The sequence below is a fragment of the Solitalea koreensis genome, assembly GCF_900182575.1.
Classification (GTDB): Bacteria; Bacteroidota; Bacteroidia; order Sphingobacteriales; family Sphingobacteriaceae; genus Solitalea; species Solitalea koreensis.
The window spans coordinates 1-57671 of the sequence record NZ_FXSZ01000010.1 but is presented as its reverse complement, the minus strand read 5'-3'; the positions used below and the strand labels follow the sequence as shown (position 1 = coordinate 57671).

The window sequence follows — 57671 nt, the reverse complement described above, 5'->3', positions numbered from 1 at the left end:
TCAATAATGTCTTAAAAAAAACTGCGTTTTCAGCTAATATTGGCTGTTCTTATTCTTTGTTCAATAAACTTGGAGAAGTTGTCCTATCCGTTTACGTGGTATTCTGCAATTTTTAGTTCGATTCAAAAAGCATGCAATAACTATAAACAATCTAAGAATTTAGAATGATATTTTTAATTAATTCTTTTAAACTGTCGTATTTATTGTTTGAGATATGATTCGAGAATCAATCTTACCTACACCTTCTGGTAGACATAAAGGGAACCTATTTATCATGTGTTATGTTATCAGGACTTGAAACAAAATTGTCTGGACATTGAAATCAGATATTTTAGTAAAAAATTGAGACTAGAATAGGATTTGACATCCGTGAAAAAGATTTACCTAATAGAAGAATGGCATGATCCTTTCATTTATATAATGAAAATTAATTTTAATGAGATCATTCAACGCTGAAACTAATCCTTCATTAATACTTTCCATGTTTTTTACAAATCATTCATTATCAATATATTTTATAAATATAATTTAAAATTTTCGTTTAAATTATTATATTCAACTATCTAATTTATAAACACTTACTATGAGAAGAATTTTGTATATAGTTGCTGTAATCCTTGTTATAGGATGGCTTCTTGGTTTAACCGTGGGGAACTACGGTAATATTATACATATATTACTAGTACTTGCAGTAATATCGCTTCTTTTATCGTTTTTAGACAAATCGACATAGAAAATAGAAAGCTGATAAAGCCACTCCGGGATCACATTCTTCTGTAATTGCTATTCAGCTGTAAGTTGAGGTATTTGGTCCCTTTATCCCAATCTGGATTTACGATGAAATTTCGATCAAAAATCTTGGGTTAATAGTTGAGCAAACTTAAGTAAGATTGATTTTTGCTTTGATATATGATGATAAGATAATAAAGTAGCACCCAAGCGTCCTTTAGCATACCCCAGGGTTTTATTCATGGTACAACCCAAATTGTAGTTATCCGCAAATTGGGAGGCAAACTTGATTTCCTCAAAATATAACAAGCTGGAGGCACCACTCGGATTGCAATCCCTATCAAAAGCCCCTAGCAGGGCATAGGTACAACCGGCATCCCATACTAAAAACGAAGTACAATGAATGGTGCCTTTTTCATCAATCGCGTAGGATATTTTACCACAGTTATTCCTTAGCGCTGCATCATGAATACGTTTAAACAGTTTATAAGAGTAATTGATTTTCTTTCCTATCTTTTTTAAGATGTGCTCATGGTATTGATAAAAGGCTTCAGGCGAAAGGTCTTGCTTAATTTGAATGTTCTTTTCGGCCTTACGGATGCGGCTTCGGGTTTCCTTGGGAAAATTAGCATGAACTTTTTGCCAGTCCGAAATGCTGCTCACTTCCCTTTTCTTCTTTTGACTCCTTTTTGTTGAAGAAGCCGAAAAACCCGATAGGCCGAAAACCACAGCTAACTCAATCTGAAAGTTGCTTGTTTGTTGAAAAAGTCAGGTATTTTTTCTATTAGGATAAGCAACTTCGGAGTTTGATCTTTTTTCTTAAAATTAGGTTGTGACCTTCTGATACAATTCATTCACTTTGTACTTTATCCATTCCTCTTGGCTTCTTCTGGAATGGTCAATACCAAGGTAATAACGTGAACACCTAAAGGGTCATAATATTCAATCGAATATTTATTAGTCCCAATTTGATAAATGTTTTGTTTGATTTTGTAGGTGAATTGGCTGGGCTTTTTAATTATCGTTGTCAAGTCAATTTAGATTAGTAAAACAATATGATAACAAACCTTAAAAAAGCATTCATTTAACTTAGGGGTATTTGCTATATAAATTTACAAAATGCTCTAATTTTATGGACGAAGAATTTCACCAACTTCAAATAGATGATAAGTAGGGGAGTAGCCAAATTTTGAACCCAACAAAAAGAGATTATCTGGTATTAGGTCATTCACTCCTCACTCGATTAGGTTATAATTATTTCAGAATTTGTTAACGAAAAGACTTTAGCCTCAAGCCGCGCTATTAATCCGGCAGGATTTCGGAGTGGAGTAATTTTTGATGAGTCATGATAAGAACAAAAAAATGACAGAGCAAAAATTTGATTTCGGAATAATTGGTTTGGGAACTATGGGCCGTAATCTGGTTTTCAATATGAACGATCACGGATATAATGTGATTGGTTTTGATAAAAATAATTCACAGGTCGAATTATTGAACAAAGAGGCCGGAGATCCAACTATAAGGGGCACATCAAAACTAAAGGAGTTTGTGAATGGATTGAAAAAACCGAGGGTAATCCTGTTACTTGTTCCTGCCGGAAAAGTAGTAGATGAGGTAATCAATGAACTAAAACCGGTTTTATCTGAAAATGATTTATTGATGGATTGCGGTAATTCTCATTTCACTGATACCAATGAAAGGATTGATGAATTAGCAAAATCAAAAATTCATTTCATGGGAGTAGGTATTTCAGGAGGAGAATCTGGGGCGCGCTATGGTCCGAGTATCATGCCAGGAGGGGCAAAAAGTGTGTATGAACGAGTTTCAACGATGCTGGAATCTATTTCTGCCAAAGTGAATAATGAACCTTGTGTAACATGGCTGGGACCTGGTTCTACAGGACACTATGTAAAAATGGTGCATAATGGAATTGAATATGGATTGATGCAACTCATCGCTGAAACCTATCATTTGTTAAAAAAAGCAGGAGGATTTAATAATGATGAACTGCATAAAATATATTCAATATGGAATGAAGGCATTGTACAATCATTTCTGATAGAAATTACTGCTGATATTTTTAAACAGAATGATGAGCTGACAAAAAACCGTCTCATCGATATGATACTTGATAGTGCTCAGCAAAAAGGCACCGGGGGATGGACTTCCGAAGATGGAATGAAATTACAAGTGCCACTTCCTGTTATTGATATTGCCGTTTCCATGCGCGACTTATCGGTTTACAAAATAGAACGTCAAGCTGCAGAATTAAAGCTCACGAATGAGGAAATCAAGTTCAGCGGAAACAAAAATGAATTAGTAGGCTGGTTAGAACAAGCCCTTTATTTTTCGATGATCACTACTTACGCTCAAGGGATGGAATTATTGAACCGAGCTTCCCAAGCATATAAATACGATTTAAAATTAGCTGACATTGCGAAAATCTGGAGAGGGGGATGCATCATCCGTTCTTTCTTATTAGAAGATATAGGTTTGGCTTTTACGCAGCAACCTAATTTATCAAACCTTTTGTTGAGTGACCTGTTTTCAACAAAATTAATCCACTCACAAATTGGTATTCGTAAAGTAATTCAAATCGGAGTAGAAACCGGAATTCCTCTTCCTGCGATGATGGGCTCATTGGCTTATTACGATAGTTACTGTAGTGGGTGGCTGCCCGCCAATTTAATTCAGGCACAGCGTGATTACTTTGGTGCACATACCTATAAACGTAACGATAAAGAAGGAGTGTTTCACACGCATTGGAATCAAAGGAAATAATAAAATGGAACAAACAACTAAGGTAAAACCAACCATCATTATTATTCTTGGTGCCACCGGTGATTTAACATGGCGTAAATTGATTCCTGCGATTTATAATCTGTGGTTGGATAAATGGATACCAGATGAATTTGCAGTGATCGGAGTTGGTCGACAAGAAAATACCGGAAATGAATTTCAGAAACATTTGCGTGAAGGTTTAGACAAGTTTTCCAGGAGAGGTGAATCAAAAAAAAATGATTGGGATCAATTCGAAAAGTGTCTTAGCTACCAGAGTGGTGATTTTAATAACGTCTCTACATATAGAGCTATAGAAAAACAAATAAATCTATTTGAAAAAAAATGGAAAGTAACTGCGAATCTCATTTTTTATCTTGCGGTTCCCCCAATTTTTTTTGAGGAAATAGCATTGAAGTTAGGCAGTTCGGGGCTGGCCGACAATAAATTGCAAAGCCGCATTGTCATTGAAAAACCTTTCGGCCACGATCTTGAAAGCGCCAAACATCTGAATAATTTACTGCATACCATTTTTGATGAATCACAGATTTATCGTATTGATCATTATCTGGGAAAAGAAACCGTACAGAATATTCTCGCCTTTCGGTTTGCCAATGCCCTGTTTGAACCCATATGGAACCGTAATTACATTGATCATGTTCAGATAACGGTAGCTGAACAATTAGGCGTAGAGAACAGAGGAAACTATTATGAAACTGCCGGTGCACTTCGTGATATGATACAAAATCACCTCTTGCAGTTGCTCTGTCTGGTTACCATGGAACCTCCTGTTTCTTTTGAAGCAGATGAAGTACGCAATCGAAAGGTAGATGTGTTGAACGCCTTACGAAAAATTCGTCCGGAAGGAGTTCGTCAGTTTGCAGTACGCGGACAATATGGAGCGGGATGGATTAAGGGAAAAAAGGCAAAAGGTTATAGAGAAGAGAACGATGTGAGTAAAGATTCAACGAAAGAAACTTTTGCTGCACTAAAATTATTCATTGACAACTGGAGGTGGCAAGGCGTTCCTTTTTATCTGCGAACGGGTAAACGAATGAATGAAACAAATTCAGTGATCACGATACAATTCAAGCCGGTACCACATCAATCATTTCCACCGGAAGCCACAGGTTACTGGCAACCCAACAGGCTCGTATTGAATATACAACCACACATGGGAATCCGTATGCGATTCCAGGCAAAGCGTCCGGGACTTACTATGCTTCTATATCCTGTTGATATGCAGTTCAACTATAACGAATCCTATACATCGGGAACACCAGAAGCATATGAAACATTGTTGCTGGATATTATGGAAGGCGACTCTACCTTGTTTATGCGCTCTGATCAGGTAGAAGCTGCATGGAAGACGCTTATGCCGGTTATCAATTCATGGGATAGGAATCCTTCTGTGAACTTCCCGAACTATGAAGCCGGAACTCAGGGACCGGAAGATGCTGAAGCACTCATTGCAAAAGACGGACACAGTTGGATTGTTATGCCTCAGGAATAAAATGACAGCTGATTCAACATACCACCTTAAAGTTTTTCAAACAGCAGATGAACTGTGCAAAGCAGCTGCTGAGTTTTTTATTGACATTAGTAGAAAATCCATAGCTGCAAGAGGCAGATTTGTTGTTTCACTTTCAGGCGGAACTACACCACAAGGATTGTATTCGCTTTTATCGGAATCTCCATTTCGTGAGCAAGTGGAATGGGAAAAAACAGTTGTCTTTTGGGGTGATGAGCGATGTGTGTCTTTGAATGATACGCAGAATAATGCGCATCAGGCAAAAATAACTCTTCTTGATAAAATTGATATTCCAAAAGCGAACATTTATGCCATACCTGTGAATTTATCTCCTGAAGAAGCGGCAATTAACTATGAAAAAGAAGTAAACTGTTTTTTTGGAAAAGAAACCCCTCGATTTGATCTCATGCTGCTGGGACTTGGAGAGAACGGACATACAGCTTCCCTCTTTCCCGGAACAAATGTTATTTATGAACAAACCGTAGGTATAAGGGCAGTGTATGTTGAAGAAGAAAAAATGTTTCGTATCACGATGACTGCACCATTGATTAACCAGTCGGGTGCAATTCTTTTTTTAGTAAATGGAGAAAATAAAGCGGTGATCTTAAAAGAAGTTTTAACTGCTGCTTATCGCCCGGATAAAATTCCTGCGCACCTTATCCAACCTGTGAATGGTGAATTATACTGGTTTGTTGATCGTGCTTCGGCATCATTAATTACGATCAAAAACTAGATTACGAGGACGAAATGCTGTTTTATTTTTGACCGTTCTCCAGTGCAGTAATTTTTTTAAGACGACGAATATGTCTTTTTTCTTTACTAAATTTTGCTGAAAGAAATATGGAAGTTAATTCCCATGCAAGTGATTGATCAATCACCCTTCCTCCCAAACAAATCATATTCATATCATCGTCTTCAACTCCCTGATGTGCGGAAAACTTCTCATGAATCAGGCATGCTCTTACTCCTGCTATTTTGTTTGCAGCAACACAAGCACCAACGCCACTTCCGCAAATCGCAATTCCACGGGTAACACTTCCCTCAGCTATTGCTCGTGCGAGTGGTATAATGTAGTCTGGATAATCATCATTGGGTTGCATTTGGATGTTGCCAAAATCCCTAACTTCATATCCTGTATCAAGTAAAATTTTCTTTAAATATTGTTTCAATTCAAATCCTGCGTGATCTGAAGCAACGCCAATTTGTTTCTGATTGTAAGATGATTTTGAATCTGTCTTAATCATGATTGTTCTTTTTTAATAAAGCAATTGCGCAATCACAAATATGTTCAACTGTAAATCCGTATTCATGCATCATTACTCCTCCAGGAGCAGATGCACCAAATGAGTTAATGCCAATTACTTCTCCACAATCCCCAACGTAACGATGCCAACCTTGTGATACACCTGCTTCAACAGAAATTCTTGTTTTAACTGATGGAAGAAAAACTGAATCCTTGTATTCTTGTTTTTGTGTTTCAAATAATTCCCAACTCGGCATTGAAACAAGACGAACCAAAATATTATGTTCGATTAATTTTTGTTTTGCTTTTACTATCAGGTCCACTTCAGATCCGCTCGCAATTAAAATAATTTCCGGATTTGCATCCGCCACATCCGACAAAATGTATGCACCAAAACGAAGTCCTTCCGCTGAAGCAAACTTCGTTCTGTCCAGAGTTGGTAAATCCTGGCGAGATAAAATCAATGCCACCGGAGCTTTGCGAGATTCAATTGCTATACGCCATGCCATTGCAGTTTCATTGGCATCATTCGGACGAATAACAATCAGGTTCGGAATAGCTCTTAGACTTGCAAGATGTTCAATCGGCTGATGTGTTGGTCCATCTTCGCCCATGGCTATACTATCATGTGTGAAAACATAAATTAAGTTTAATTCCATTAATGCAGCGAGACGAATTGCAGGACGCATATAATCTGAAAAGGTAAGGAAAGTTGAACAGAATGGAATAAGGCCACCATGCGCTGCCATACCATTTGAAATAGAAGCCATTCCATGTTCACGAACTCCAAATTGTAAATTACGTCCGGCATAACTCCAGCCACCTTCGGCCGATCCTTGCAAATCACCCACCGCCATGGACGGGTTTTCAAAATTTCCGACATTTTTTAATTCCGTATGTGTGGAAGAATTTAGGTCGGCAGATCCACCAATAAAACCGGGAATCATTTCAAAGAAAGCCTGCATGATTTTTCCCGAAGCAACACGAGATGCAATTCCTTTTTCATCCGCAGGGAATTCAGGAATATTCGCATCCCAATTAATTGATAGTTTCCCGTGGATGAGACCAAGAAGTTCTGATGCAGATTCCGGATGTTCTTTTTCATACAATGAAAATTTATTTTCCCATTTCGTTTCCAATTGTTTGCCTAACTCAACCGCTTTACGAAAATTCTTCAATGCTTCTTCTGGAATAAGAAAGGCGGGTTCGACTTGCCATCCAAGTTTTTCCTTTGTTAGTTTAACTTCCTCTATTCCTAAAGGAGAACCGTGAGCTGCACAAGTATCCTGCTTATTCGGTGAACCATAACCAATATGCGTTCGAATGAAGATTATTGATGGACGTTCCGTCTCTTTTTGAGCCGCAACAATGGCATTGCTGATGGCTTCCAAATCATTTCCATCTTCAACAGATTGTGTATGCCATGCGTACGCTTCAAATCGTTGCGCCTGATTTTCAGTAAATGTTACAGGGGTTGCTGATGCAAGTGTGATGTGATTACTATCATAGAGATAAATCAATTTGCTTAGTTTTAAATGTCCTGCAAGTGAAGCAGCTTCCGAAGCTACTCCTTCCATCAAATCTCCATCGCTTAAAAGTACATAGGTATAATGATTAATGATTTCAAATCCTGGTTTATTATAACGCGCGGCTAGATACGCTTCAGCAATGGCCATACCCACACCATTTGCAAACCCTTGTCCAAGCGGACCCGTTGTGGTTTCAACACCTGGCGTTAAACCTCTTTCAGGATGTCCTGGAGCTTTACTTCCCCATTGCCGAAACAATTTTATTTCTTCCAGCGGCAAATTATAACCGGTGAGATGTAATAAACTGTATAATAACATTGAACCATGACCGGCTGATAATACAAATCGGTCGCGGTCAAACCAATGTGGATTTGTCGGATTGTGCTTGAGAAATCTGGTCCAAAGAGTATATGCCATAGGGGCGGCACCCAAAGGCAAACCGGGGTGACCACTGTTTGCTTTTTGTACGGCGTCAACCGACAAAAAACGAATCGTGTTGATGCACTGTTGATCCAACTTTTCGGATGAAGGTGTAGGCTTCGTTGGTGTTTCCATAGTATTGTATAATTAATAATAGTTACGCAATATCCACTCGCCTTTCATATGGAAGGGGATTCATATTGGAAAGCTATTGTCATTATCAGTTTTGTTTTTATTTCGGCTGTCATTGAGTTGGGAGTCAAGCTTAATGGCGGCGCTAATCAACCCCAAATGCGTAAAGGCTTGAGGGAAATTACCCAAATGTTCGCCTTCAAAACCGAGCTGCTCAGCATACAAGCCTAAATGATTAGCGTAACCAAGCATCTTCTCAAAATAAAACCTTGATTTCTCTAGCTGTCCTGAGCCCGCCAGGCACTCTACATACCAAAAAGTGCACATTGAAAATGTTCCCTCTCGACTTAAAAAGCCATCATTGGCTGCTGTTTCAGGTTTGTACCGATAAACCAACGAATCGGAAATCAGCTCTTTTTCAATCTTTTTTAGGCTTGACAACCAACGTGGATCATTGGGACTGATAATTCGCATTAAGGGCATTAATAATGAAGACGCATCTACGTTGCTTGCTCCTTTATATTGTACAAAGGCTTTTTGTTCTTCATTCCAGAAATCATTAAAGATATTGTTATGTATTTGGTCGCGTGACTTAATCCAGTTTTCATTAAGCGGGAAGGAGCGTTGATCGGCTATTTTAATGGCTCGATCAAAGGCTACCCAACACATAAGTCTGGAGTAGAGAAAATCTTTTCTCCCTCCACGGACTTCCCAAATTCCTTCATCAGCTTGTTGCCAGTTTTGAGCTAACCAGTCTACTTGTTTTTCTAAATTCTTCCAAAAATCATAAGAAATTGGTTCACCATATTTATTGTACAAATAAACAGCATCTAATAATTCTCCGTAAATATCAAGTTGCAGTTGACTATACGCATCATTACCAATTCTTACGGGCTTGGATTGTTTATAACCTTCGAAATGATCAAGATTCTTTTCCTCCAATGGGCAGGTTCCATCAATTGAATACATGAGTCCTAATTGATTTTGTTCCTTTATATCAGTACAAAGTTTATCGATCCAATGCATAAACGCTCCTGCTTCTTTAGTGTAGCCGAGCCTAATAAAAGCGTATATAGTAAATGAAGCATCTCTTATCCAGGTATATCGGTAATCCCAATTTCTTCTTCCTCCAACTGTTTCCGGAAGACCAAATGTGGGGGCTGCCAGAATTGAACCATATTGAAATGAGGTAAGCAATTTTAAAACCAAAGCGGATCGATTCACAATCTCTCTCCAGCGTCCGTTGTAATTGGATTGAGCCACCCATCCTTTCCAATAGTTAATGGTTTTGAACAGTGACTCAGTTATAAATTCTTTAAAAAGCCTTTCATAATCATGTTCTTTGTCAATATGCTCTAGCAGGAAATCGGCTGTTTCATTCGCTTTTAAGGTGAAGCCAACAATAGCGTTGTTGTTTTCAATAAAAATTGGGATGGAACTTCTAAGCCTGATTGCCATTGAAATAATGCCAATACTTTTAAAAATGATTTCGTTGGGAGAGACCTGTTCTGTAGTATGTTTATCTAAACCATAATTAAACCTAGGCATGCAGCGCATTTGGTATTGTACTTCTCCTCGAATGGTTGTTACTCTTCTTACTAATTGTTTTCCATCGCACAATTCTTCTACCGGCATAAAATCAGTAATCTCACCTACACCATCTGTTGATAAAAAACGAGTGAGCAGCACATTGGTGTCTGGTAAATAAAGCTGCTTCATCTTCATTTCAGCAAATTGAGGTGTGATTACAAACTGCCCACCTTTATGTTCATCCAATAAAGCCGCAAATATGGAGGGAGAGTCAAAATTAGGAAAGCACATAAAATCTACAGACCCGTTTAAGTTGATCAACGCAACAGTATTTAGGTCACCCACAATTCCATAATTTTCAATAGGTTGATAGGCCATGTTAGCAGGTTTGTAATTGAAATTTTACTTAAGTAACATCTTTTTCAATAGAATGTGTTAAGGATTTCATCTGTCCAGCTCACAGGTATCACAATTTCTGCAATTGTAAAGAGTATTGATCTCGAATCGGAGTTTCAAGGCAGTTAAAAAAATAGGTTACTTTAATTCCCATAAGTCCTTCTGATTGTTGAGAAATTCAATTGATAATCAGTAATTTGTAACGATAAAAATAGAGAGTACGGCATGGTTTTAGGTATAATTTACGTATGTCTTCCTTATCTTTCAAACGAAGTTTATCATTTTAACCAAAAGGCATTTAAAGCCCATTATATCCTGCAGAAACACGAGAAAATAAATTAGGAGTGCCCCCCTCTACTGTTTTTTTTAAATATCATTTTCAAGGCTGATTTTTACGTAGTCAAGACCCAAGGAAAGGGAACCGGTTACATAAAAATGCTGTTTCAGGACGAGTGTATACGTATACCCTATACTCGGCCCAAACTCATAGAAACGCATAAGTCGATTGTTTTCAATTCCGGCTGATCCGGAGTTAAATGCAGGAATAATAGTACTGTCTCCTTTTAATTTACCAAAATACGTTTGGCCGCCTAAAAGCAGTGTTCCGCTTGATTTCTTTTGCCAGTCATTTTGGACACAAGCAGCCGGGTACGAAAAGGGTGCGTTTATTCCGCCATTCCTTTCCGTTTTGCTAGGCATCGGAATTTACGCTCTAACCTTTAAATCTCAACCTTTAGTATTAACCTTTAATGGTTTTAATAATACTGCAACGATTCAGACTCCATGCTAGTCAAAAATACGTTTGGTTGCAGTGCTGTACTAGGTAGGCATAAGCGAAAATCTCTATTCATTCAGCCCTTTACAGGTTCGACCTTAGATCGCAAGAAGCAAGAGAAAAAAGAGCCTAAAAAGGAGATCATAAAAGAGCCCATTGAGAAAAAAGAAGCAGAACCTAGAGTTATGTCTTCTCGAACTAAAAGCAAGATTCGAAAGAAACTGTTTGCATTGGCTCAACTCTACAAACGGCTAACCTTTGTCACCCTAACTTTTGTAAATAAAGTGGATGACAGAACAGGGGTTACAATTCTTCGCAGGTTTCTTGATAACATGAAGAAACGTAGTAAAGACTTTCAATATCTCTGGGTTGCTGAACGTCAAAACAAGAATACTGTGTTCGAAGGAAACATTCATTTCCACTTAATAACCAAAAAGCATTGGAATATTGAAAAAACATGGAAATATTGGCTAGAGCTTCAAGCCAAACATGGGGTTACGCCCAGAGATGAAAACTACAAGCCCTCGTCTGCTTTTGATGTTAAATCCATATCAACTAAGAACCCTAAACAAGTCGGGACTTATCTGACGAAATACATAACTAAAAATTCTGAGGGATTTGATTGCCAAGTCTGGAATTGCTCTAAAAAGATTTCAGCCCTCTATACGGACTTCTATTCAGATTACAGCTTTTGGGAAAACATCTATAAAGTCAAAAAAGATGAGATCAAAGAGATAGCACTAGAGTATTGTAATCTCCACATCATCCCATTGGATAAAACCACTATTCGGTTTTACGACCGATTAGGTAGAAAAAATAAAACTGTAATACAAAATTTAAACTAATTCAATTATGTCTATCAATAATAAAAAAATGAAAGCAATGCAGAATCTTCTGAAAGCTCATATGAACACTTGTTCAAGCTGCCAAGGCCAAAGAACAACTTATCAACTTAACGAATTACCAGAGCCTCATAAAGCAAGATGGAAAGAATTTCCTATGCTGATTGACCTAGATTATTTGCTTTACTGTAAAAGCTGTGATGAAGTATCAGCGATTCTTAAATAGAATTTGATAATCCTATTTCTGAAGAACCCAATACTTTGAAAGGAGTATCGGGTTCTTTTTTTTAGGAGATCAAAAAAAATGTATTGATTATATATTCTCGTTTAGCAAAGCCAGTATATCTGTTTTTAACTCAGGCATACCAGGAAACTTGGCATCCTCATCTCTAATCCTACCCTGTTTATCGATTAATAAATAATGCGGAATACCCGTGATTTTGAATTTGGCAGCTAGCTCATTGTATTCATTATTGTTTAACAGGTAATGCTCGCCTTGAATATTAAGTTCAGCAATTAGGGATTTCCATTTTTTTTCTTCCGACTGGTTTCCCAGGTAAAGAAACACCACATCTTTGTCTTTCAATTCATGATGTAATTTATTAGAATTTGGCATTTCTTCACGACAGGGACCGCACCAGGTTGCCCAGAAATCAATATAAATTACCTTGCCTTTATATTTTTCAATCAGGTTTTTCAAGATGCCCTCCGCAAAAGAGGGATGGTTGAGGTTTTCTAACCCCGCTTTATATTCGGCTAAAATTTTATGTTTGATTTTTTCATCTTTAACCAATTTTTGAAATAGTTCCATCTGATAAGCAATCTTATCACTTTGCTTGTTTTTTATATTGTGGTACAAATAATTAGCCATTAATACGTCCCTTAAATAACCCGATGTTTTTGTTAAGGCATCAAATGGGGGAGAGATCGTAAGCAGCCCTTTGTTTTTTTCGAATACGTTTTTTACTATCAACGTATCTTTGGAAGCAAGATTTATACTGTCATTTTTTCTAAACTTTAACAATGTCGCTTTCTCTTCATCGCTAAGGTTTTTGGCCAAGTCCAGCACCCGATCAATTAAAACGTGGAAATCTGGAGCCGGAGCATTGTTCCTGCCTTCCAGAATTACTTTTATCATGATATGATTTCCGTAATCATGCAAGTATTCACCATAAGAAGTGCTAATTGCAGCCTCAGGGTTATTCAGTTTAAACCGTTCAAAAAAATCAAAGTAATCAGATCGGGGATCAATTTCCGGCTCATGCTCCCACCTGTAGCTCATTAAATCAGCGGCACATTGATATTCTAAAAAATACTTAGCCCATTGCTTAAATTGAGGTGTAGTTTTATATTCTTTCACAAACTGATTGTAAAAAGAAGTTTGTTCCGCCAACATATTATACCTGTATTTTTTAAACACGGCGGCAGAACTGTCTTTTCGACAACTTTGAAAAACTGTCATATTGACTCCCACGTATTCAGTGAACTTCCTATAAAAAGGAGTAAGCACTTTATTTGTTTGGGCCCCATCTCCACTAAACTCAAGACTGTTTTCTGCATTCTTCGCATCCATGGATACAAATACTTTATCGCCCGGATTCACTAATAAAGAAATAGGATAGTCAAGAATACATCTAAAAAAGATGTGTTGAGGAGAGTCTTTTGGAAACGATATTTTAAAAGTTCCATCCGGATTAATTTTTGAACCGTATAAAATCACGTTATCTAAAACAATATCTTTTACATAAATCTGGATGATATTATCTTCTTTATACTTTTCAAAATTTCTGATTTTTCCTGAAATGGTTACGCTGTCTTGTGCAACAGCAGTCAGTGGAAATAACAGCCAAAGGCTAAAAAGTTGAAACAGTTTTTTCATAATGTTTAGGTCAAAAGTCCCTCATAGATGATTTGAAGAGCTTTTTGCGAAAATGCAATTATTTTAGTTAGAAAAGTTTCTTAATGATTAAAAATATTGCAACTGACAGATTTGGTGGAGTGGTAGCATAATAACCATAGAGGTGATACCAGCGTGGAATTCAAACCGTTACAAATCTTAGTTTGATATGTTCATTATTCGTCCCCCATGTAGTCTCCTAGGAAAAACAAAACCCTGCAATTGTTTGAATTACAGGGTTTTAAGGTGTTTTTTAGTAGTCCCAGCAGGATTCGAACCTGCGACCGACGGTTTAGAAAACCGTTGCTCTATCCAACTGAGCTATGGAACCCTCAATGGTATTGAGAGCGCAAAGAAACAAAATATACTTAAATAATACAAAAGCCTAACCGCTTTTTTTATGTAGCTGACAAGGTTCTTTGTGCAATAGGCTGAATATCAGTCGGGCTATTTTTTGCTTGCATTAATTTTGTTTTGCTCTATAAACATCCCATTTGGTTGTTTTGTACGAATTTGAGCTAAAGTAATTAAGGATATGTACAAATTCAGGTGCTTTAATGTATCCGGGAACAGCCGTTATTAGTTTAAGTTGCTCATCCATAAATACAGTGTTAGGAAACGACAGTTCTCCCTGAAGCAATTGTACCGCTAAATCATTACAGCGATATTCAGGTTTAAACTCGTAGGTTTTGCCTAAAAACCTGATCGAATTTTGATTTTCAGCATTTAGCTTAACGGCATAAAAATCACGGTTGATAATTTCAATAATTTTAGGATCCCTATACGTTTCTTTATCCATCACTTTGCACCAACCGCACCAATCTGTATAAATATCAATCACTAGTTTTTTAGGAATCTTTTGATTCAAAATCTCAGCTTGTTCTATAGTTAGCCAATTTATTGATGCGGTTTTATTTTGTCTTTCTCTCGAAAAAGAAGTTAAAAGGAGGATAATAGCCACACAAACCGTGTTTAATTGATGTTTTGACATTATCTTATTTTTTTTAAATTATACTTTTATATCGTTCAAATCTTGCTTATATTTGTAGTGCCCACCCAGGGCATGTTTTTCATAGGTAGATGTGGGGTCGGTTAAGAAATTAATCGACCCTTTTTTTTATGCTACATTTAAGCAAGACTTTCATTTAATCCAAGTAAAATTGAACATGAAACATAAGATAGTTGTTGCAGTTACCGGCGCTAGCGGTTCTGTGTATGCCAAGGTTTTGTTCGACAAGCTTTTGCAGTTACAATCTCAAATTGAAACTGTAGGTGTGGTAATGTCGGATAATGCAAAACAAGTTTGGCAATATGAGCTTGAAAACAGCAACTATGAAAACTATCCGTTTACGTTTTATAATAAGAACGATTTCATGGCACCTTTTGCTTCAGGATCAGCAAAATTTAATACCATGATAATCATGCCATGTTCAATGGGCACAATGGGGCGTATAGCCTGTGGAATTTCAAATGATTTAATTACGCGCGCAGCTGATGTGATGTTGAAAGAACGAAGAAAACTTATTCTGGCTGTTCGTGATACCCCATACAATTTGATTCATATTAATAATATGAAAACGATAACCGAAGCAGGCGGTATCGTTTGTCCGGCAACACCTTCATTTTATAATAAACCCCAAACTATTGAAGATGTGGCTGCAACCGTTGTAAACCGAGTGGTTGACTTGGCAGGTTTGGAAGGGAATTCTTATCGATGGGGAGAAGAGGAGGGATAAACGGTTTTAAGGATAAAGGTTAAAGATTTCAAGTGTTTTTTACTTTGATTTTTTTCCACTAGCTCATCCTGTTAACCTTCAACCTACTAACTTTTTAACTTACAACTAAAAACCCTTACCTTTGCGCCCTTATGAAGGCTCCTCAAAAAGTTAGTTTTTATACCTTAGGCTGTAAATTAAATTACTCCGAAACTTCCACTATAGGTCGGTTATTTACTCAAAATGGATATCAAATAGTCGATTTTCAGGAGGGTGCGGATATCTATGTAATTAATACCTGCTCGGTAACCGAAAATGCGGATAAGAAATGTAAAAAGGTGGTGAAAGAAGCCTTGAAACATTCTCCGAATGCTTATATAACCATTATTGGTTGTTATGCTCAGCTTAAGCCTGCAGAAATTGCCGAAATTCCCGGAGTTGATATGGTGTTAGGTGCGGCAGAAAAATTCAGATTACTGGAATTTATCACTGATCTAACTAAAAAACCTAAGGCTGAAATTCATAATAAGCCCATTGAACAGGCCAATGCTTTTGTTTCTTCCTATTCTTACGGCGATCGTACTCGTACATTTTTAAAAGTACAAGATGGCTGCGATTATTCCTGTTCATTTTGTACAATTCCATTAGCCCGAGGCGCAAGCAGAAGCGATACTGTTGAAAATATTGTTCGTTCTGCTGCCGAAATCGCAGCATCAGGCGTAAAGGAAATTGTACTTACCGGAGTAAATATCGGTGATTATGGCAAAGGTGAATTTGGCAATAAGAAGCACGAAAATACCTTCCTGGAATTAGTACAAGCTTTGGATCAGGTAGAAGGTATTGATCGTATCCGTATCTCTTCAATCGAACCGAATTTGTTGACCAATGAGATCATTGAGTTCGTATCGAAGTCAAAACGTTTCGTGCCTCATTTTCATATTCCTTTGCAATCAGGAACCAATAAGATATTATCCTTAATGCGTCGCCGGTATAAACGCGAATTATATGCCGAACGTGTTGCCAAAATCAAAGAGTTAATGCCTGATTGTTGTATTGGTGTGGATGTTATTGTTGGTTTTCCAGGTGAAACAAAAGAGGATTTTCTGGAAACTTATAACTTCTTGAATGATCTGGATATTTCATATTTACATGTGTTTACCTATTCTGAACGTGAAAATACACCGGCCGCAAGTTTTGATGGAGTGGTAGGCGGTTCAGAACGAGCTGACAGAAGTAAAATGCTTCATATTCTTTCTGAAAAGAAAAGAAGGTACTTTTATGAGCAACATCTGAATAAAAATCAGGAAGTACTGTTTGAAGCCGATAGTAAAGAAGGAATTATGAATGGTTTTACACGTAATTATATAAAAGTGTCAGCCAAATATGATCCGGTATTGGTTAATGAATTGCGTCAGGTAAAACTCACTGAAATTAATGATGAGGGCGACGTTAATATCACTGAAGCAGAAGAAGTGCTTTCTCATTAATATTAAATGCATAATTGTTTATAAATAAATTGATTAATGTCAGACTGAATTTTGGTCTGACATTTCTTTTTAACATTTACTTACCCAAAATAAATCAATTTTCATGTCACATTTGAACAGACGAAGCCGGGCTCTGGCGGTATCGAAAAAAGCATTTGATCATAAAGTTGTACGCTTTATTATTTCCGGTGGAACCGCCACCATGGTTGATATTGTGGTTTACTTTCTTACTTATAACTACCTGCTTTACAAACAGCCTGTTCAGTTTTTAGGTTCAGTTATCAGTTCACACATGGCTGCGTTGTGCATATCCTTCAGCGCCGGTTTTATTACCAATTTTTTAATCAGCAAATATTTTGTTTTTACCGGCTCGGATTTGCGAACACGACACCAGTTTTTTAGATACATGATGGTTTCATCTGTGAATTTTTCAGCTAATTACTTTCTGCTTAAACTTTTTGTCGATTTCCTGCATTTATTTCCAACTCCGGCGAGAGCCTTGTCGGCAGTTTTGGTGGCTGGAGTAAGTTTCTTTTTAAATAAATATTTCGCATTTAGAGTGAAACAATAGAGAGTCGCAAATATCCATTACCCGTAGTACGATTTGATAGTAAAGCATTGATTTGTTGCAAAATGCACTTCCATTACGCTCAGCGTGACAGTCTACTGTCAAATCGCACGAAAGCGTTCACTAACTAAAAACTATTTACTATGACTTATAACTTAATTTTCGAGGAAGTAAAAAAGATCACCTTAGAAGTTGGAGCTTTTATTCGTTCAGAACGCAAAAACTTCAATTCTGATAAGATTGAATACAAAGGATTGAACGATTTGGTGTCTTATGTAGACAAGACTGCTGAACAGCGTATTGTGGCAGGACTTAAAGATATTATTGCCGATGCCGGTTTTGTTACTGAGGAAAAAACAATTAACAAGACTGGAGAACGATTCAACTGGATTATTGATCCATTGGATGGTACTACCAATTTTATTCACGGCATTCCGACTTATTCCATTAGTATAGCTTTAAAAGAAAACGATGAACTGGTATTGGGAGTAGTATACGAAATCAATATGGACGAACTCTTTTATACCTGGAAAGGGGAGAAGTCTTACTTAAATGGGGCGATTATTTCTGTTTCAAAAAATAGAACTTTGGGCGAGTCATTGTTAGCCACAGGTTTTCCATATTATGATTTTGAAAAGGCTGAAAAGTACATGAAAGTGTTCAGCGAATTAATACAGCAAACACATGGTTTACGCCGATTAGGATCCGCTGCTGTTGACTTAGCATATGTAGCTTGTGGGCGTTTTGAGGGCTATTTTGAATACAATTTAAACCCATGGGATGTGGCTGCTGGTGCTTTAATTGTGAAAAATGCAGGTGGTACCATAACTAATTTTTTAGGAGGAGAAGAGTTTCTCGATGCTCGCGAAATTGTGGCAGGAAACGGGTATAGCGGAGCTGAGATGCTAAAGGTAATTGTTAAGCACTTTTAAGCTTATGGATTTATCAAACGAGAAAAGGCTTCACAATGGAAGCCTTTTCTCGTTTGTATCGTTTTGAATTACATCGCTTCTGAAACTACTTCCGTAACTTCTGGTACCATGCGTTTCAATAAGTTTTCAATACCTGCTTTAAGTGTTAGGGTAGAAGAAGGACAACCACTGCATGAACCTTTTAAGATTACGGTTACTACTCCTTCTACGTATGATTTGAAGTGGATTGCTCCACCATCTTGTTCAACGGCAGGGCGAACATAATCATATAATATTTGTTGAATTTTCTTTTCAGTTTCAGTGCCTTCAAACTCTGTATGTTCCTTGTGTTCGTGAACAATCTCAACTTCTGATTCAACAGCGCCTTTCACAAATTCTTTCAAAATTGGAATTAAATCTTCCCAATCAGAACCAGCGGTTTTAGTAACCGTAACAAAATTACTGGCAAAGAAAACACCATCAACAAATGAAAATTTGAACAATTCTTTCGCAAAAGGTGAATCTTCTGCACTTTCTTTAGTTGGAAAATCTTTGCTGCCGTTAATTAATAACTTGTTAGTTATAAATTTCATGGTAGCAGGATTCGGAGTTATTTCAGTATATACGTTCACAGTTGCAGTTAAACTCATCTTTTAATCTTTTATTTAGAACAATTACAAAGTTATACAAAAAGGTTAAAGGTTTTATTAAAAGGTTAAAGGTTTTAGGACTAAGGCTTTGAAATCTTGACCTAAAACCTAAAATCTTCAGCTTTTCAACCTAGTATCCTGTATAATTCTGAGGTGAAAATTGCTTCAATTCATTTTTGATTTCATCGGAAACCGCTAAACCATCAATAAACGTAGCAATGCTAGCTTGAGTAACTTTTTCATTTGTTCTGGTTAACTCTTTTAGGGCCTCGTATGGTTTTGGATAACCTTCTCTGCGTAAAATAGTTTGAATAGCCTCTGCAACTACAGCCCAGTTTTCTTCCAGGTCATTATCAATTGTTTCCTTGCTGAGCAATAATTTGTTCAAGCCTTTTAAGGTTGCTTTGATAGCAATCACTGAATGAGCAATTGGTACACCTACATTGCGTAATACAGTTGAATCGGTAAGGTCGCGTTGAAGACGTGAGATAGGAAGTTTAGCTGCAAAATGTTCAAATAAAGCATTGGCGATACCCAAGTTACCTTCTGAGTTTTCGAAATCGATCGGGTTTACTTTATGTGGCATGGCCGATGAACCAATTTCGCCGGCTTTGATCTTCTGACGGAAATAACCCATTGAAATGTAGGTCCACATATCACGGTCAAGGTCAATGATGATATTATTTAAACGTTTTAAATTATCACATTGAGCCGCAAAATTATCGTAATGTTCAATTTGGGTGGTTAACTGTGAACGGTGTAAACCTAATTGATTGTTTACAAAGGTATTTCCAAATTCAACCCAGTTGATAGATGGGTAAGCAACTTTATGTGCATTGAAGTTTCCGGTTGCTCCACCAAATTTTGCCGAGTATGGAATTTGTTTGAAGAGTAAAAGTTGGTATTCTAAGCGCTCAATAAATACGCTGATTTCTTTACCCAGCTTAGTTGGAGATGCCGGTTGACCATGAGTACGAGCCATCATTGCAATATCCTTCCACTCTTCAGCCAGTTCTTTTAACTTAACGATAAGTGAGTTGATCTCATGTTGGTACACGTTCTCAATCGCATTTTTAATCATCCAAGGAGTTGCGGTATTGTTAATATCTTGAGAAGTAAGTCCAAAGTGAATAAACTCTTTGTATTTTTCCAGGTCCAGTCTATCAAATTGTTCCTTTAGGAAATATTCCACTGCTTTTACATCGTGGTTGGTTGTTTTTTCGATTTCCTTTATGCGTTCAGCGTCTTGCTCACTAAAGCCTTTATAAATAGCTCTTAATCCATTGTATTTTGACTTATCAAAATCGGCAAGTTGAGGTAGGGATATCTCGCAAAGGGCAATAAAATATTCGATTTCTACTTTTACTCGGTATTCAATTAATGCAGCCTCCGAAAAATAGGAAGCTAAATCTTTTGCTGAGCTTCTGTAACGTCCGTCTATTGGAGAAATAGCGGTAAGTGTATTTAATGACATAAGAACAGGGTTGTTTTCAGCCGCAAAGATGCCAATTTTTTTTGATTAGAAGATGATTACAATGATTATAGAAATGGGTTGAACCGAATTTTACAAACCATTATACCGATAGTATGGGTGATTACACCGATTTGAAAAAGGGGATACACCGATCTTAACAGTTATAAAATGCTTTCTCTGCGTAGTTTTAATCATTGATTTTTCTTTTGTCATTCGTTTGTAACAATTTAGAAAGGAACTGTGGAAACTTTTGATATTAAAAATGTTTCCATAGTTTTGAAGCTTGATAGCGTATGGAAAAAGAAGAATTAAAAGAACGAATACTGGAGGCTACGTTTCTGCTTTTTCGCAGTTACGGAGTAAAAAGTATTACTATGGATGATATAGCTAAGCATTTAGCTATGTCAAAGAAAACGATTTATCAATATTTTAAAGATAAAGACGATTTAGTAATACAACTTATGCAACGCCTGCTAGCCGATAACCAAAAGCAAATGGATGATTGCTGTGAAAAGGCAGATAATCCAATACACGAGGTTATTATGATTTTGGCCCAGATGGAAAAGATGATGCGCCCAATGAATCCGACAATGTTTTATGATATGCAAAAATATCATCCGACGGCATGGGGCCTTTTTGAACAGTATAAAAATGTGTGTGTATATGAGAAACTGCATAAAAATCTGATAGCAGGGGTTGAGCAGGGTTTGTATCGTAAGGGTATGAATCTGGAAATACTTACTACGATGCGCATGATGCAGGTGACACATGTCTTTAATCCACTGTACTATTCTCCTGATAAGTTCAATATTACGGATGTAATGCATCAACTAACAGATCATTTTCTGCATGGTGTAACTACATTAAAAGGTCATAAACTAATTAATAAATATTTGCAATTAACTGAAGAAGAATAATATAATACATATGAAAATTAAGCTTACATTATTATCCTGTCTGGCTTTTTGGGGTACAACTGTTCTTGCACAGCAGCAATCTCAACAACCGGCTGCCTATATTTTTAATCTTGATGAATGCATAAAATACGCACATGAGCATCAGTCGCAAGTATTAAATGCTCAATTGGATCAACAAATTGCAGCGGCAAAAGTGAAAGAAACAATTGGAATAGGATTACCGCAGGTGAATGGAACATTAAGTTTCCAGGATTATATTAAGAGTCCGGTTATTTTATTTCCAAATTTTCAATACTCCACCTATAAGGTACTTGAAGATGAGAAAGTGAAAAATGGTGATGGAAATACAATTAGTATTCCTCCTGATGTTCAACCAGTACTTGAAGCCAGTTTTCAACAAAAATACAATGCCGCAGCTGGCGTACAATTGAATCAATTGTTGTTTGATGGTCAGTATTTGATTGGTTTGAAAGCAACGAATGTTTATAAGGAGTTGTCGTCAAAAAATACCTCGCGCACCAAAATTGAAACTGCTGTGGCTGTTTCAAAAGCGTACTACTCAACACTGGTTACTGTAGAACGTTTGAAATTACTTACGGCTAATATTGAGCGTTTGCAAAAAATATTAGAAGAAACGCAGGCGATGAATAAAAATGGTTTCGTTGAGAAAATTGATGTCGACCGGCTTTCGGTTCAGTTGAACAACTTGAAAACTGAAAAAGCAAAATTCGATCGTTTATCGGTTGTGAACGAATACATGTTGAAGTTTCAAATGGGGATGCCTATTAATGATCAGCTTAAATTGAAAGACGAAATCGCTACTATTCAGTTTGAACCTGTTCAAGTACAAGATACATTAAATGTTACTAATCGCATTGAGTATTCATTGTTAGAAACTCAAAAGCATTTGAGTGAACTTGATCTGAAAAGAAACAAAGTAGCTGTATTGCCAAGTGTGGGTGGTTTTGCAACGTATAATACTTCATTTCAAAACCCTATCGCTGCTAGTTTGTTTGATAAAGCTTATCCAACCTTTTTAGTTGGGCTTCAGATAAACGTTCCAATTTTTAGTGGAGGCCAAAAGAAACAGAGAATTAACCAGGCGAAATATGCATTGCAACAGGTAGAAAATCAAATGGTTAATGTGAAGAATGGTTTGGCTTTAGAGAATAAATCAGCAAATATTGTCTATGCCAACAGTTTAGAGTCAATGGAAAATCAAAAGCGAAATATGGAATTGGCCAGAGAGATTCTAAGAGTTACCAAAGTAAAATACAGCCAAGGTGTTGGCTCCAGCCTGGAAGTTACAACAGCAGAAACTGATTTGAAAGCAGCTGAAACTAACTATATCGGTGCGCTTTACGATGCCTTGGTTGCACAAGTTGACCTTAAAAAAGCATCCGGAAAATTCAACTATTAATTAATCCACTAAACAGAATATAAACGCAATGAAAGCATATAAAATTTTACCTATAGTTGTAACATTAGGAATGCTGGCCTCATGTGGCAGTACTTCATCTGGCGACAAAAAATCGCAATTAGAAAAGCTGAAAAAAGAGCAGGTTAAGATTACGGAGCAAATTAAAAAGCTGGAAGCCGAAATCGGTAAAGCTGATCCTGCTGCAACCGATGAGAAACTGAAAATTGTTGGCTTTACTCCGGTTGCCATCAGTGCCTTTGAGCATTTTGTTACAATTCAAGGGAAAGTTGAATCAGAAGAAAACGCCAACGTTTCTGCTGAAACTCCAGGGCGCATTACTGCTGTTTACGTGGTAGAAGGTCAGAATGTAAAAAAAGGACAAGTTTTGGCTCAATTGGATAATGAGGTGTTAACAAATGGTATTGAAGAGCTGAAAACCTCATTGGCATTAGCTACTACTGTTTATGAGCGTCAGAAAAGCCTTTGGGATCAAAAAATTGGCACAGAAGTACAATATCTGCAAGCAAAAACTACCAAAGAGTCATTGGAAAGAAAATTAGCTACTATGAATAGCCAAATTAACATGGCAAAAATCAAATCACCAATTAATGGTACTGTTGATGCGGTAATTGCCCGTGTTGGCGAAACTGCTTCTCCTGGTATGCCTTCTTTCAGGGTTATTAATACTCAAAAGTTAAAAGCAAAAGCTAATGTTTCTGAAGGTTATGCCGCTAACATTAAACAAGGTGACCGCGTTCATGTAAACATGCCGGATATCAATAAAGACTTCACTTCAAAACTATCGTTCGTGAGTCATACTATTGATCCTACAAGCCGTTCATTCTCTGTTGAAGTGCGTATGAACCCTGATCCTAGTTTACGTGCCAACATGGTAGCAGTATTAAACATTGTTGATTACAGTAATCCTAATGCTGTTACTATACCGGTTAACACCATTCAAACAACCGATGGCAACTCATTTGTTTATTTGGCTGAAACGGTTAACGGTAAATCAACGGCTAAAAAACAAAATGTTAAAGTTGGACGCATCAATAACGATAGAGCTGAAATAGTAAGTGGACTTACAGCAGGCGATAAATTAATTACTGTTGGCTTTCAAGGTTTAAATGACGGCGAAGGTATTAAGTTTTAAGTTGTGAGTAATAAGGTTTGGACCTTCCAGGCTATTAACTGTTAACCCATTAACTGTTAACTAATTTTCAAATGAAAGACGTTTTTAAAGAATTTAAGCCCACCAGCTGGTCGATTGATAACAAAACCAGCATATATATTATTACGGTTATCATCGCCATTGCTGGTATTTTCTCCTATAATTCATTACCGAAGGAGCAATTTCCAGAAGTGGTGTTCCCACAAATGTATGTGGCAACAGTTTATCAGGGGGTCTCGCCAACCAACATCGAGAATCTGGTAACTAAACAAATTGAAAAGCAGGTAAAGTCAATTGCCGGAGTAAAAAAAGTAACCAGTAACTCAGTTCAGGATTTTTCGAATGTAATTGTGGAGTTCAATACTGATGTTGATATTGCTGTTGCTAAGCAAAAAGTAAAAGATGCTGTTGATAAAGCACGTACCGATTTACCGAATGACCTTACACATGGTCCGGATGTAATTGAGATCGACGTTTCACAGCTCCCGATCATGAATGTGAATATTTCAGGTGATTATGATTTGGTGAAGCTAAAAGATTATGCTGATCAATTAAAAGATAGAATTGAAACATTGCCTGAAATTACCCGTGTCGATATCGTGGGGGCTCTTGATCGTGAGGTTCAGGTAAATGTGGATGTTTATAAAATGATGGCTGCTAACATCAGCTTCATGGATATCGAAAATGCAATTGCCTACGAAAATAATAACATTACCGGCGGTCAAATTGCAATGGATGGTTTGAAACGAACGCTGACTGTAAACGGTCAGTATAAAGATGCTGCATCTATTGGAAATATAATTGTACGTGGAGCTTCTGGTGCCATCGTTTCACTGAAAGATATCGCGGAAGTAAAAGATGATTTCAAAGAAAAAGAAAGTTTCGCCCGTTTAAATGGCAAAAATGTAATTACCCTAAACGTTATTAAGCGTAGTGGTGAAAACCTGATCGAGGCATCTGATAAAATCCGTACGATCAATGCCGATATGGAAAAAAATGTTTTTCCAAAAGGTTTAAAAACTACCATTACTGGTGATCAAAGTGATAAAACTCGTACTACACTCCATGATTTGATTAACACCATCATCATTGGTTTTATTCTGGTAACCGTGATTTTGATGTTCTTCATGGGAACAACTAATGCCTTATTTGTGGCCATGTCGGTTCCTTTATCGATGTGTGTGGCCTTTTTGGTCATGCCTGCTTTTGGCTTTACCTTAAATATGATCGTCCTGTTCGCATTCTTACTCGCCTTGGGTATAGTGGTGGATGATGCGATTGTGGTCGTCGAGAACACGCACCGTATTTTTGATAATGGTAAAGTGCCAATTGTAACAGCAGCTAAAAATGCCGCCGGAGAGGTTTTTTTGCCTGTGCTTTCAGGTACATTAACTACGCTTGCTCCATTTATTCCATTGGCGTTTTGGCAAGGAGTTATCGGTAAGTTTATGTTCTACCTGCCGGTAACATTGATCATTACCTTGCTTGCTTCATTGGTGGTAGCTTACATTATCAATCCTGTGTTTGCGGTTCAGTTTATGAAACCACACGATGATGATCGTGATAATCATAAAAAAATCGACAAGGGCTTTAAAATTACTGCTATTGTATTTGCTGTACTTGCACTAATTGCTTACCTGATCAATTTTGGTCTTGGAAACTTTGTAGTAACCTTGTTTGCAGCATATGCACTGAATAAGTTTGTACTAACCGGCACAATTCGTCACTTCCAGGAAGATACCTGGCCAAAAGTTCAGAATTTCTATAAGAAAATAGTGACTTGGGCCATCGATGGAGCTCATCCGTATTGGATACTCGGCGGAACCGTAGGTTTATTGTTTTTCTCCGTATTCCTAATGTCGGTCCGCTCTCCCAAAGTGGTTTTCTTCCCGCAAAGTGATCCTAATTTTATTTACACCTATATCCGAATGCCTATTGGTACGGATCAAAAATATACCGATTCGATTACTCAGGTCGTAGAAAAGCGTGTTGCAAAAGTTGTTGGCGATAGCAATCCAATTGTTCAATCAATTATTGCAAACGTTGGTATTGGTGCAAGTGAAAATCAAATGGATGGTGGTACTCAGGTACAACCGCATTTAGGTAAAGTAACCGTTGCCTTTGTTGACTTTGCTGATCGTCATGGTGAAAATACACGTGATTATTTAGATAAGATTCGTGAAGCTGTTAAAGGTATTGCTGGTGCTGAAATTTCGGTAGATCAGGAAAAAGGTGGACCTCCTACAGGTAAGCCAATTAATATTGAAATTGCAGGTGATAATTTCGATGAATTGGTAACTACCTCAACTAAATTGAAACGTTACTTGGATTCATTACACATTGGTGGTGTTGAAGAGTTGAAATCAGATTTCCAGGCTGATAAACCTGAAATTGTAATTGATATTAATCGTGAACGAGCAGGCCGTGAAGGCATTACTACCGGACAAATTGGCCGTGAAATACGTACTGCAGTTTTTGGATGGGAAGCCTCTAAATTCCGTGATGATAAAGATGATTACCCAATCCAGGTACGGTTACGCGAAGGCCAGCGTGGTAATATTGATGCAATTATGAATATGAAAATCACCTATCGTGATATGACCATGGGTGGTGCAATTCGTCAGGTACCATTGTCATCGGTAGCTGATATTAAATATTCAAGTTCATATGCAGGTATTAAACGTAAAGATCAAAAACGTTTAGTAACTCTTGCGTCAAACGTATTGAGCGGTTACAATGCTAACGAAGTAGTGGCTGAGTTAAAAGGCGTTATTGCCGATTTTCAAGCTCCTCCTTCAATTATGATAAAAATGACCGGTGAGCAAGAAGATCAGGCGGAAACCGGAGCATTCCTTGGTAGAGCCATGTTGATTTCATTGGGGCTAATCTTCCTGATTCTGGTAACCCAGTTTAATTCGTTGAGTAAACCAATTATTATTTTAAGTGAGATCATCTTCAGTATCATCGGGGTATTGTTAGGCTTCTCTATTTTCAAAATGGATATGTCTATCATCATGACAGGTATCGGTATTGTGGCTCTGGCTGGTATTGTGGTTCGTAACGGGATCTTGCTGGTAGAGTTCACCGACTTATTGATGGAGCAGGGCATGGGCTTAAAAGAAGCGATTATTGAAGCGGGTCGTACACGTATGACACCGGTTCTTTTAACAGCTTGTGCAACCATGTTGGGTCTCGTTCCATTGGCAGTAGGTTTGAATATCGACTTTGTGAAGCTGTTCACCGAATTAAATCCGCATATCTATTTCGGAGGTGACAGTGTTGCATTCTGGGGTCCGTTATCATGGACAATGATATTCGGGTTGTCATTTGCCACTTTCCTTACCTTGATTTTGGTACCGGTAATGTATTACCTCGTATTCAAATTTAAAGTCAGAGTGAGCGGCTGGTTCGGTGGCAAAAAAGAGACCATAAAACACGAACGTGAGCACGTTTTAGTTCCTGTTGAAGAAGTTGAGACGATATAATTAAGAATTGTGTTTAATAAGTTGAGGGTCCGTAACGAAAGTTCGGACCTTTTTTATATCAATAATATTGAAACAAGTTAATGGAAAACAAAAAGCGCCGCAGGTTAAGCGACGCTTTTTGGGGTAAGTATGTTGTTGTTATTTAGCAGGCCGTTTATACGTTGAATACCATACAATTTTCCCGTCTTTTACCTGGTTTATATCATGGTAATAAGCTGAATCAACCTTCCCGTTTTTATAAGTATCCGTTTCTTTATACCAGGTAACTATATAACCTTCCTTTTTATTGGGCTCATACATTTTATGCCAGCCTTCCATATCAATATTTACTGAACTAAGACTGTCACGGTAAGTGCCCCACATTTTTACAATATCTGCTTTTGGTTTTACTAAATGTATTCCGCTTGCCATATCTACCGCTATCGTATCAGATAAGGCTTTTTCCAGTTCTGTCATGTTCCCGTCAGACCAGTTTTTATAGGTCATCAGTACCATTTTTAAGTCAGCGTCCGAAACATTGGTAGTCCAGGTGCTCGAGTAAGATGCCTTATAAGGCATGTCCATGGCTGGCTTTTCTACACTTGCAGCAGTAGAGTCGGCGGTTGTTTTGTTTTTTTGATCAGTGTTACAGGCGGCTAAAAAGACGCCTAAGCTTAAGAATAAAACAATTTTTTTCATATAGATTATTTTTAGGTTTAATAACTAATATAGTCAAAATAAATGAGTTGTGTTTTTGTTTCTGTATTTGGTAATGTAAGTTTAAGGGGGGCTTTTTTAAGCTTTTACTCAACGGTTATATTAACCCGTCATAATTTTAAAAATGAAGCATAGATACATTGGTTGCAATATTTTTTTCGCAACGTCTACCATCTTCCTTCATTATCGAACCGGTAATGAATACCCCATATAAACGAGAAATCATAGCTTCATCGGCAGCAGCATTAAAACTATTAAGGTTCGTGATGCAAAGCCCTCTGAAACTTTTTGTTTATCAGTTAATTGAAAATTGTCACCCAAATAGTAGTTAACATACCAACTACTGCAGCTGAAAAAGGTGGAGTGTCCGGAGGTAAAACGAGGAAACGGAGGAGTGTCGATCAATGAGTTCCACCCTGGGGCAATGTATTTTTGGATGTAAGTTAAAGGACGAATCAAATTGTAGGTGTATTTTAATTTCCAGCAGATCGTACCAGCGTCATTAAGCGCAATACCTACCTTGGCAAATGTCACCGTTTCTTGCGCCAAATTGAGCTTTTGTTCTTTTATAACCTAAGTTGTAATTGCAATAAGATGAATTTTTAGTGCTATGCTTCTTGATTTTTCAATATTCTATTATGCGTAATCCGAAATAATTGAATGTTCTTAATTCACAGCAGAGGATGATGGCTGTGAAGAGCCGAGGATGTTAAAATCTTAAATAAAAAACCTTCCGCGGATGGAAGGTTTTTAAATTCAGTTATACTTTTCTTGGTGGAAGATTAAACGCCTGAGCATCGTGCTCAAAATTTCCTTTATGTGCACCATCACAAAATGGTTTGTTAGCAGAAAGTCCGCAACGGCAAATAGAAATAACGGTACGGCCTTCTAATCCATAATTGCTACCCTGCATATCTACAATTTCAAAGTCGCCTTCTATTTTAAGAGATCCGTTATTGTTAATGGTAAGTTTGGTTTTTGTCATGATTTCTAAATTTCGGCAAAGGTAGTAAGCGATTTCAGTTATTAAGCCTATAAAAACAATTATGTAAACAATCTAAATAAAAAGAAGAGGGAAGTGCTTTATGTGTAAGGAGAGATCAGTTTTTGCCTTTTTTTGTTCTTTTTTCTAATTGAACGATGCGCTGTTCAAACTGTGAGCGAAGTTCATCTATAAACGCTGTGAGGTCTTTATCACTGGTAAATACTTTATATAATTCTGATTGCATCGTTTCTGCCAGTGATTGCTGCAAGGAATTCTTCTTCTTCAGGAGAAAGGAAAGCATGGCATCCTTGTCAACAATTGATTCAACCTGAAAAGATTGGTGAGACATGGCATTGCCACTAATAATGTGCTCATGAAAGGAATTGAGTTCTTCTAAATCACCTCTTTTATAAAGAGCATTTAACTCGGTGGTTAAGTTCGTAGCTCTTAGGGTTTGCTCTTCGTTATAACCGGGAAATTTATCAGGATGAACATGTACGATGGCTTCTTTGTAAAGGCGTTTTAACTCCTGCTTATCACCGATACTCAGTTTAGGGTTCTGCTCCTTCTTAGCCAGTTTTACAATTCCTTTAGGCTCTTTATAGTTTTTGCCTTTCTTTTTCTGTTCGGTACGTTTTGCCTTTTTGGCTGCTTTTTGCTGTTTATAGAGAAAGGTCAACTGCCGGATGCGCAAAATTTGGCTCTGTAATTCCACTCTGATACGACTTTCAAAACCATTTAAAGCAGCTTCCAATTGCCCAAGCTCCTTTTCCAGTGCGGCAATTTCTTTCTCCAAAGAAAGAAGGGAATCCGTTTTAATAGGGAGTTTCATTTTGATTAAATCACTTCCAGTTCAGGAGATATATCTTTAATTTCTTCAGCAATCAAGGGCGTAATTGGTAAAATAATTTGCTTTTTGCTGATCAGCTCATAAGTCATGAATCCAATCACAACCACGTATTCAAATGTTACCAGCCATAAATTCTCATTAGGGTAGTTGAGATAGGTGAGTGGAATGAGCAGGCTCCAAATCACCGCAAACCGATAATTGGTAAAAATACATAAGGCTATTAAGGGCAATATATACCAGGGCTGTACAGTAGTAGCTAATAAAAAATAAACAAGCAATAACCACATCATGCGGCCCGGTAATTTGTGTTGCGCTTTAGAGGTAAAGAAGGTAAAATAGAAAACGGTTGAACCTAAAGTAACGGCCAGCCATTTACCGATAATCAACAATTCATTGACATGAGTAAATTTAAATCCAACCCAACGTATCAGGTAATAAAAGCTGGCGTTGAATTCGTATTGTTGAAAATAGAGCTGTATGGTTTGAAATATATGTTCGATTTGCTCAATCTTATACACAAAGGGCAGCGAAAAAAAGATTCCGAACAGTAACCCTACAAGTACTAAATCAAAGGTTTTTCTGAATCCAAACGGTTTTAAAAAGAGCGGAATAAATAAAGCAGGAATGAGCTTTAAACAAACAGCAAATGCCATGCATATTCCAGCAGTAAGGGTTCGATTAATGAGTAGGAGGTAAGTTACTAGGAGTGAAAAAAAGATCATTCCGGCTTCGAAATGTAGATTGCCGCAGAATTCAACAATCACTACCGGATTGAGCGCGTAGATAAATAATAAGTTTTTGTTGAGTTTGAAGTAGCGCAATAAAGCACTTAGCATACCAATTGTGCCTAATTCGAATGCTAAAATAAAAGCCTTCATAACCAATACACTGTTGTAAAGGTTTTCCGGAAATAAATTACAAGCTATTCCGTAAATCGATTGACAAAAAGGCGGATAGACCGAATAGAGATAGGGCGAGCTTAGTTTTGCATAAAGCTCAGGTGATAAACCGGGGTAATGAATATCTAAATAACTTCCCGGACGATGGTCAAATGGGTTGAAACCATAGTGTAATAGTCTCCCGTCCCAAACATATCTGTAGAAATCATCTGTTAAATTAGGCAGAGCAAAGATTACTGCTATCCTAAACAATACAGCAGCAGAGAGATTTATTCTATAAAAATCATCAGAAGAATATTTACGAAGAATTAATAAGTAAACGCCAGCTAATGCAGAAAAAAGGCTAATTAGTTGAAATGCATCTGTACGTTGAGTAAAATAGCAAAGCAGTACAAGAAGAAAAAGTGATAAACAATGAAGAGCGATGGAAATAGATGTTTTTTTATTCATGGGCGCAAAGTTAATGAACGGGAATAAAAGTAAAAGCAAATCAATCAAGCATTTCATAGTTATGATTTTTATTTTTGTAAGATGTCGTCTAAGTCCTTTATTGATCAAATGGGGAGGGAAGTTACTATTGAATTTCCTCCACAACGTATCATTTCTCTGGTGCCTTCTCAAACGGAACTGTTGTTTGATCTTGGATTAGATGAAAAGGTAATCGGTATTACCAAGTTTTGTATTCATCCACACGATAAGTTTAAAAGCACAACTAAAATTGGTGGAACCAAGAAATTGGATATTGAGAAAATTCGAGATTTAAAACCTGATCTAATCATCGGCAATAAAGAAGAAAACGAAAAGAGTCAGATCGAAGAATTAATGAAAGAGTTTCCGGTTTGGATGAGCGATATTGCAAATTTGGAAGAAGCTTTTGATATGATGAAGAAAATTGGAGAGCTGACCGACAAAAAAAAGGAAGCAACAGGCTTAATCGATAAACTGAGGTTTGATTTTGATGCATTTAAGATAGAGATTAAAAAAGCGAAGAATAACCAGCTTAATCGGGTAGCGTATTTCATTTGGAAAGATCCTTATATGGCTGCAGGGAAAGGAACGTTTATCAATAATATGTTGGAGCTTTGCGGTCTTGAAAATGTTTTTGGTGAAATTGAACGCTATCCCGTTGTAACCCCTGAATTAATTGTTGAAGCTAAACCAAATCTCATATTGCTTTCTTCGGAGCCTTATCCGTTTACACATAAACATATTGCTGAGTTTAATGCATTGATTACTAGTATGAACTTGCAGTTGGTAGATGGAGAGCTGTTTTCCTGGTATGGGAGTCGTTTATTGCATAGCGTAAATTATTTCAAAAAAATCTTAAAATTGTTGTGATAATGTAAAATATATTTCTACTTTTGCAATCCCAATTAAGCGGAAGTGGCGTAATTGGTAGCCGCACCAGACTTAGGATCTGGCGCCTCACGGCGTGGGGGTTCGAGTCCCTTCTTCCGCACTTAATTCCAATTCCTCCGCCTTGGCGGAGGAATTTTAGTTTTAACAAATCTCTAAACTCCGAATAAGATGAATATCACCAGAGACAAAATCAACGAATTAAACTCAATTATTACCATCAACATTACTCCTGAAGACTATAAAGCGAATGTTGAAAAAGCGTTGAAAGATCACAGCAAAAAAGTAAACATGCCTGGTTTTCGTAAAGGAAATGTTCCTGTAGGGCACATCAAAAAGCTTTATGGTAAGAGTATTCTTGTTGACCAAATCAACAACCTTCTCTCTGATTCATTAACCAATTACATCTCTGAGAATAAATTGGAAGTTTTGGGTCAGCCATTGCCAAAAGTTGATGACAAAACAGATTATAAATGGGATTTTGAAGAAGCTTACGAATTTAGCTACGAAGTAGGCTTAGCTCCAGAGTTTAATGTTGAATTTTCTGATAAAGACAAATTCTCTAAATATATTGTTAAGGCCGACGAAGAAACAATCGAAAGCCGCATGAAAAACCTTCGTCGCAGCTATGGTAAAATGACCAATCCTGAGCAATCAGAAGAGGGTGATGTGCTTTACAGCGAACTTGTACAATTAAGTCCTGATGGATCTGTATTTGAAGGTGGAATCAGCAGCACTACTTCTTTGCGTTTAGATTTAGTAACGGATGCAGATGTGAAAAAATCATTGATCGGTTTGAAAAACGGAGATGTGGTTGAATTTGATATTCAAAAAGCTTACGGAAATGATGCTCACCGCATTGGTCATGTGTTGAATATTGATGAAGAAACGGCTAAAGAATTGAAATCAAAATTCCAGCTTACTGTTAAAAATGTAAACCGTTTGTCGGAAGCTGATTTAACAGAAGAGTTCTTTAACAAATTGTTTTCTGATGGTAGCGTAAAAAATGCTGACGATTTTAAAGCGAAAGTTGTTGAAGAAATTGAGCAGCAAATGGCTTATAACGCTGAGCGTAAATTACAAGCAGATATTCAGGCTTACGCATTAGAAAAATACAATTTCGAACTTCCTGATGCATTTTTGAAACGTTGGATCAAAGCTACTAACGAAAAAGTAACTGAAGAGGAAATTGAGAAAGACTATCCAAATTTCGTTAAAAACTTAAAATGGACCTTGATCGAAAATAAATTGATGCAAGCTAATAACATTGAATTTAAATCAGAAGAGGTTGTTGCTTTAGCTAAAGAGCGTATTGCTCAACAGTTTGCTATGTACAGCCCGGCTCCACTTTCTGATGAGCAATTGAATGAATATACTATGCAGTTCTTGCAAAATCGCGAAAGTGCAAATCGTATTTATGATGAATTACGCACAATCAAAGTATTCGAATATTTGACAGGCGTAGTGAATACTACAAATAAAGAAATCGATTATAAAGCTTTTATGGAGCTTAAGTAACTCATAAAAGAATCTAAGCCGAGAGCGCAAATCTAGTTGCAAGGTTACATTGATTCTTCATTGTAATCTTAACGCTAACTTTGCGCTTTTTGCGTTTAAATAATAACGTGTGTCGTTATGTCGGAGTTTTTTGTCAGAGCAGAAAGAAGTATATACATAAATGGCAGGTTTATTTGTTCTGTACGATATTTGATTATATTAGGATACTAAAAGAATTTATATGAAAGACAGAATTGACAAAAACGAATTTAGAAAATACGCTGTTAAACATCATAGAATCAACAGCATTTCGGTAGATAATTTTATGTCTCGCGTTGAAAGCCGTAAATTACCTACCAATATAACTCCATACATTATTGAAGAACGCCCAATGAACGTGGCTTCAATGGACGTATTTTCACGTTTAATGATGGATCGAATTATTTTCCTGGGAGATCCTATTTATGATGTAACAGCGAATATTGTTCAGGCTCAGTTACTATTCCTTCAATCAACTGATTCGAGTCGCGATATTCAATTGTACCTAAATAGTCCGGGAGGTTCTGTTTATGCTGGTTTAGGTATTTATGATACTATGCAGTATATTCAACCTGATGTAGCTACTATTTGTACAGGTATGGCTGCATCCATGGCTGCCGTTTTATTATGTGCAGGTGCAAAAGGTAAACGTGCAGGTCTTGCACATTCACGTGTAATGATTCACCAACCAATGGGTGGTGCTGAAGGTCAAGCTTCTGATATCGAAATTACAGCACGCGAAATTGGTAAACTAAAAAAGGAATTGTATGATATCATAGCTCGTCATAGCGGACAGACCTACGAAAAAGTATGGGAATGTTCTGACCGCGATTACTGGATGATTGCTGATGAAGCAAAAGCATTTGGTATGATTGATGAGGTGTTGGTGTCAACAACCGATAAGAAATAATTTAAATGGCTAAAAGTAAAAATGATGTTCTGTGCTCATTTTGTGGAGCATCGAAACAAGATGTAATGTTGATGATCGCCGGCATCGACGGGCATATATGTGACCGATGCCTTGCGCAGGGTTATCAAATATTGACAGAAGAAACGAGTCAGCAACGTTCTAAAAAATCACAAAACGAGTTGACTTTGGTGAAGCCTGTCGATATTAAAAAACACCTTGATCAGTACGTAATTGGGCAAGATGATGCCAAACGTGTACTAGCGGTGGCTGTTTATAATCATTACAAGCGTTTGAATCAGAAGATTGGCAAAGATGAGGTAGAGATTGAAAAATCGAACATCGTTATGGTAGGAGAGACGGGTACAGGTAAAACCTTACTGGCTAAAACCATTGCCAAAATTCTTCATGTTCCATTTTGTATTGTTGATGCTACTGTACTTACTGAAGCTGGCTATGTAGGAGAGGACGTGGAAAGTATACTCACACGTCTCTTGCAAGCGGCTGACTACGATGTTACTGCAGCTGAACGTGGAATCGTTTATATTGACGAGGTTGATAAGGTAGCGCGTAAAAGTGATAATCCTTCCATCACACGTGATGTTTCAGGAGAAGGCGTACAGCAAGCCTTGCTTAAAATTTTAGAAGGAACAGTAGTTAATGTACCTCCTCAAGGTGGTCGTAAACATCCTGATCAAAAAATGATCAGTGTGAATACCAGCAATATCTTATTCATTTGCGGTGGTGCTTTTGACGGTATTGAGAAGAAAATTGCAAACAGACTTCAAAGTCAGGCAATAGGTTATTCTGCGGTAAAGGATACAACTCAGTTGGATAAGAATAACTTTTTGCAATACATTACCCCAAGAGATTTGAAAAGCTTTGGTTTGATTCCAGAGTTAATAGGCCGTTTGCCGGTGCTTACGTATCTGAACCCTCTTGATCGTAATACATTGCTGTCAATTCTTTCAGAACCTAAAAATTCATTAATGAAACAGTATACCAAGCTGTTTTCATATGAGGGTATAGACTTAAAATTTGATGCAGAAGTTTTTGAATACATTGTTGATAAAGCAATGGAATTCAAATTAGGTGCTCGTGGCTTGAGATCTATTTGTGAAGCTATTATGCTTGATTATATGTTTGAGCTACCTTCTGACGGATCAGTTAAGGAGCTTCAAGTTACACTGGATTATGCAAAAGATAAATTCGAGAAATCAACAAGCATGAAAACGCTAAAGGTAGCTTAATTAAATTATACCTAATTTAAAAAATATCACTAAAGCCGACTAATGTCGGCTTTAGTGTTTTATGGATTAAATCCTTAATTTTTAGGGCTGCAATAACCATTAATAATTTTGACTGTAGGAAAATATCAAGAAATGTTAAAAACTTTTGTTATTTTAAAAAATAGTTTATTTTAGTACTGTTAATCAGTGTTATGCGAAAAATACTTAACGTATATTTACTTAATGTAACAAATGATGTTTTGAATGATCTAAAATTTAGAACATTTTTATAGCATCGCTCTATCTCTAAATTTACAATCTCTCTCTTACTAATTGGTCGTATAGCTGGTTAGTTCGCATTTTCATGTTGTCTATTAAAAGTTTAGCATATGATGCAACTGTTTACAGTATGGCAAGCATGTTTTATGGGTTTTAAGAGAGTCAATAAACCAAACCAAAGAACCATTTTGACGCTCCTTCTTGTGCTTTTTGCTAAATTATGTTCAGCAACTGCACCTGTTATTACTGACCTGAATAAAACTGGTCAGCCCTGTGAAACTGCTATTAAATTTTCTATTAATGATTTTTCTTCTGTATTCACGGATGCGGATGGCGATGCCATTGGGAAAATTAAAATACTTTCATTGCCAGCAGCAACAGAGGGTGTGTTAAAAGTAGTTAGCACACCTGTAACTGTAGGTATGGAAATTTCTGCCAACCTACTTGATAAACTTACTTTTAACGTTACTTCCGGATTTACCGGCACATCTACTTTTGGTTTCAATATTGCTGACGCAGGAGGAGCTTATGCTACAATTACTAAAAATATAAAAGTTACAGTACCCGACGGACTTTCTATTACTAATAATGTAGTAGCTACAGCAGGAGCAACCAGTAATTGCCAAGACTACTTTGATCCGGCTCCTATAACTGAAAGCTCTGCACCTGTTGTTCAAGGCGGTTTACCATTTAACTATCAATGGCAGCAAAGTACGGATAATGTAACTTATACCGATATTTCAGGAGCTACCGCAAAAGATTATGATCCTCCGGTAATTTATAATACTACTTATTATAGAAGAAAGATACTTGTTGGCTTTTGTTACAATTCAAGTATCGAGGTCGCTATAATCATGTATCCTCCAATCGCTAATAATGGTATACATGCACCCACTTCATATACAGGATGTGGATCTAACACTGATTATAGTGCAATTAATGGTGATCTTCCTTCAGGGGGTAACGGAACTTACACCTATCAATGGGAATCAAGTCCAGGTTCCAATCCTGCTAATGCAGTTTGGTCTGTAATTCCTGGTGCGGTTAGCAAAAATTTTGATCCGGATGCTATTTCAGGCCCTACTCTGCTTAGGCGAAAAGTTGTTTCCGGGCAGTGTTTTGATTATAGTAGTCCCTTACCATTAAGCCCTACGTCCTCATCTGTTACAAACAATAGTTTTGTACTACCGCAGGTAAATGCTGTATGCGGAGGAACTGGTTTTAACCCGGATCCTTTAATGGGTACGGTGGCCGGAGGAAGTCAAAATTATCAATGGCAGCAGAGTTACAGTAGTAATGGCCCTTGGACAAACATTCCTGGAGAAACCGGTAAAGATTTTAATCCCCCGTTCATTACACAAACTACTTTTTACAGAAGATCAATATATGCCAACGGTTGTACCGATAATAGTCTGCCTCAGGCAATAACTATTGCGCCACTTGCTTTAACTAATAATTCAATTGCCGCTGATCAATTCATTTCTACAGGAAAAATACCAGCCTTAATTACAGGTACTCAACCTAGTGGGGGGGATGGTTCAAATTATTCCTATTTATGGGAGCAGAGTACAAATGGCAGTACATGGACTAGTGCTACTGGTGCTGCTAATGGAAAAGATTACCAACCGGAGGCATTATCTGCAACCACCTACTTTAGACGAAATGTATATTGTGGTCAGTGTAATTCCGTAAGTGAAAATGTAATTATTACGGTTGGTACTGTTACTATTACTAATAATACAATTTCTCCAAATGGAGTAACTGAGACTTGTGGAATGACAAGTCTTGACCCTCCACTTATTACAGGAGCAGTTGCTAGTTCGAATCTTTCTTTTACGTACCAATGGCAACAAAGCACGGATGGAACAACCTGGCAAAATATAACAGGTGCAACTGCGAAAGACTATGATCCGGGAATTATAACACAAACAACTAGCTATCGTCGCCAGGTAATTGCAGGAGCGGTTAAGGATGCTAATAATGGAATAGCCTATGTTCTTAATCCTAAGGGTATTGGCGGTAATACAGTTACGGCTGATCAGTCTATTGTTGCTAATGCAACCCCTTCATTGCTACTGGGTAGCGATCCTTCCACTGCTGTAGGCCAGACATTTCAATACACTTGGGAAAAAAGTACGGATGGAGTAAATAATTGGGTTACGGCTGATGGGGCTAGTAATACTAAAAATTATCAACCTCCAGCTCTTACAGTAACCACCTATTACCGACGTAAAGTTAAACTAGGTACTTGTCCAGAATCTATTAGTGAAAAGGTAAAGATTACCATTTCAGCCAACGTTCCAATTAGTAATAATATAATAGATCCACCGACCAATATTGCAAATTTATGCGGAGTAGCATCAATTGATCCTTCCCCAATTCCAGGAAGATTGCCTAGCGCTTCTGCAACTTTTACTTATCAATGGGAACAGAGTAATGATGGTACGAATTGGATCACAATACCAGGGGCAACAGATCAAAACTATGATCCGGGATTATTAACTAAAAGTACCTATTTTCAAAGAAAAGTCATTACATCAACCGAAACTAATATTAGTAATAAATTAGCTATACTTATTAGTCCAGTTCCTTTAAGTTCGAATACAGTTACGACTAATCAAGACATTGATTATGGTAAAGCACCGTTTCCATTGGCAGGTTCATTGCCGGTTGGAGGTGATGGAAATTATGCTTATATGTGGGAGCAAAGTGCCAATGGGAAGAATAATTGGACTGCCGCACCTGACAATAATACATCACGTAATTATCAACCTCCAACATTAACTTCAACAACATTTTATCGTAGAACAGTTGTTTCTGGAGCTTGTAAATCAATAAGTGATTCAGTGAAAATAAAGGTTACGGCAATCGTTGATCTTGATCTTGCTAAAACGGCTAAGCTTAGTGAGTCTGTTGATAATGGAATAGATTACAGTATTAAAGTATTAAATAAAGGTCCGCAAGATGCTGATTCGGTAATTGTGCGGGATACATTGGCGACAAACATAAAGTATTATGCAGCAAGTACAAATAATGGTACGTTTACTTATGATGAAACAACCCACGTATTTACGTGGACAATTGGAAAGTTAAATAATGCTGAAACGAAAGTACTCAAGTTAATTGTTGAAGCATTTGCGAGTGAAACAATAACGAATAAGGCCTCTGTTACAGGTAAAACCAGTGATATAGATCCTGACAAATCCAACAATCAATCAACTGCCGTTTTTCCGTTTGTGGTTTTTGCAATCAATGCAAAAACATTACCCAACATGATTACTCCAAATGGAGATGGGAAAAATGATTTTCTGAAATTCCCTCAAATGGATGCGTTTACAGACAATGAACTTAGCGTGTTTGATCGTTGGGGTAATAAGGTGTATTCTGTTAAAGGCTATCAGAATAATTGGAATGGTACAGGACTAAGTGAGGGGACTTACTTTTATGTACTAAAAGTACGGGTTGGAGGTAAGATTCATCAGTTTAAAGAATATTTAACGATAGTGCGAAACAGGTTTAACGGCTAAATTGATCGAGTGATGAAAAGAAAGTTTCTATTCCTGAATGCTGTATTTATGCTGATGTTTTTCAGAGTTGTGTTTGCACAACAAGATGCGCAGTTTAGTCAATATATGTTTAATGGACTCTATGTTAATCCCGCCTATGCAGGATATAAAGAACAATTAAACCTGCATACATTTTATCGTAATCAATGGACTGGATTTCCAGGAGCCCCCAAAACAATGAGCTTATCTGTAGATGCTCCTATGATGCAATATAATATGGGGTTGGGTCTGCAAGTCAACAATGATAAAGTAGGAATAGAAAATTCGTTAGCTGTATTTGGAATTTACTCCTATCGGTTAAAAATTAATGATGAGGCACGTTTAAGTTTTGGATTGGGTGCAGGTTTTATTAATAATTCTCTTGATGGAACAAATTCCATTGTAGATGATTCAGGAGATGAACTTCAGCCCGGAGTAAAATCCAGTGCATTTACTCCTGATCTTAAGTTTGGAGTATATTATAATGATGAACGTTTTTATGCCGGAGTGTCTGCCACAAATTTGCTGTCGCCCTATATGGTTTACTCAGTAGAAGAAAATCAAATTATACCTAAACGATCTCCACATATTTATCTTACTTCAGGAGGCTTAGTTGATATTACTGATAATGTGAAGCTCAAACCGTCTTTTTTATTAAAGCAAGAGTTAAAAGGGCTGTCAACTCTTGATTTGAATATGTTTGTACTATTACATGATAAATTTTGGGTGGGAACATCGTACAGAGCTGGGTTAAATTTGTTTAAAACAGAAGGTAAAAACACAACATTTGGGTCAAACTCTGTTGTGTTTTTATCAGAGTTTTATCTTGGGGAACAGATTAGATTGGGATATGCTTATGATTTTTCTTTGAATGCATTACAAGGGTTAAACTCCGGTTCTCACGAAATTTCGTTGGGTTATACTATGGATGTGAGTAATATTTTAGGAAATACCTATCATAGTCGTCAACCAAAGGGTAATAGCATTAAAGTTTCAAGAGAAAGAACAGAGAAAGCTTCTAAGGAACCTAAACCAAAAGAAGCTGAAAAAACGATAGAAAAACCAAAAGAGATTCCAAAACAGGTTCAGCCGGCTCCTGTCAAAGATCATAGCGAGGCTGAAGCTAAAGCCAAAGCGAATAAAGCTGTTGAAATCGAGAAGCTTGCAGAACGTACTCAACGCCAGCTTGAAAAAGCTGAAGCTAAAAAACAACGAGAACGTGAAAAAGAGGCGGCTCGAAAACTTGAACGTGAAAAGCGTGAAGAGGAGGCAGCTCTCAAAGCAAAAGCCAAAGCTGAAGAAGAAGTAGCAAAGGCTCGTGAAGAAAAAACGAAAGAAGCTCAACAAGAACCAAAATCAGACTACGAGAAAAAACAGGAAAAAGCTCGTGTTGAAGCTGAAAAAAAAGCTAAGAAATTGAGACGTAAAAATGGTGCGATGGTATCACCTCGTTATTTTTAATAAAATTATTTATTAATGATGAAGTATTTAGAGAATATTAATATACTTGAGTAATAATTTTTTATAAAATTCAACCACAACTAAAAAGAAAAAAGCTAACCGTATTAAAAAAAAAGAAAATAATCTATATTTTGCATTCGGTTTCACCTTTAATTTTTTATTATGAAACGATTTTTACAAATTTTATTCTTATTGGTGTTTGTTTTGGATGTACATTCAGTTCAAGCTCAATTTGAAAAAGCCAACCAAGAGTTTGAGCAATTAAGCTACGCTACTGCCCTTGATTTATACAAAAAGGATTTTGAGTCTAATAAAAGGTTAGTTTCACTGCAACGCATTGCAGAGTGTTCAAAGAAAATGAAGCTTTACAAAGAATGGGAAAGTTGGAGCTCCAAACTTGTTCAATTCGATGGTAAAAATCCAGAAAGCTTCTTAATGTACGGTCAAGCACTGTTAAGTAACGGAAAGTATATGGAAGCTAAACAAGCATTTCATTTATATGGCCGTTATGCAAATGGAAAATTGGGTGAAGCTCAGTTTCTTATGGCATCCTGTGATAGTGCCATTACTCAATTGAGTAATCCTGTTTCATTAGCAACAGTAAAACCACATGATGTACTAAATACTCCTTATGATGATTGGGGTTTGGTTAAGTATCGTGAAGGATTTGTATTTAGTTCTGATAGACCTTGGGAACAAAAAAATATCGACAAAAATGATCATAAAGTTTATGGTTGGACAGGTCGACCTTTCTTGAAACTATTTTATGTAGAGTACAACAAGGAAAATAACTCATTTGGTAATCCTACTTTATTTTCTGATTTCTTTAATGGTGAATATCACACTGCAGGTGCCGCATTTAATGATCGTGAAAATACAGTTTTCTTTTCTCGTACACGTTTTATTACCACACCTGAAACAGGCAATAAACCAATTCTGAGAAACGAGATCTTTATGTCAGAAGCATGGAAAGAAGCAGCACCATTTAAATATAACTCCATTCTTAAATATTCAGTTGGAGACCCTGCATGTAGTGCGGACGGAAAACGTTTATACTTTGTATCAGATATGCCAGGTGGATATGGTGGCAGTGATATTTATTATTGCGAATTGGGCCCTGATAAAGAATGGGGACCTTTTAAAAATATGGGCCCTGAAATTAATACAAGTGGCGATGAGCGTTTCCCTACACTTATGGGTGATAATGTATTGTTCTTCTCATCGAATGGTCGTATTGGAATGGGAGGGTTGGATATTTATCGTGCTACTTTTGAGAAAAATAAATGGGGTAACATTATTCATATGGACTACCCAATCAATTCTCCACAAGATGATTTCGGACTAATTGTAACTAAAATATCAAGTGTACCTGAATACCCTGATAAGGTAAAATTAGAAGGTTTTTTTGCTTCTGATCGTTTTGATGGAAAGGGATCTGATGATATTTACACCTATACTTGCATTACTCCTCAGTTTCAAAAAGAGTATATTTTGAAAGGTCGTACAATGAATAAGGAAACTGGATTACCAATTTCGGGAGTAACGATCTCAATTATGGATATTAAAACCAATTCTGTAACAACTTTCAAATCCGATGATAAGGGTGATTATGTATTGCCTTTAAAACCTAATCGTGAATATGAAATTGTTATGAAGCGTAATAACTATTTTGCTTCTAAACAACGCCTTAATACTGGAGACAAACTTTCTGTAGATGCTTTACAGGCTGACTTAAAATTTGACCCTATTGTTCTTGATCGCACTAAGCGTTTGAATAATATTTACTATGATGTAAATAAAGCAACAATAACGCCTGAGTCTCAAGTTGAATTGGATAATTTGTTAAGTGTTATGAAAGAAAATCCTGAAATTTCAATTGAACTAAGCGCGCATACTGATTCTCGTGGTGATGCAACAGCCAACTTAGCTTTATCTCAAAAACGTGCCCAAACAATTGCTGATTACATTATTGCTCATGGAGTTGCTGCAAATCGTATTATTGCAAAAGGTTATGGTAAAACTAAACCACTTGTATCTTGTGATAATGGTGATTGTAGTGAAGCGGAGCATGCTTTAAACCGCAGAACTGAATTTAAAGTATTACGTGTGAATACTTCTATGCAAGCCAATAACAAATAGTCAAGGTTAAAAAACGTTTCCAATAAAAGAGAAACCCGGTAGTGTTTAAGCACTCCGGGTTTCTTTATTTTTTGGCTTGATCAAATAGTTCTTAGCGAAACGAAAATTATTCATCTTCGAGGATCATCTTATATGCATCCATGTAATATTTGATTAAGTAATTCCAGGAGAAATTTTCGGCTGAATTTTCAACAACATTTCGCTGTGTTATACGCTCACGACGCGTTAATTGAACGAAGGAGAATAGCATATTGGCTAGCGTTTCGGTTGATTTTGCATAATCATTATGGCGTCGTTTTAGCATGTAGATGCCATTTGCTTCTTCATAGGGGAGATAATTTTGTACATAATCGCCAAACCCTGATAGGTCACTTGTAACTGTAGGAATTCCACTGGCGATACATTCAAGTGGCGTATACCCCCAAGGCTCGTAGTAACTAGGAAAAATGCCTAAATGACAGCCTCTTACAAATTGATGATACTCCATTCCGAATAATGGATTTGTAGACGAGATGAAGTCAGGGTGATAAACAATTTTTACTTTGTCATTTTTATCGTTTGCTAGCTTCAAACTTTTCAGATGATTAAGAATTGCGTCATGTTCCTGATCCACTAAGTCATGGGTGACTACATAGGGTAATTCATCATTTTTCCAGGACATGAGGGTTCGCCTTAATCTTAGTTTCCAGTACTCATCCACGAAATCATTGAGGGAAGGCATTTTCTGATCAGGATTGTAAGCCGAGGAATAGAATAAACGCTCGCCAACTTGTTTCCTGATTGCAGTACAGGTATCACGTACTTCTTCCATAATAGCCCGCGATTGGAGCGCTTTCGAGTTAATAGAATAGGTAGGACGGTTAGTAACGATAAACAGAACAACAGTCATATCAATACCCGACTTTTGCATTTTTTTATTGAGACTATTAATTGCATCTATGGTAATATCAAATCCCTTGTTTGTGTACTCAAAACGTCCTGATGTAAAAAAGTAAAGGGTTTTTTCCAGATCAAAGGAATAGCTATGAAAGAAGTGTCCCATAACAAACTGGTTAATCTTCTGTTTGTATTCGAGATGTAGATTTTGGAATTCATGGAGGGCTACGAAGCGTTCAATATTTAAACCATTTGGTGTTATGACCTCAGGTTTTCGTCCAACTAATATTTCGCATTCTTGTGCCGTAATATCACTCACCGTAGTAAATATGTCTGCATCCTGAGAGGCTGCACGTTCAATGAGCACTTTTGAAAGTACCCCAAATCTATTCGCTTCTTTTAGCCAATCTACTTTAGGCAGAATGTCATAAAAATCAGGAACATCCATGGCCAGATACCGGCCTAACTGCGTTGCGTGTGTAGTAAATACAGTTTTTATTGGAAGTTTTTGTTTTTTTATTTGAGGTATTGGTGTACCAACCATCCATTCGTGAAAGTGAGCATGAACTTTCTTTGTGGTTGTTCCAGGTTCTGATAATTTTTCTAAAAATATACGAACCATCTCTCCCAAAGCGATTGTTTGATCGACAAGTTCATCATATTGTTTAGTATCGATTTGATGATTAGACCATAAAAAGTATTTCACCTCATTTAGCCGTTCATAAACTTTCGAAAAGTTCATTAATATGACCTTGGGCTTTCCAGAAACTAGCCACGTTCCATAATGGACCTCTAATCCAAGTTTCTGCATTTTTAAAACAGCTCGTCCAAATGCATCGTTATAGTTATCAGTTGGTTCAAATTCGGCGGGCATTTTATTGGGAAAGAGTGGACCTATAAGGCAATAATTATCACCCCATAATTCAACCATTGAAGGGGCCTTAGAACGAATTACAGTATAGATACCGCCAACCTGGTTACAAACTTCCCAGGCTACTTCAACTAATATTTTTTTATGAACATCCATTAAGCGCGAAATTTGTTTTTCTTTAGATTTCTACATGTCTGTCTAAGTTAATAATATCAAGATTAATTTCTATTTATTTAAGATAAAGAAGTATTTATTATTTTAACTCTGATCTTTAAAATAATAACAGTTGCAGTAGGCAGATTTTTTGCGGAATTTAGTGTTATATACAACTCCAATTTAGAATAGTTCGAATGAAATATTGTAATAATATACTTGAGACGATTGGTAATACCCCAATGGTTAAATTGAATAAACTTGTTGAGGATATTCCTGCTATTGTTTTAGCTAAAGTTGAGACTTTTAATCCCGGGAACTCAATAAAAGACAGAATGGCTTTAAAGATGATAGAAGATGCCGAGAAAGCCGGAAAACTTAAACCTGGTTATACTATTATTGAAGGAACTTCCGGTAATACGGGGATGGGTTTGGCAATTGCTGCTATAATTAAAGGATATAAATGTATTTTCACTACTACTGATAAACAATCAAAAGAAAAAGTGGATGCATTGAAGGCTTTTGGTGCAGAAGTTATTGTTTGCCCTACGAATGTTGATCCTGAAGATCCTCGTTCGTATTACTCAGTTTCTACCAGATTAGTAAACGAAACGCCAAATTCATGGAAAGCTAATCAATATGATAATCTGTCGAACTCGATAGCTCATTACGAGCAAACAGGACCTGAAATTTGGGAACAGACAGATGGAAAAATTACCCACTTGGTGGTTGGTGTGGGAACCGGTGGAACCATTTGTGGGGCAGGAAAATACCTGAAAGAAAAAAATCCTAATATTAAAATATGGGGAATTGATACTTACGGTTCTGTATTTAAAAAGTACAAAGAAACCGGAATATTTGACAAAAATGAAATCTATCCATATATCACTGAGGGGATTGGGGAAGATTTTCTTCCGCTGAATGTTGATTTCAGCTTAATTGATCATTTTGAGAAGGTGAGTGATAAAGATGCTGCTCTATTTACGCGTGAAATTGTGAAAAAAGAGGGGATTTTTGTTGGAAATTCAGCGGGTGCGGCCATTGCAGGTTTAATGCAATTAAAAGATCAGTTAACTAAGGATGACGTTGTTGTTGTAATTTTTCATGACCATGGTACTCGTTATTTAGGTAAGATGTTTAACGACGATTGGATGAGAGAACGTGGTTTCTTACAAGAAGAGTTTAAAACAGCTAAAGATTTGGTCAAAGATCATCCTGCTGCGCTTGTAACTATTGGTTCAGGTGAACCGGTAGGTAATGCAATTGAGAAATTGAGAAAGTATGGAATTTCTCAAATTCCGGTGATAAAAAATAATGCTTTTGAAGGAGTGCTTGATGAAAGTCATTTGTTTCGGCTGATAGTGGGAGAGAATATCAACGCTAATACATTAGTAGAAGATGTAATGTTACCTCCGTTACCTGAAGTTAGTAGTGATGATTCCATTAAGAAGGTAACAAAATACATTAACCATGGTCACCGGGCCGTTTTAGTTCGGTTGGAAGATGGGAAATACCATATTATTACCCAACTTGATATAATTTCTAATCTTTAATGCGCAGCATAAAAAAAACCTGTCAGTAGTAATATATGACAGGCTTTTTTTCGAAACAGAAAACACCAGAAAGTGTTTACCAACAAAAATCCCGGTCACTTGCATAACCGGGATTAGTATAAAATCTGTCAACCTATTTCAGGACGATTCAAGGATTTGACTATTTAATGTTCAATTTGCTTCTTAAGTCAGCAGGAATACCATCTTTGTGTAATAAGAAAGCTGTGGTTTTGTATTTCACGAAGTTTTTAGATACATACAAATAACCTTTGTAATCATTGCTTTCTCCCCAAGAATTTTTTACAATGTAGTACTCTTTACCAGTTTGATCTTTGGCAATACCGGTAATTTGCATACCGTGATCATCGGTAGTTGAGTAATTATCAAAAGCTTGTTGACGCATTGCTTCAGTAATTTCCATTTCTGGTTTTGGGCCGCTGAACATGGTTGCTTTTTCCTCAGGCGTCATATTATCAAAATTGGTTGCAGGTACATATGCAACACCATTTTTCCAGCTAAAGTATTTTTCACTTACATCTGTTGCCCAGGCAATGGTATATCCTTTTTTCAATGCATTATCAATGGTATTGATCATATCATCCATTTTGATGTTATAAATCTGATCTAAAGACCAGTTATCAGGTACCATTAAGGTCATTTTTTCGTAATAAGGATTAGAGCTGAAAGATGATAATTCAACATAATCTTTCGGATTAATACCCACTACTTCTTTTGCAAATGTTAGCGGAGTGTATGTTTTACCTTTGTAATCGAATTTAGCTGGAACTTCACCCAAGTATGAATCGATCATTGCAGTGTATGCTTTTTTCCAGTTTGGAGTTAAACTAGGATTTTTTACAACTGCAGCAAGAACAGCCTCTCTTAATGAGCCCATCTCTGCAAAGTTGTTTGTTTTTGTGCCGTAATTTAGTCCGGTATAAACTTCTTGAGGTAATGCTCCATATTTAGCATACATATTAATTACATCATGACATGCGCCACCGTCACCAAGACTGATTGCTCCGTGCATACGAACATAATTAACACCTTTTTCAATATAAGCATTACGGGCTGTAAAAATCTCGGCCAGGTCAACCGGTTGTTTGCCCATACGAATCATTTCCGACTCCAAAAATGAATTTGTTGAGTAGCTCCAGCAAGTACCTGAACTACCTTGGTTTTTTACTGAAGTAGCCTCTGCATTTATTACGGTTGTAAATTGAAAACCCGATCTTCCGCTTGCACTTTTGTTATCTTTTAATTTGTTGATAAGATCATCTTGGGCATTAGCACCAAGAGCTATACCAACCATAGGAATAATTAAGAATTTTTTTAAGTTCATATTGAATAGTAAAATGGTATTTAATTAGGGACTAAATATATAACATGAGATGTAACTATAGCCATTTGTAACTAATTTATTTCAAATCAGTTTGTAATTGAAATGGAATGATTACTTAAAGTTCCTCAAAAAAGTAAAAAGGCGGTTAAATTAAATGGCGCAATCTGAGTATTAGAACCACTAATTGAATGCCTGCTAATGCGATGAAAATGTAACCTATAGACTTATTAATATTGCCATTTACAAGTTTATTGATCTTCTCTTTTTTCCAATGACCAAACCAGGCAAAAAGCATCAACAAACCTAATGCACCTGCAGCCGCTCCAAAAACAAATAAAGTTTTGTCAATGGGATTGTCAAGTGAAATTACATTCAAACTGGTATTATAAATTAATACCGAGCTCCAATAAGGAAGCAGGAGTGGATTAAGAATAGAAAGCATAAATCCTTTGCTAAAGTCGCCAACTTTAGAATCCGGGAGATCTAATTTAGTTTCTTCAGTCGTTGATTTACTTCTTATTTTATGAATACCCAGTCCCAATAGTAAAGGAACCATTATGAAACCGGCATATTTCATAAACCAGCCATCGGGAGCGATCAAACTGGTTCCGGCTACAGCTATGGCCGCATAAATAATTTCAGGTAGACAACCTCCCACAGCAGCATAGAAAGCAGCCGTGAAATTTTTATTTACAGAAGTTTGAAGTATGGTTAGATTGACAGGACCCAATTGTATTGATCCTATAAAGCTGGCAATAAAAGCTATTGCGAAAATGTAGAGTTGTTCCATTAAAATTTAGATTTAAGCAGAGAAAGTTGAAAAGAGTAGCTTTCTCTGCCTAATCATATTAGTCTATGCGTTTAATGTTTGCACCAATTGCTTGTAAGCGTTGTTCAATATCCTGATATCCGCGATCAATCTGTTCAATATTATATATTGTGCTTTTGCCTTCGGCTGATAGTGCTGCAATAAGTAAAGATACACCGGCACGAATATCTGGAGATGTCATAGAAATACCTCGTAATGAATTTCTGCGTCCAAGTCCGATTACGTTTGCACGGTGAGGATCACAAAGAATGATTTGAGCACCCATGTCGATAAGTTTATCAACGAAGAACAAACGGCTTTCAAACATTTTTTGATGAATCAATACGGTTCCTTTAGCCTGAGTTGCCACAACCAAAACAATACTTAGTAGATCAGGGGTGAAGCCTGGCCAAGGTGCATCAGCAATTGTAAGGATAGAGCCATCAATAAAAGTATCTATTTCGTATACATCTTGTGAAGGAATGAATATATCATCACCACGACGCTCTAGTTTAATTCCTAATCGTTTGAATGTTTCAGGAATAACCCCTAATTCCTCATAACATACATCTTTAATGGTTATTTCTGATTTGGTCATCGCAGCAAGACCGATAAAACTACCGATCTCGATCATATCCGGTAGCATGCGATGCTCGGTTCCTCCAAGTTTCGTTACACCTTCAACGGTGAGCAGGTTAGAGCCAATGCCGCTAATTTTAGCCCCCATTCTGTTCAGCATTTTGCATAATTGCTGAAGATATGGTTCGCAGGCTGCATTATAAATGGTGGTAACCCCTTTTGCTAATACTGCTGCCATCACTACGTTTGCAGTACCGGTAACCGATGCTTCATCAAGCAGCATATAACAACCTTTTAAGTCGGTTGCATCTACGCTGAAAAAGTTGTCTTGGGCATCATAATGGAACTTTGCACCTAGTTTTTCAAAACCCAGAAAGTGAGTGTCTAAACGACGACGGCCAATTTTATCGCCACCAGGTTTGGGAATAAATGCTTTTCCAAATCGAGCTAAAAGCGGGCCTACAATCATGATTGAACCACGTAATCCTCCACCTTTTTTCTTGAAATCATCAGAATTCATGAAATCAAGGTTGATGTTTTTAGCCTGGAAGGTATAGCTGTCTTTTGATAAGCGTTCGATATCTACTCCTAAATCACCTAACAATTGAATAAGCTTGTTAACATCCACAATATCAGGAATGTTAGAAATCGTTACTTTTTCATCTGTTAATAATACTGCCGACAGGATTTGTAAAGCTTCATTTTTAGCGCCCTGTGGAGTAATTTCTCCTTTTAATTTTTTACCTCCGATAATTTCGAATGCGCTCATTTGTATATGTAAGTGTGTGTTTAATACTAGATAGGGTAGCTGTTATTTAGATTAACTATTAGTAGCTACGTTTGTTATTACCTTGCTGGCGATTGCGATTGTTTTGTTGAAATCCACCTCCGCGATTTTTATCGAAATCACGCTTGTCGCCGCGATTACTGCTTCTGTCGCGATCACGGCCGCCAGCCGAAGATTCTTTAGTATCACGGTTGCTGGTTTGTCGGCTAACAGTTTTATAGTCCACCCTGTTAAGATTGGTATTTTCTGCCAGTTCCAGTTCGCCATTCGAAAGCTGCTTCAAATCGTTGATGATCGTTTCATCACTCACCAGATCTTTATTCCAGGTTACGTATGCCAATTTCATGAAATTAGCGATAGAGGCTACAAATACGGCTTTTCGTTTTGGATCTTCGATTGTCTTAGCCCTTTCTATCATATATTCTACAGTTTTACCGTAGTGTTTGAATTTTATATGATTAGCAGGATATCTGATCATTTTAGGTTTAGCATTTATTGATTCGCGGGAAGGTACCGGGAATGGAGAATCAACATCCAATTTAAAATCAGAGATGATGAATAAATGATCCCAAAGTTTATGTTTAAAATCTGTAACATCTCGTAAATGTGGGTTTAATTGCCCCATCAACTCGATAACTGCCTGTGCATATCTATTTCGTTCTTCTTTATCAGTTAAGGTAAGTACATGGTTGATCATATTTTGAACATTGCGTCCATATTCAGACATAAGGAGACGTTCACGAGTTGCATTATAATCGAAAGGTTGATTAACCTGTTGTTGTTTAGACATGAAATAAAGATTGTGGTGAATTCAGTTAAAGGTACAATTTACAATTTCTGATCGTGGATTAACGAAACTTTATGGATCACGATTAAAAACTAAACCAACTTTAGTTTACTATTCTCAATTTAGCAAATTTAAGCAAAAGTTGCTTCTGTCCAAGTTATACTACTTATAAAAAATATGAGATATTAATTGGGGATATTTTTAGGCTGTAAATATATCAAATTTTGGTGTTTAAAGGGGTGTGCGAATTAGCCCTGTATCATAAAATTCATCACTACACAAAAATCTTTTCTACTTCCTTTCATTAACATCTTACGTCCAACTTTCTAATCAATTAAGATTTAGAAAGTTATCTGTACTGTTTAATGAGCAATACTTGTATATAATTCACTATTAATAATTTATGATTTATATGGACTAATTGATTCGTCTACGTTGCTGTCAGGCAGTCCAAAATGGATTTTATAGAACGAACTTCTCCAAGGGGGGCTTTTTTCTCTAATGCTGTCCTTTCTTACCTTGTATGAACCATTGTATTTCGATATATAGATGTTATTCGGAAGGGATTTTAATTTTCTCTTCCTCAGTCAGGCTGTATTTTTTTCGTGAATCTTCACTAAAACGAACCACGAACATCCAGCTTTGTCTAATATGTTTGCCCTTCCTGTAGTAGACATCCCATTCTGGAATTAATTTTATTACCCTTAAGGCTTCATCTTCGAAAATTTTATCTGCCTTGAATTGATTCTTAGAGCCCCTTAGTATAATTGCACTGTCAATACGACCAGTGCTGTCTGCTGAAAAAGAGGTGGCTACATTTATTTCTTTGTCTCCTAAATCAGGAACCAATTTCCAGTTAATGGAACTATATATGAACTCAGGAAGTCTTTTATGGTCTTGAGAATATGAAGACTCTTTTGATTTTGAATTGTCATACCACTGAATTCCAATTAGTTTTCCATTAACGATGTTAAACTCCAATTCTTTCTCGTAAATGGATTCATAGCCCGAAACTCATTAATATAAAAGGTGAATTTCAAGGAGAATTGGATATAAAGAAACTAGTAATCGAATCCACCGATTGTAATTTCAATTCCGATATGACAGTGGGAGAAAGTGTGTATAAGGGATATATTAAAGAAGAAGACGGAAACACATTCAAGGCAATTATGAAAGTAGTAGCCAACGATGGAGATATCAGCATTTTAGGAAGTGTGGGAATGATTTTTCCAATAACCAAGTGGGAAGTTGTTAAGGAATAAGTAAATATATAATGTACAAATGATATGGAAGCCTTGCACATCGCAAGGCTTTTTTCTTTGCAGTATAGCCTTAATTAGGAAATTACCATTTTCAAAAAAAGCGGCAGCAATTTGATGTTGCTGCCGCTTTCAGAATTTGTTCTATTAACAGATTCGGAGCTTGGCAAACTTTAGTAAAAGTTGCTTCTGTCCAAGCTCTTTAAAAAAGATGGTAGCTTTAATGTCGGGCTTGTTGCCTTCCAGGTTAATTACCTTTCCAAAGCCGAAACGTTCGTGCTCAACCTCCATTCCAACTTGCAACTGTGAGGTGTCACTGGCTGCAAAATCAGGTGAAGGGGTATGCGCTTTAGGGAGCATTTGAGTGGTTTTAGCCATTATCTTTGGCTTTGCCGCAAATTCAGCACGTTCTTTACCTCCAACCCTTTCCTCACTATAAGCAGTTGCGGCTTGTTTATTCGCGGTGAATTCCAGATCTAAATATCTTGGGTCTACTTCGTCAAGAAAACGACTCGGCTCGCAATTATTCAACGAACCCCAACGGTAACGACTACTTGCATAACTTAAGGTAAGTTTCCGTTCAGCCCTGGTGATAGCCACATAAAATAATCTTCGTTCTTCTTCCAAATCCTGACGTGAACTTAATGACATTTGCGAAGGGAACAGGTTTTCTTCCAAACCTACGATAAAGACATGTGGGAACTCCAAACCTTTCGAAGAGTGAATAGTCATGAGTGATACCGTGTTCTTATCGTCCTTGTCTTTATTATTCTCGTCACCGGTAAGTAAAGCAACATCTTGCAAGAATTGCCCTAAGCCACGATCTTCAATATCTTCACGCTCACTAAACTCCTTAATACCACTTAATAATTCCTGAACGTTTTCATAACGACTCAAGCCTTCAATTGATTTATCAGCATGTAATTCTCGTAATAAGCCTGATTGTTTTGCAATGTGTTCGGCAACTTCATACGCATTGTGGGTTGATAACATGGCTTGAAAGCTGCGTATCATGGTGGCAAAGTTCATTACCTGTTCAACACCACGTCCGGTTACATGTAAATGGAAATCGGATACCAATTCCCACAGTTTCAGGTTACGTTCTCCGGCAATTGCAATGATTTTATTTAAGGTAGTATCTCCAATTCCCCGAACCGGATAGTTAATGATGCGCTTTAACGCTTCTTCATCGTTGGGATTAACAGTAAGTCGGAAGTACCCGATTAAATCTTTAATCTCCTTACGTTGATAGAAAGAAAGTCCGCCGTAAATTTTATAAGGAATATTCAGCTTACGTAAAGACTCCTCCATGGAACGAGATTGCGCATTGGTACGGTATAAAATGGCAAAATCCTGATAGTTCAATCCATGGACCGAGCGCTCCTGAATAATTGACTCAGCAATGATTTTTCCTTCCTCGTTATCACTAAATGCGCGTAAAACTTTAATTTTTTCACCGGTGGCATTCTCTGAAAAAACATCTTTTTTAAGCTGCTCTTTGTTGTTTTTGATTACGCTATTGGCAACGTTTACAATGTTTTGAGTAGAACGATAATTCTGCTCCAGTTTAAAAATATTTAGTTCAGGGTAGTCCTTTTCAAAGTTGAGAATGTTTTGGATAGTAGCTCCACGAAAGGCATAAATACTTTGAGCATCATCACCCACCACACAAATATTATTATGTACCGCAGCTAATCGCTTTACAATATTATACTGTGAAAAGTTGGTATCCTGATACTCATCAACCATTATGTATTTGAACTTATGCTGGTATTTGTGAAGTACCTCAGGATGCTGCTTGAGCAAAATATTGGTTTTAAAGAGCAAATCATCAAAATCCATGGCTCCGGCCTTGTAGCAACGTTGCGCATAAATCTCATAAATGTCCTTTAGTTTTCCTCTGCCTGCAGAAAAGTCGTCAGCTTGAATTTGCTCATTCTTTTTGTATTCAGCTACCGAAATAAGGTTGTTTTTAGCTGAAGAAATCCGGTTCAGTACGAAGTTTACATTGTACAGCTTGTCATCAAGTTGTTGTTCCTTGATGATGGCTCTAAGTAGACTTTTGCTATCATCGGTATCGTAAATGGTGAAGTTGCTGGGGTAGCCTATTTTTTCGGCTTCTACGCGTAAAATACGTGCAAATATCGAGTGGAAGGTACCCATCCAAATGTTCTTCGCATCCGGACCTGCAATTGCCGTGATTCGTTCACGCATTTCCTTTGCTGCTTTATTGGTAAATGTCAGCGAAAGTATATTAAATGGATCTACACCCTTATCAATTAAATGCGCAATTCGATAAGTAACAACGCGAGTTTTACCCGAACCAGCACCCGCAATAATCATCAATGGACCTTCAGTGCATTCTGCAGCAGCACGTTGGGTAGGATTTAATTTATCTAAATAACTCAATTTTAACCTAAAGTTTAAGCCCGCTAAGTTAAGCTTTTACATTTTTGGGCTGAAGTAGTGTGTAAAAAAATAGTCCACAGTTAATAAACCATGGACTATTCTTAAAAGTACATTAACTGTTACTGTAAAACAACCAATGGTTCAATTTGTGTCGTTATTGGAATTGTAGGCTTTAATTTAATAATCTTCACAAAATTCAATCCCTTCATAATCTGGTAGGTCAGGTCAAACTCAAACCATTTTTTAGCGAAATTGGCGTCGTCTTTAGCATAATGATGATTGTTTTGAAACAATTCACCCATCAATAAAATGCCCCATGGCGAACTGTTTTTAGAATGATCACCATTGTTAAAATTGCTATATCCGTATTTGTGTCCGCACCAATTAACAATTGCGCCTTGAAGAGGGCCCATCATAAAATGTATTGGAAGCAATACGAACCACCAGAAATTAGGAGCAAATTGAAAATAAAAAGCAGTGTAAAGTAAGCCAAAAGTGACCCTGGTTAAGGCGTGATGGCCAAATTTATCAAGATTATCCCAAGCTGGTAAATATTCTTTAGTGAACTGTGCTTCAGGTAAATTCTTTCTCGTTAAGAATCCACGGAAAATAATAATGGTACTTTTCATCATTTGATATACATCCGTGAAAAAATGTGGTGAATGCGGATCTTTCTCCGTATCACTAAAAGAATGGTGCATGCGGTGCATTACTGCATAAGCGCGAGGAACCAAAAAGGAAGAACCTTGTACGATCCAGGTGCTGATATAAAATATTCTTTCCCAGTTTTTACTGATGGTATACATTTGGTGTGATGCAAAACGATGCAAGAAGAAAGAGTGGAAGAATAATGATAAAAACCAATGGAGGGAAAAGAATAATACTATCGCAAGCATAATAACACAAAACTTAATTTTAAATTTTGGCAAGATAGCGGAATAACATTGTAATAAGGCATTATCAGTATTATTTAATTTGGGTGACAATCGCAAGCGAAACCCGATGTGCATTTATTCTGAACAGTATAGTATAGAGGATGAGAGGGTTCTGTTCTGATTTTAAAGAAATGAAACTTGATTATTTTTTTAAGTTTTTCAAGGATGGATGAGTTTTTTTAGGCAGTTTTTCTTCTTAATTAAAAACATAGTAAAATCAAGCGTTTCTTTATCAGTTGATGTTCTATATTTGTCTGAAAATTATCTTTTAATGGAAACAATCAAGAACTATATTGAAGCCAACAAACAGCGTTTCCTCGACGAATTGTTTGACATCCTTCGCTTCCCCTCAGTAAGTGCTGATCCTCAGTACAAAGAGTCAGTACTAAAAACTGCTGAATATTTAAAAAATAAGCTAATAGAAGCCGGTGCCGACAATGTGGAAATTTGTCCGACTGCCGGTTATCCTATTGTTTATGGAGAAAAAATCATTGATCCTGCGTTACCAACGGTAGTGGTGTATGGTCATTATGACGTACAGCCTGCCGATCCGCTTGAATTATGGCATACTCCACCTTTTGAGCCTACAGTAAAAACTACAGAAGAACATCCTGAAGGTGCTATTTATGCACGTGGAGCTTGTGATGACAAAGGTCAGATGTACATGCACGTAAAGGCATTTGAATTGATGATGAAAACAAATTCTTTGCCTTGTAACGTTAAGTTTATGATTGAGGGTGAAGAGGAAGTAGGTTCAGCTAACTTAGGCATTTTCGTAAAAGCTAACAAAGAGCGTTTGAAGGGCGATGTGGTATTGATTTCTGATACTTCTATGATTGCAAACGACACTCCTTCAATCGAGTGCGGGTTACGTGGTTTGGCTTACATGGAAGTTGAAGTAGTGGGTCCAAATCGTGATTTGCATTCAGGCGTTTACGGTGGAGCAGTAGCTAATCCTGCTACTGTTTTAGCTAAAATGATTGCTTCCCTTCATGATGAAAATAATCATATTACCATTCCTGGTTTCTACGATAAAGTAGTTAATTTATCGGATGCTGAACGTGCTGAAATGGCTAAACAACCATTTAGTTTAGATGCCTATAAAAAAGATCTTGCTATTGCTGATGTATGGGGCGAGAAAGGTTATTCAACTATTGAGCGCACTTCAATTCGTCCAACTTTAGAAGTAAATGGTATTTGGGGCGGTTATATTGGAGAAGGTGCGAAAACAGTATTGCCATCAAAGGCAAATGCTAAGATTTCTATGCGTTTGGTTCCCAATCAAACTTCTGAAGAGATCAGTAATTTGTTCCAAAAACATTTCGAGAGCATTGCTCCTGAGTCGGTTAAGGTAAAAGTAACCGCGCATCATGGTGGTGAACCTGTTGTAACTCCAACGGATTCCATTCCGTTTAAAGCTGCAAGCAAAGCTTTAGAAGATACGTTCGGTAAAAAACCAATTCCAACTCGTGGCGGCGGAAGCATTCCAATTGTTGCTTTATTTGAGCAAGAGCTAGGATTGAAAACTGTACTAATGGGATTCGGTCTTGATTCTGATGCATTGCACTCTCCAAACGAGAAATACGGCTTGTTCAATTACTATAAAGGCATTGAAACTATTCCTTTGTTCTTTAAGCATTTTGCAGAAATGAGCAAATAATCAGCTTCAATAATAAAAAAGGTAGCGTTGAGCTGCCTTTTTTATTAGCCTTTAATGGGTATTTAAAGGTCTTTCTGTAATCTTCCCCAAAAACAGCTACGATAATAAGTGTAGTAGTTTATAACTTTAGGGAAATGAAAAAAAGCAATTTTACCGAATCACAGATCATT

The 57671-nt window shown here is 37.0% G+C and carries 46 protein-coding genes and 2 tRNA genes; 25 read left to right on the top strand and 23 right to left on the bottom strand.

The features are described 5' to 3' along the window. The first annotated feature begins 583 nt into the window (after positions 1-583). Positions 584-733 (top strand): lmo0937 family membrane protein, encoded by a 150-nt coding sequence (locus FN756_RS12935; RefSeq protein ID WP_142604531.1) that lies wholly within the window; start codon positions 584-586, stop codon positions 731-733. Positions 734-849: 116 nt separating this feature from the next. Here the strand turns inward: FN756_RS12935 and FN756_RS12930 are convergent, their stop codons facing one another. Beyond that, on the bottom strand, positions 850-1392 hold the full coding sequence (locus tag FN756_RS12930; RefSeq protein ID WP_142604530.1) for a hypothetical protein: 543 nt from the start codon (positions 1390-1392) through the stop codon (positions 850-852). A 699-nt stretch (positions 1393-2091) separates the two neighbouring features. On the opposite strand from FN756_RS12930, the gene gndA reads away from it, so the two are divergent. Genes gndA through pgl form a run of 3 tightly spaced genes read left to right on the top strand, consistent with a single transcriptional unit; the run spans position 2092 to position 5771 of the window. Beyond that, positions 2092-3510 (top strand): NADP-dependent phosphogluconate dehydrogenase, encoded by a 1419-nt coding sequence (gene gndA, locus FN756_RS12925; RefSeq protein ID WP_142604529.1) that lies wholly within the window; start codon positions 2092-2094, stop codon positions 3508-3510. 4 nt (positions 3511-3514) lie between these two features. Then, positions 3515-5020 carry a glucose-6-phosphate dehydrogenase gene (zwf, locus tag FN756_RS12920; protein ID WP_142604528.1) on the top strand — a complete coding sequence of 502 codons (1506 nt, stop codon included), beginning with the start codon at positions 3515-3517 and terminating at the stop codon, positions 5018-5020. A 1-nt stretch (position 5021) separates the two neighbouring features. Continuing rightward, positions 5022-5771 (top strand): 6-phosphogluconolactonase, encoded by a 750-nt coding sequence (gene pgl, locus FN756_RS12915; RefSeq protein ID WP_185955285.1) that lies wholly within the window; start codon positions 5022-5024, stop codon positions 5769-5771. 22 nt (positions 5772-5793) lie between these two features. On the opposite strand, the gene FN756_RS12910 is transcribed toward pgl, so the two are convergent. The 4 genes from FN756_RS12910 to FN756_RS12895 form a co-directional block, all read right to left on the bottom strand. Continuing rightward, a complete protein-coding gene (locus tag FN756_RS12910; RefSeq protein WP_142604526.1) occupies positions 5794-6282 on the bottom strand; it encodes an RpiB/LacA/LacB family sugar-phosphate isomerase in 489 nt (162 codons plus the stop codon). After that, positions 6275-8365: a transketolase gene (gene tkt / locus FN756_RS12905; RefSeq protein WP_142604525.1), complete on the bottom strand. Its 2091-nt coding sequence runs from the start codon at positions 8363-8365 to the stop codon at positions 6275-6277. Before tkt ends, FN756_RS12910 begins: the two co-directional genes overlap by 8 nt. Before the next feature lie 60 nt (positions 8366-8425). Continuing rightward, on the bottom strand, positions 8426-10270 hold the full coding sequence (locus tag FN756_RS12900; RefSeq protein WP_142604524.1) for a glycoside hydrolase family 15 protein: 1845 nt from the start codon (positions 10268-10270) through the stop codon (positions 8426-8428). Between the two features lie 384 nt (positions 10271-10654). Beyond that, positions 10655-10987: a DUF4421 family protein gene (locus FN756_RS12895; protein WP_142604523.1), complete on the bottom strand. Its 333-nt coding sequence runs from the start codon at positions 10985-10987 to the stop codon at positions 10655-10657. Positions 10988-11071: 84 nt separating this feature from the next. Between FN756_RS12895 and FN756_RS12890 the strand changes: the two genes are divergently transcribed. Further along, the gene (locus FN756_RS12890) at positions 11072-11908 is read left to right on the top strand and encodes a rolling circle replication-associated protein (protein ID WP_142604522.1); all 837 of its coding nucleotides are present in this window, start codon (positions 11072-11074) and stop codon (positions 11906-11908) included. A gap of 7 nt (positions 11909-11915) precedes the next feature. Beyond that, positions 11916-12131 (top strand): hypothetical protein, encoded by a 216-nt coding sequence (locus tag FN756_RS12885; RefSeq protein ID WP_142604521.1) that lies wholly within the window; start codon positions 11916-11918, stop codon positions 12129-12131. Between the two features lie 87 nt (positions 12132-12218). Here the strand turns inward: FN756_RS12885 and FN756_RS12880 are convergent, their stop codons facing one another. From FN756_RS12880 to FN756_RS12870, 3 genes are all read right to left on the bottom strand, one after another. Then, complete coding sequence (locus FN756_RS12880; RefSeq protein WP_142604520.1) at positions 12219-13784, bottom strand: TlpA family protein disulfide reductase; 1566 nt, start codon at positions 13782-13784, stop codon at positions 12219-12221. Positions 13785-14059: 275 nt separating this feature from the next. Then, positions 14060-14133: transfer RNA gene (locus FN756_RS12875), tRNA-Arg, on the bottom strand. A gap of 132 nt (positions 14134-14265) precedes the next feature. Continuing rightward, a complete protein-coding gene (locus FN756_RS12870) occupies positions 14266-14793 on the bottom strand; it encodes a thioredoxin family protein (protein WP_142604519.1) in 528 nt (175 codons plus the stop codon). A gap of 175 nt (positions 14794-14968) precedes the next feature. On the opposite strand from FN756_RS12870, the gene FN756_RS12865 reads away from it, so the two are divergent. The 4 genes from FN756_RS12865 to FN756_RS12850 all read left to right on the top strand — a co-directional run bounded on the left by FN756_RS12865 (position 14969) and on the right by FN756_RS12850 (position 18504). Continuing rightward, a complete protein-coding gene (locus tag FN756_RS12865) occupies positions 14969-15538 on the top strand; it encodes a UbiX family flavin prenyltransferase (RefSeq protein WP_185955284.1) in 570 nt (189 codons plus the stop codon). Positions 15539-15669: 131 nt separating this feature from the next. Continuing rightward, complete coding sequence (gene mtaB, locus FN756_RS12860; protein ID WP_142604517.1) at positions 15670-17004, top strand: tRNA (N(6)-L-threonylcarbamoyladenosine(37)-C(2))-methylthiotransferase MtaB; 1335 nt, start codon at positions 15670-15672, stop codon at positions 17002-17004. A 103-nt stretch (positions 17005-17107) separates the two neighbouring features. Next, the gene (locus tag FN756_RS12855; RefSeq protein WP_142604516.1) at positions 17108-17575 is read left to right on the top strand and encodes a GtrA family protein; all 468 of its coding nucleotides are present in this window, start codon (positions 17108-17110) and stop codon (positions 17573-17575) included. Positions 17576-17715: 140 nt separating this feature from the next. Next, positions 17716-18504, top strand: a complete 789-nt coding sequence (locus FN756_RS12850; protein WP_142604515.1) for an inositol monophosphatase family protein — start codon at positions 17716-17718, stop codon at positions 18502-18504. A 68-nt stretch (positions 18505-18572) separates the two neighbouring features. Here the strand turns inward: FN756_RS12850 and FN756_RS12845 are convergent, their stop codons facing one another. Then, positions 18573-19133, bottom strand: coding sequence for a NifU family protein (locus tag FN756_RS12845; RefSeq protein WP_142604514.1), 561 nt, complete (start codon positions 19131-19133; stop codon positions 18573-18575). A gap of 130 nt (positions 19134-19263) precedes the next feature. Then, complete coding sequence (gene purB, locus FN756_RS12840; protein ID WP_142604513.1) at positions 19264-20607, bottom strand: adenylosuccinate lyase; 1344 nt, start codon at positions 20605-20607, stop codon at positions 19264-19266. 293 nt (positions 20608-20900) lie between these two features. Here purB and FN756_RS12835 point away from each other — a divergent pair, with 293 nt between their 5' ends. The 4 genes from FN756_RS12835 to FN756_RS12820 all read left to right on the top strand — a co-directional run bounded on the left by FN756_RS12835 (position 20901) and on the right by FN756_RS12820 (position 27600). Beyond that, positions 20901-21524 carry a TetR/AcrR family transcriptional regulator gene (locus tag FN756_RS12835; RefSeq protein ID WP_142604512.1) on the top strand — a complete coding sequence of 208 codons (624 nt, stop codon included), beginning with the start codon at positions 20901-20903 and terminating at the stop codon, positions 21522-21524. A gap of 10 nt (positions 21525-21534) precedes the next feature. After that, on the top strand, positions 21535-22944 hold the full coding sequence (locus FN756_RS12830) for a TolC family protein (protein ID WP_142604511.1): 1410 nt from the start codon (positions 21535-21537) through the stop codon (positions 22942-22944). A gap of 28 nt (positions 22945-22972) precedes the next feature. Further along, the gene (locus tag FN756_RS12825) at positions 22973-24097 is read left to right on the top strand and encodes an efflux RND transporter periplasmic adaptor subunit (RefSeq protein ID WP_142604510.1); all 1125 of its coding nucleotides are present in this window, start codon (positions 22973-22975) and stop codon (positions 24095-24097) included. Between the two features lie 71 nt (positions 24098-24168). Then, positions 24169-27600 (top strand): efflux RND transporter permease subunit, encoded by a 3432-nt coding sequence (locus tag FN756_RS12820; protein WP_142604509.1) that lies wholly within the window; start codon positions 24169-24171, stop codon positions 27598-27600. Positions 27601-27738: 138 nt separating this feature from the next. Here FN756_RS12820 and FN756_RS12815 read toward each other — a convergent pair whose 3' ends face one another. From FN756_RS12815 to FN756_RS12795, 5 genes are all read right to left on the bottom strand, one after another. Then, the gene (locus tag FN756_RS12815; protein WP_142604508.1) at positions 27739-28278 is read right to left on the bottom strand and encodes a nuclear transport factor 2-like protein; all 540 of its coding nucleotides are present in this window, start codon (positions 28276-28278) and stop codon (positions 27739-27741) included. Positions 28279-28518: 240 nt separating this feature from the next. Then, positions 28519-28845 (bottom strand): phosphatase PAP2 family protein, encoded by a 327-nt coding sequence (locus FN756_RS12810; protein WP_185955283.1) that lies wholly within the window; start codon positions 28843-28845, stop codon positions 28519-28521. 211 nt (positions 28846-29056) lie between these two features. Then, complete coding sequence (locus FN756_RS12805) at positions 29057-29281, bottom strand: CDGSH iron-sulfur domain-containing protein (protein ID WP_142604506.1); 225 nt, start codon at positions 29279-29281, stop codon at positions 29057-29059. Positions 29282-29396: 115 nt separating this feature from the next. Continuing rightward, complete coding sequence (locus FN756_RS12800) at positions 29397-30113, bottom strand: hypothetical protein (protein WP_142604505.1); 717 nt, start codon at positions 30111-30113, stop codon at positions 29397-29399. 5 nt (positions 30114-30118) lie between these two features. Further along, on the bottom strand, positions 30119-31480 hold the full coding sequence (locus FN756_RS12795) for a hypothetical protein (protein ID WP_142604504.1): 1362 nt from the start codon (positions 31478-31480) through the stop codon (positions 30119-30121). 81 nt (positions 31481-31561) lie between these two features. Between FN756_RS12795 and FN756_RS12790 the strand changes: the two genes are divergently transcribed. The 8 genes from FN756_RS12790 to FN756_RS12755 all read left to right on the top strand — a co-directional run bounded on the left by FN756_RS12790 (position 31562) and on the right by FN756_RS12755 (position 43482). Next, the gene (locus FN756_RS12790; protein WP_142604503.1) at positions 31562-32368 is read left to right on the top strand and encodes an ABC transporter substrate-binding protein; all 807 of its coding nucleotides are present in this window, start codon (positions 31562-31564) and stop codon (positions 32366-32368) included. A gap of 39 nt (positions 32369-32407) precedes the next feature. Continuing rightward, positions 32408-32489 (top strand) — tRNA-Leu (locus tag FN756_RS12785). Between the two features lie 68 nt (positions 32490-32557). Continuing rightward, on the top strand, positions 32558-33904 hold the full coding sequence (gene tig / locus FN756_RS12780; RefSeq protein WP_142604502.1) for a trigger factor: 1347 nt from the start codon (positions 32558-32560) through the stop codon (positions 33902-33904). Positions 33905-34124: 220 nt separating this feature from the next. Then, positions 34125-34832, top strand: coding sequence for an ATP-dependent Clp endopeptidase proteolytic subunit ClpP (gene clpP, locus FN756_RS12775; RefSeq protein WP_142604501.1), 708 nt, complete (start codon positions 34125-34127; stop codon positions 34830-34832). Positions 34833-34837: 5 nt separating this feature from the next. Beyond that, positions 34838-36079 (top strand): ATP-dependent Clp protease ATP-binding subunit ClpX, encoded by a 1242-nt coding sequence (gene clpX / locus FN756_RS12770; RefSeq protein ID WP_142604500.1) that lies wholly within the window; start codon positions 34838-34840, stop codon positions 36077-36079. 446 nt (positions 36080-36525) lie between these two features. After that, positions 36526-39864 carry a T9SS type B sorting domain-containing protein gene (locus tag FN756_RS12765; RefSeq protein WP_185955282.1) on the top strand — a complete coding sequence of 1113 codons (3339 nt, stop codon included), beginning with the start codon at positions 36526-36528 and terminating at the stop codon, positions 39862-39864. 12 nt (positions 39865-39876) lie between these two features. Next, the gene (locus FN756_RS12760) at positions 39877-41343 is read left to right on the top strand and encodes a PorP/SprF family type IX secretion system membrane protein (RefSeq protein WP_142604498.1); all 1467 of its coding nucleotides are present in this window, start codon (positions 39877-39879) and stop codon (positions 41341-41343) included. 162 nt (positions 41344-41505) lie between these two features. Then, positions 41506-43482 (top strand): OmpA family protein, encoded by a 1977-nt coding sequence (locus tag FN756_RS12755; protein ID WP_142604497.1) that lies wholly within the window; start codon positions 41506-41508, stop codon positions 43480-43482. 106 nt (positions 43483-43588) lie between these two features. On the opposite strand, the gene FN756_RS12750 is transcribed toward FN756_RS12755, so the two are convergent. Continuing rightward, entirely contained in the window at positions 43589-45385 is a 1797-nt protein-coding gene (locus tag FN756_RS12750; RefSeq protein ID WP_142604496.1) for a glycosyltransferase, read from the bottom strand. 194 nt (positions 45386-45579) lie between these two features. Between FN756_RS12750 and FN756_RS12745 the strand changes: the two genes are divergently transcribed. Beyond that, positions 45580-46935 carry a pyridoxal-phosphate dependent enzyme gene (locus tag FN756_RS12745; protein ID WP_142604495.1) on the top strand — a complete coding sequence of 452 codons (1356 nt, stop codon included), beginning with the start codon at positions 45580-45582 and terminating at the stop codon, positions 46933-46935. 160 nt (positions 46936-47095) lie between these two features. On the opposite strand, the gene FN756_RS12740 is transcribed toward FN756_RS12745, so the two are convergent. The 5 genes from FN756_RS12740 to FN756_RS12720 all read right to left on the bottom strand — a co-directional run bounded on the left by FN756_RS12740 (position 47096) and on the right by FN756_RS12720 (position 52219). Next, positions 47096-48277 (bottom strand): C1 family peptidase, encoded by a 1182-nt coding sequence (locus FN756_RS12740; protein WP_142604494.1) that lies wholly within the window; start codon positions 48275-48277, stop codon positions 47096-47098. A 145-nt stretch (positions 48278-48422) separates the two neighbouring features. Beyond that, positions 48423-49067 (bottom strand): LysE family translocator, encoded by a 645-nt coding sequence (locus FN756_RS12735; RefSeq protein WP_142604493.1) that lies wholly within the window; start codon positions 49065-49067, stop codon positions 48423-48425. Between the two features lie 58 nt (positions 49068-49125). Then, positions 49126-50433 (bottom strand): UDP-N-acetylglucosamine 1-carboxyvinyltransferase, encoded by a 1308-nt coding sequence (murA, locus tag FN756_RS12730; protein ID WP_142604492.1) that lies wholly within the window; start codon positions 50431-50433, stop codon positions 49126-49128. 58 nt (positions 50434-50491) lie between these two features. Next, positions 50492-51241, bottom strand: coding sequence for a DUF4290 domain-containing protein (locus FN756_RS12725; protein ID WP_142604491.1), 750 nt, complete (start codon positions 51239-51241; stop codon positions 50492-50494). Between the two features lie 549 nt (positions 51242-51790). Next, on the bottom strand, positions 51791-52219 hold the full coding sequence (locus FN756_RS12720) for a hypothetical protein (protein ID WP_142604490.1): 429 nt from the start codon (positions 52217-52219) through the stop codon (positions 51791-51793). A 119-nt stretch (positions 52220-52338) separates the two neighbouring features. Between FN756_RS12720 and FN756_RS14525 the strand changes: the two genes are divergently transcribed. Further along, positions 52339-52500 carry a hypothetical protein gene (locus FN756_RS14525; protein ID WP_185955281.1) on the top strand — a complete coding sequence of 54 codons (162 nt, stop codon included), beginning with the start codon at positions 52339-52341 and terminating at the stop codon, positions 52498-52500. A gap of 144 nt (positions 52501-52644) precedes the next feature. On the opposite strand, the gene FN756_RS12715 is transcribed toward FN756_RS14525, so the two are convergent. Together FN756_RS12715 and FN756_RS12710 are read right to left on the bottom strand one after the other, a co-directional pair. Beyond that, positions 52645-54906, bottom strand: coding sequence for an ATP-dependent helicase (locus FN756_RS12715; protein ID WP_142604489.1), 2262 nt, complete (start codon positions 54904-54906; stop codon positions 52645-52647). Positions 54907-55025: 119 nt separating this feature from the next. Continuing rightward, positions 55026-55802, bottom strand: coding sequence for a fatty acid desaturase (locus tag FN756_RS12710; RefSeq protein WP_142604488.1), 777 nt, complete (start codon positions 55800-55802; stop codon positions 55026-55028). A gap of 310 nt (positions 55803-56112) precedes the next feature. Here FN756_RS12710 and FN756_RS12705 point away from each other — a divergent pair, with 310 nt between their 5' ends. Beyond that, positions 56113-57501 (top strand): dipeptidase, encoded by a 1389-nt coding sequence (locus FN756_RS12705; RefSeq protein ID WP_142604487.1) that lies wholly within the window; start codon positions 56113-56115, stop codon positions 57499-57501. The last annotated feature ends 170 nt before the right edge of the window (positions 57502-57671 follow it).

Excerpts from the sequence above, each read along its gene's own strand:
- FN756_RS12935 (WP_142604531.1), top strand. The coding sequence starts at position 584 with ATGAGAAGAATTTTGTATATAGTTGCTGTAATCCTTGTTATAGGATGG.
- gndA (WP_142604529.1), top strand. The coding sequence starts at position 2,092 with ATGACAGAGCAAAAATTTGATTTCGGAATAATTGGTTTGGGAACTATG.
- zwf (WP_142604528.1), top strand. The coding sequence starts at position 3,515 with ATGGAACAAACAACTAAGGTAAAACCAACCATCATTATTATTCTTGGT.
- pgl (WP_185955285.1), top strand. The coding sequence starts at position 5,022 with ATGACAGCTGATTCAACATACCACCTTAAAGTTTTTCAAACAGCAGAT.
- FN756_RS12910 (WP_142604526.1), bottom strand. The coding sequence starts at position 6,282 with ATGATTAAGACAGATTCAAAATCATCTTACAATCAGAAACAAATTGGC.
- tkt (WP_142604525.1), bottom strand. The coding sequence starts at position 8,365 with ATGGAAACACCAACGAAGCCTACACCTTCATCCGAAAAGTTGGATCAA.
- FN756_RS12900 (WP_142604524.1), bottom strand. The coding sequence starts at position 10,270 with ATGGCCTATCAACCTATTGAAAATTATGGAATTGTGGGTGACCTAAAT.
- FN756_RS12895 (WP_142604523.1), bottom strand. The coding sequence starts at position 10,987 with ATGCCTAGCAAAACGGAAAGGAATGGCGGAATAAACGCACCCTTTTCG.
- FN756_RS12890 (WP_142604522.1), top strand. The coding sequence starts at position 11,072 with ATGCTAGTCAAAAATACGTTTGGTTGCAGTGCTGTACTAGGTAGGCAT.
- FN756_RS12885 (WP_142604521.1), top strand. The coding sequence starts at position 11,916 with ATGTCTATCAATAATAAAAAAATGAAAGCAATGCAGAATCTTCTGAAA.
- FN756_RS12880 (WP_142604520.1), bottom strand. The coding sequence starts at position 13,784 with ATGAAAAAACTGTTTCAACTTTTTAGCCTTTGGCTGTTATTTCCACTG.
- FN756_RS12870 (WP_142604519.1), bottom strand. The coding sequence starts at position 14,793 with ATGTCAAAACATCAATTAAACACGGTTTGTGTGGCTATTATCCTCCTT.
- FN756_RS12865 (WP_185955284.1), top strand. The coding sequence starts at position 14,969 with ATGAAACATAAGATAGTTGTTGCAGTTACCGGCGCTAGCGGTTCTGTG.
- mtaB (WP_142604517.1), top strand. The coding sequence starts at position 15,670 with ATGAAGGCTCCTCAAAAAGTTAGTTTTTATACCTTAGGCTGTAAATTA.
- FN756_RS12855 (WP_142604516.1), top strand. The coding sequence starts at position 17,108 with ATGTCACATTTGAACAGACGAAGCCGGGCTCTGGCGGTATCGAAAAAA.
- FN756_RS12850 (WP_142604515.1), top strand. The coding sequence starts at position 17,716 with ATGACTTATAACTTAATTTTCGAGGAAGTAAAAAAGATCACCTTAGAA.
- FN756_RS12845 (WP_142604514.1), bottom strand. The coding sequence starts at position 19,133 with ATGAGTTTAACTGCAACTGTGAACGTATATACTGAAATAACTCCGAAT.
- purB (WP_142604513.1), bottom strand. The coding sequence starts at position 20,607 with ATGTCATTAAATACACTTACCGCTATTTCTCCAATAGACGGACGTTAC.
- FN756_RS12835 (WP_142604512.1), top strand. The coding sequence starts at position 20,901 with ATGGAAAAAGAAGAATTAAAAGAACGAATACTGGAGGCTACGTTTCTG.
- FN756_RS12830 (WP_142604511.1), top strand. The coding sequence starts at position 21,535 with ATGAAAATTAAGCTTACATTATTATCCTGTCTGGCTTTTTGGGGTACA.
- FN756_RS12825 (WP_142604510.1), top strand. The coding sequence starts at position 22,973 with ATGAAAGCATATAAAATTTTACCTATAGTTGTAACATTAGGAATGCTG.
- FN756_RS12820 (WP_142604509.1), top strand. The coding sequence starts at position 24,169 with ATGAAAGACGTTTTTAAAGAATTTAAGCCCACCAGCTGGTCGATTGAT.
- FN756_RS12815 (WP_142604508.1), bottom strand. The coding sequence starts at position 28,278 with ATGAAAAAAATTGTTTTATTCTTAAGCTTAGGCGTCTTTTTAGCCGCC.
- FN756_RS12805 (WP_142604506.1), bottom strand. The coding sequence starts at position 29,281 with ATGACAAAAACCAAACTTACCATTAACAATAACGGATCTCTTAAAATA.
- FN756_RS12800 (WP_142604505.1), bottom strand. The coding sequence starts at position 30,113 with ATGAAACTCCCTATTAAAACGGATTCCCTTCTTTCTTTGGAGAAAGAA.
- FN756_RS12795 (WP_142604504.1), bottom strand. The coding sequence starts at position 31,480 with ATGAATAAAAAAACATCTATTTCCATCGCTCTTCATTGTTTATCACTT.
- FN756_RS12790 (WP_142604503.1), top strand. The coding sequence starts at position 31,562 with ATGTCGTCTAAGTCCTTTATTGATCAAATGGGGAGGGAAGTTACTATT.
- tig (WP_142604502.1), top strand. The coding sequence starts at position 32,558 with ATGAATATCACCAGAGACAAAATCAACGAATTAAACTCAATTATTACC.
- clpP (WP_142604501.1), top strand. The coding sequence starts at position 34,125 with ATGAAAGACAGAATTGACAAAAACGAATTTAGAAAATACGCTGTTAAA.
- clpX (WP_142604500.1), top strand. The coding sequence starts at position 34,838 with ATGGCTAAAAGTAAAAATGATGTTCTGTGCTCATTTTGTGGAGCATCG.
- FN756_RS12760 (WP_142604498.1), top strand. The coding sequence starts at position 39,877 with ATGAAAAGAAAGTTTCTATTCCTGAATGCTGTATTTATGCTGATGTTT.
- FN756_RS12755 (WP_142604497.1), top strand. The coding sequence starts at position 41,506 with ATGAAACGATTTTTACAAATTTTATTCTTATTGGTGTTTGTTTTGGAT.
- FN756_RS12750 (WP_142604496.1), bottom strand. The coding sequence starts at position 45,385 with ATGGATGTTCATAAAAAAATATTAGTTGAAGTAGCCTGGGAAGTTTGT.
- FN756_RS12745 (WP_142604495.1), top strand. The coding sequence starts at position 45,580 with ATGAAATATTGTAATAATATACTTGAGACGATTGGTAATACCCCAATG.
- FN756_RS12740 (WP_142604494.1), bottom strand. The coding sequence starts at position 48,277 with ATGAACTTAAAAAAATTCTTAATTATTCCTATGGTTGGTATAGCTCTT.
- FN756_RS12735 (WP_142604493.1), bottom strand. The coding sequence starts at position 49,067 with ATGGAACAACTCTACATTTTCGCAATAGCTTTTATTGCCAGCTTTATA.
- murA (WP_142604492.1), bottom strand. The coding sequence starts at position 50,433 with ATGAGCGCATTCGAAATTATCGGAGGTAAAAAATTAAAAGGAGAAATT.
- FN756_RS12725 (WP_142604491.1), bottom strand. The coding sequence starts at position 51,241 with ATGTCTAAACAACAACAGGTTAATCAACCTTTCGATTATAATGCAACT.
- FN756_RS14525 (WP_185955281.1), top strand. The coding sequence starts at position 52,339 with ATGACAGTGGGAGAAAGTGTGTATAAGGGATATATTAAAGAAGAAGAC.
- FN756_RS12710 (WP_142604488.1), bottom strand. The coding sequence starts at position 55,802 with ATGCTTGCGATAGTATTATTCTTTTCCCTCCATTGGTTTTTATCATTA.
- FN756_RS12705 (WP_142604487.1), top strand. The coding sequence starts at position 56,113 with ATGGAAACAATCAAGAACTATATTGAAGCCAACAAACAGCGTTTCCTC.